This is a genomic window from Salinivibrio sp. PR5, assembly GCF_001996085.1.
In the GTDB taxonomy this organism is placed as follows: Bacteria; Pseudomonadota; Gammaproteobacteria; order Enterobacterales; family Vibrionaceae; genus Salinivibrio; species Salinivibrio proteolyticus.
Genome location: NZ_MUFK01000011.1, coordinates 1 through 57,671, shown reverse-complemented (window position 1 = coordinate 57,671; position 57,671 = coordinate 1). Strand labels below are relative to the sequence as shown.

Below are 57,671 nucleotides of genomic sequence, written 5' to 3'. Positions count from 1 at the left end.
CCCTTTAATCACGACATGGGTCATGACTTCGGTACCCGCACCAATCTCAACACCTTCTCCGATATAAGAAAATGCGCCAATCTTAACGTTTTCTCCCAATGTCACCCCGTCTTCTACAACGGCGGTCGGGTGGATATAGGCAGTTTCGTGGATCACAATTAGATCTCTCTTCTTGCGCACTTCAGTTCCGCCGAGCAGACAACGTCTCCGTCTACTTTCGCTACTCCAGTAAAGGCAGCAATTCCTCGGCGCTCTTTAATAAACTCCACCTCGAGGACCAGTTGGTCTCCCGGTGTGACAGGACGGCGGAATTTCGCGTTATCAACGCTTGCAAAATAGTATAGCTCGTTGTCTTTTGGCTTCCCGAATGTCTTAAATGCCAACAAGCCAGTGGCTTGAGCCATTGATTCAAGGATCAATACACCAGGAAACACAGGCAACTGAGGAAAGTGGCCGGTAAATTGAGGCTCATTCACGGTAATGTTTTTTATCGCGTGAAGGTATTGACCTTCTTCATAATCGGTAACGCGATCAATCAACAAAAACGGATAGCGATGTGGTAGCAGCTCTTTGATTTCGTTGATGTGTAACACTTTGTTTTCGCGAGTCAAGGTAGTATTCCCGTTCAAATCCAATACTGACTTCTTTAACGCAAAACGGCCCGCGTTTTTGAGGCGGGCCTGCAATCAGTTGCGTTAAGCTTGGTTATCGAGCTGTTTTTCGAGCTCTTTTAGCCGCTTGTGCATCTCGTCAATCTTGAGCACACGCGCGGCTGTTTTCCGCCACTCGCGGTTGGGCTGTAACGGAATGCCGGACGAGTACATGCCCGGCTCAGTAATCGGTCGCATTACCATCGCCATACCTGTGATGGTAACGTTGTCTGTGATTTCCATATGGCCATTAAACACACTGGCGCCACCAATGATGCAGTGCTTACCTACTTTTAGGCTGCCTGCCATCACAGTTGCACCAGCCACTGCCGTGTTTTCGCCGATCGATACATTATGCGCAATCTGACACTGGTTGTCGATAATCACGCCATCAGCAATGCAGGTATCGTCCAATGCACCACGGTCAATGGTCGTACACGCACCAATTTCGACCCGATCACCAATCACAACACGACCTAGCTGCGGGATCTTAATCCACTTACCTTTTTCATTCGCGTAGCCAAAGCCATCCGCGCCGATTACGGTTCCCGCCTGTACCAAGCAGTCCTCACCCAAAACCACATCATGGTAAATGGTGACATTGGCCCAAAGTTTGGTTCGTGCACCCAGTTTGGCGCCTTTGCCGACAAAACAGCCCGCACCAATCTGCACGCCATCACCAATTAAGGTTCCGGACTCGACCACCGCGTTAGGACCAATCGCCACGCCTTCACCCAGAATGGCATCTTGGGCAACTACCGCAGTCGGCGCAATGTCAGTGGCACAGGCAGGTGTGGTATCTAAAATTTGGGCCACTTTGGCATAAGCCACATAAGGGTCAGCAACCACCAAGGCATTGCCTTGGCAGTATGACACGTCCGCTTCTTTTAACATCACCGCACTGGCACGGCACTGCGCCAAGTGTTTGCGGTATTTCGGGCTTGATAAGAAGGTGATTTGCCCTTCTCTCGCTGAATTCATCCCTGCTAGCGAGGTTATTGTTACAGCACCGTCTCCGTGGAGCTGAGCGTCCAGTTTTTCCGCTAATTCAGCGAGAGTAATCGAAACCATGGGCTCCTCGATTGTTTGTTATTTTACTGCATTAATGACTTTTTCAGAGAGATCGTCGCCTGGGTTAGCGTACAAGATGGCATTGGCATCCAATACAATATCGTAACCCTCTTGCTCAGCCACTTGATCGATGGCGGTTTTTAGCTTTTTGACCAGTTTAGACTCTTCTTGGCCACCACGCTTGCGTTGATCTTCCTGTAACGCTTTTACTTTTAATTTGTAGTCCGACTCCATCGATTGGAGTTCACGCTGCAGTTTGATGCGCTCATCTTCGCTCATCAGCTCGCCGTTGCGTTTCAGCTTTTCAACCCCTTCTGAGAGCTTTTCTTTCATGCGCTCAATTTCCGCTACACGGTCTTTGAATTCAGCACGCAGTTTTTCGTTTAGGTTGTTTTTTTGAGCCAGCTGAGACATCACCGCCCCAGTCGATACGTAGCCCACTTTCTGTGCAGCATCAGCCGCTGATGCGTACATGGACGTGGTCAGAATTGCGACACTAAGTCCCGCTGCTTTCAAAAATGATTTCACAATAGTCTCCTTTCTGATGATCAGAATGTGCGCCCGATAGTGAAGGTAAAGAACTCTTCATCATCGCCAGGCTGGCTTGTAATAGGTTTTGCAATTGAAAACACCAAAGGTGCCATCGGTGACATCCACTGTAGGGCTACCCCGTAAGAGGCACTGATATTGGATGGATCTGAGTAATCTTTCGTGCCAGCGGGATAACCATTTGCTACCAGTTCACTACTGTCAAACTCGGTGTCCCACACTGAGGCAGCGTCCACAAAGACACTGGTACGAATTTGCTGACGCGCTTCGTCAGAGGCAAACGGAGTGGGCACAATCAGCTCTAAGCTACCTTGTGCGATGGCGTTACCACCCACTGCATCACTCGAACCATAGCTACCTTCGCTATACTCTTTATCTCCGTCCGGCTGAACAGAACCGCCACTTTCTTTGTCTTTGTAAATGGCTTTGGGTCCAACAGTGTTCGAGCGGAAACCACGCAAGGTCGAGAAACCACCCGCGTAGTAGTTTTCATAAAACGGCAACATATGATCTTGGCCATTAATTTGGCCATAGCCATTGCCATAGCCAAGGCGACCGCGCATCAACAGCGTGAACTCATGCTCTTGAGTTAACGGCACATACTGACGGATATCATATTGCATTTTAAAATACTGGACGTCAGAGCCCGGCACTGTCATTCGGTAAGAAGCTCGCTGATAGTTACCTGCCGTAGGGAAATAACCACGGTTGAGGTTATTACGGGTCCATGAAACGGATAAATCAAAGTCATCAACTTCCAAACCACCATTGCTAGTTTGATGATCCTTGTGACGCTCCATAAACTTGTCAATTTGGTAATATTTACCGATGTTTTCAATTTTGTTGTGGGTATAGCCCAACCCAAAATCAATTGAGTTCAGTTCATCGGTCCAAAAGCCCCACGTCAGTTTCGACCCATAACTTTTATTTGTGTACTCGACGATGTTCGCATCTCGCGCCTCAAACTCGTTATAGAACACCTTGCCCCCGAGGCTAACACCATCGAGGGTAAAATAAGGGTCTCGATACTCAAGCGTCAGGTTCTTACGGTAATCGTTAACCATGGCATTAATACCAAAGCGATTACCCGTACCAGCAAAGTTATCTTGCTGTAAGCCGAGCTGTAAGCTTGCGCCTGACTCGGTGCCATAGCCGATACCAAAGTTGATGCTGCCCGAGTTGGCTTCTTTGACTTTGTAGTTCACATCAACCTGATCGTCGGTCCCAGGAACCCGCGTGGTGTCTACTTCAGCACTTTGGAAAAAACCGGTTCGGTTGAGACGCTCTTTACCACGACTCACGGCTTTAGCATTAAGCCAAGTGCCTTCAAGTTGACGCATCTCACGGCGCAGCACTTCATCCTTGGTGGTGGTATTACCGGTAAAGCGAATGTTTCGGACATAAATACGTTTGCCCGGCTCAACGTTGACCGTCAGCGACACTTGCTGATTCTCATCATCAAACGTCGGCAAGGTACTCACTTTCGGGTAGGCAAAGCCGGTTTCACCGAGGTGGCGTTTAATCGCCTCTTCCAACGCAGTGACCTTGTCCCCGTTATAGGTATCACCTCGGGTAAAGTTCACTAGCGAGCGGTAGATCTCCTCATTCTCAGGGTCGCCACGGAAGCTTAGATCCGCCACTTGATAGGGCTTACCTTCGTTAACATTTAACGTGATGTATACACCTTTTTTATCCGGAGAAATCGCCACTTGAGTCGACTCAACGCGAAACTTCAAATAGCCGCGATTTAGGTAGTAGCTGCGTAGCTTTTCCAAGTCACCCGCGAGCACTTGCTTTTGGTATTTCTCGTTAGCCAAGAAGTTCCACCAAGGAACATCAACACGCAAGTCGAAATTATCGCGCAGCTCTTCATCACTGAAGACTTGGTTGCCCACAAAGTTAATCTGCTCGATTTTTGCAGAAACACCTTCGGTGAAGACAAATTTCAGATCCGCACGGTTACGTGGTAAGGGTGTGACCACGGCTTTCACCGATGCACTGTATTTTCCCACGCTGTAGTAGAAATCTTCTAAGCCTTTTTCAATCTTGCTGAGCTTGGTGCGGTCTAACGCCTCACCTACACGCAACCCTGATGCGGTCAGGTTTTCTTTCAGTTGCTCTTCTTTGATGGCTTTGTTGCCTGAAAACGAAATGCTGGCAATGGTTGGGCGTTCGATCACTTTCACTAAGAGTGCATCATCATCACGATAAACCCGCACATCCTCAAAGTTACCCGACGCAAACAGAGCATTGATGACATCCGCGACATCGCCATCATCCACCTTGTCTCCAACACGCACCGGCATGGAGAGCAATGCGGCCCCTAAACTGACTCGCTGTAGGCCCTCAAAACGGATATCGCTGACTTGGAATGTATCCGCGTGCGCCACACTGCTACTGACTAAAAGAGACGCTATTAATAGTTTTTTCATCGCCATGTGCTTCTGACTTATCCTTGAATACTAACCGTTTAAAGTCGGGCGAAGTCGTTAAACAATGCCACTGCCATTACCATCATCAACACGGCAGCGCCGATGCGATACCCAAAGTCTTGTACACGCTCTGGTACAGGCCGGCGCGTGACCGCTTCAATACCAAAGAACAATAAATGCCCGCCGTCTAAGACCGGTAGGGGTAGCAAATTGATAATGCCAAGGTTAACGCTGATCAGCGCCATAAACCCTAAAAATGAGATCAACCCAATCTCGGCTGTCATCCCTGCGCCTTTGGCGATAGAAATCGGCCCGCTCAGGTTATTGACGCCCACATCCCCTACAATCAGCTTTTTCACCATATTGACGGTGAGGCTGATAACCTGTCCGGTTTTACTGACTGCTTCAGGGATCGCCGCAAGCGGCCCATACTGCTGCGTAAAACGGTAAGCCTCCGGCCAAGGTGCCATTTGCGGCGCAATACCTGCGTAGCCGGTGACCTTGCCATTACTTTCACGCGCATCCGGTGTCAGGCTCAACACCTGCTCACGCCCGGCGCGCGTCACCGTCACCTGCAGCGGTTGATTCGGGCTTGCTTGTACCGCCTCAACCAATTCAGACCAGGCTTGTAATCTATTGCCATCAATCGCCACTAAGGTATCACCAGACTCAATGCCAGCTTTCGCAGCGGCACTGCCCTCCACTACCTGAGCCACATTGAGCGTTATCGCAGGACGGTAAGGGGTGATCCCTAAGGTTGTCAGCGGAGACTCAGTTTCTGGATTAAACTGCCACGCGGTTAAATCCAATCTGTAGTCCCGGCTATAACTGGATGCCACTTCTGGCTTTGCTGTTATGGTCATCTGCTCATCACCGATATGGTTGATGAGTGAGAAGTTAACAGCCTGCCAATCTGCGGTTTCGACGCCCGAAATGTGGGTAAGTTCCATACCCGGTTCAATTCCGGCCTCTGCAGCGATGGAGTTGGGGGTTATTTGACCAATAACGGGTTTGACCGCAGGGATCCCCATCATGAAAATCAACCAATAGGCGACCACTGCAAAAAGAAAATTGGCAATAGGCCCTGCGGCGACAATCGCACTGCGTTGCCACAGCGGTTGATTATTAAATGCTCGTGGTTTGTCATGCTCAGCGACCGCCTCAATACGCTCGTCGAGCATTTTGACATAACCACCTAACGGAATGGCAGCAATGACATACTCAGTATCGTCTTTGCCTCGCCAGCGCCATAGTGCGCGCCCAAAACCAATCGAAAAGCGCTCGACTTTTACGCCACAGCGGCGCGCGACCCAAAAGTGTCCATACTCATGAATGGCCACCAACACACCGAGAGCGACAATAAATGACGCTGCGTTCCATAGAAATGCACTCATTTTGCAACCTTAGCAATGTGCTCCTTAGCCGTAATTCGCGCCATTCTATCCAGCTCCAGCAGGCAATCCAAGCTTGATGGCGAGCGAAGTGTGCTTTGTGATAACACCGCCTCATTAATCCGTGCGATGTCCATAAAGCCTATCTGGTCTTTTAAGAAGGCATCCACCGCTTGTTCATTGGCGGCATTGAGTGTTGTTGTCGCCGCTTGCCCGTGCTGGCACGCCTCAATCGCCAAAGACAAGCAAGGATAGCGGCGGGCATCCGGTGCCATAAAGGTAAATTCGCCAATTTGGGTAAAATCAAGCGGTGCAACTGACGTCGTCACACGTGATGGATACGCCATCGCGTGGGCAATAGGCGTGCACATATCCGGAGTGCCTAATTGGGCGAGCACCGATCCATCGCTCATTTGCACCATCGAGTGGATGACCGACTGAGGATGAATCACAACCTCAAGCTGGTCGGCACGCGCATTAAATAACCAGCGTGCTTCAATATACTCCAAGCCTTTATTCATCATGGTGGCAGAGTCAACGGAGATTTTTGGTCCCATCGACCAATTGGGATGAGCAACCGCTTCCGCTACGCTCACGGTATGCAAGGTCTCAGGTTCACGATAACGGAAAGGCCCCCCTGAGCCTGTGAGCAAGATTTTGCTCACGCCCGCGGCACTCAGATCGCAGCGGCCGGGGTTAGCTTGTACAACCTGCGGTAAGCATTGAAAAATCGCATTGTGCTCACTATCGATAGGTAACAGCTCTGCGCCATATTGATAAACCGCATCAATAAATAATTGCCCTGACATCACCAAGGCCTCTTTATTGGCAAGCAAAACGCGCTTACCCGCTTTCACCGCAGCCATGGTCGGCATCAAGCCTGCCGCCCCCACCACCGCAGCCATCACCATATCAACTTCAGGCAAAGATGCGAGTGTGCATAAACCTTGCTCACCGGCCAACACTTCTGTGTTAACCCCTTTCGCCTTAAGCGCTTGTGCCAGTTCCAATGCAGCGTTCTCATCGGCCATGGCCGCAAAACGCGGCCGCCAATGCAAACATAGGCGGGTCATCTTTTCCACATTGTTATTGGCCGCCAGTGCGGTCACTTCGAACTGTTGAGGATTTGCCTCAACTACAGAAAGCGTACTGGTTCCGATCGAGCCAGTGGCACCTAATACAGTGATTTTTTGCATGTGATACGCTCGTTTTACTTAATTCGCAAACGCGAAATACAGCACGGTAAAAACGGGAAATGCAGCGGTCAAACTATCAATTCTATCCAAAATACCGCCGTGGCCGGGTAATAAATTCCCACTGTCTTTCACGCCAGAGACACGCTTAAACATGCTCTCTGCCAAATCGCCCAGCACCGATGCTAACGCTGTAACCACAGCGATACAAAGCAGCGCGCCCACACTCGCAAAATGAATATCGAGAAGCTGCGCACCGGCCCATGTCACAGCAACGGCGGCAATCAGTCCACCGAGCAAGCCTTCCAGGGTTTTGTTGGGGCTCACCGCCGGTGCCATTTTATGCTTACCGAAGGCTTTACCAGCAAAGTAGGCACCGCTGTCGGCACACCACACCAACACAAACACCAGAAGTACCAGTTTCGCACCGTAATAGGTGGAAAATTGATAGTCTGCGGCGCGTAAAATCAACACGCTCCACATAAAGGGCAATAAGGTCAAAAGACCGAATAGTTGGCGCAATAAGCGACTGTGCGTCCAAAGCGCTCCGGATTTAGGAAAGGCTAAGACCAACCCGGTGGCAAACAACCACCATGCCGCGCCCGCTGCTGCTACCGAAAAGGGCGCCACTGCTAAATGGCTCAGCGCATAGGCACTAAAAGGGAGACTATAAATGGATAGCGCCACTGCCGCAGCTGGAACGATAAAGGTAAGCCACCTTGAAGAGTTGGACACAAACTGTGTCCACTCCCAATGACCGAGCAGCGTTACGGCAGCAATCACCGCAACAAACGCGGGAAAAGGTAAATAAAAGACAGCGGCGACCACCAAAGGGACTAACAAAGCCGCGGTTAATACACGTTGTTTGAGCAAACTGATTCCTCGTGGTTACTTATCAGTGGTTAGCATGGCTTTGATTTGCTCGCCGGTACAGCCAAAACGTCGTTCACGATTAACATACCAAGCGACCGCATCGAACAGACTTTGCTCGTTGAAATCGGGCCAATATTGTTCTGTAAAATACAACTCGGCATAGGCAGCTTGCCACAAGATGAAGTTACTAATGCGACATTCACCACTGGTACGGATCATTAAATCCACATCGGGTAAGTCGGATAGCATCAATTGACGAGCAATATCTTGCTCTGTGATATCACTGGCTTGTAATTGACCAGCAGCGACCTGCTCTGCGACACGGCGTGCCGCTTGGGTAATATCCCATTGCCCACCATAGTTGGCCGCAATATTGAGCACAAGACGCTCATTGCCTGCTGTTAATGCTTCGGCTTCGGCAATTTTTTGTTGTAGTGATGGATTAAATCGAGAGGTATCACCGATCACGCGAAGTTGGACACCATTTTTGTTCAAGCGTTTAACTTCACGAGAAAGTACGCTGATGAACAACTCCATCAGCACACTGACTTCATCTTCTGGCCGACGCCAGTTTTCACTGCTGAACGCAAACAAGGTTAGGGCTTTTACCCCAAGCTCCGACGCCGCCTTCACCGTTTTACGCACTGCTTTAACACCGGCTTTATGCCCAAATACACGGGCTTTGCCTCGCGCCTTTGCCCAACGTCCGTTTCCATCCATGATAACGGCAATGTGCTGCGGTAGGGCGGCAGACTCGAGCTGCGCATCAAGAGACTGGGAACTCATGTTTCTCCTTGGCAAATAAAAAGCGCTGTACTGCACGCACAGCGCTTTGACATTGGTGGTAAAGTCTAATGAGATTTAGACTTCCATCAACTCTTTTTCTTTTGCATCAAGAAGCGCATCAACATTCTTCACCGCTGCATCCGTCAACTTTTGAATCTCATCTTGTGCGCGACGTTCGTCATCTTCGGAGATTTCTTTGTCTTTTAGCAACGATTTAAGATCATTGTTGGCATCACGGCGGATATTACGTACTGCAACGCGGCCTTGTTCGCCTTCTGCGCGCACCAACTTAACCATTTCTTTACGACGTTCTTCCGTCAATGGAGGAAGCGGCACACGGATCACTGTACCTGCTGATGATGGATTAAGGCCCAAGTCTGCAGTCATGATCGCTTTTTCAACCGCTTGTGCTACTTGCTTGTCAAAAACAGTAATCGCCAAGGTTCGTGCATCTTCAGCAACAATAGAGGCGAGTTGTTTCAACGGTGTTGGTGCACCATAGTATTCAACCGTAATGCCTTCCAACAAGCTTGGGTGGGCACGACCGGTGCGAAGTTTTGAAAGATTGTGTTTAAGCGCTTCTACACTTTTATCCATACGCGCTTTGGCGTCTGCTTTAATATCGTTAATCACTGGAGGTATCCTTGCGATTGAATTTTACTGTCCGATTATGCCACTAAATCGGCTTAGCTGTTAGTAATCAGAGTGCCTTCTGTTTCACCCATCACGACACGGCGTAAGGCGCCCGGCTTATTCATATTAAACACACGGATCGGCATTTGGTGATCGCGTGCTAACGTAAATGCGGCCAAATCCATTACTTTCAACTCTTTTTCGAGTACATCTTGATAACTCAAGGTTGAATAAAGCTCAGCATCTGGGTTTTTGGTTGGGTCATCACTGTATACGCCGTCGACTTTCGTTGCTTTGATCACCACGTCAGATTCAATTTCAATGCCGCGTAGGCACGCCGCTGAATCCGTGGTAAAGAAAGGGTTACCCGTTCCGGCAGAGAAAATCACCACACGGCCATTACGAAGCTGGCTAATCGCTTCAGCCCAGTTATAGCTGTCACACACACCATTAAGTGGAATGGCGGACATCACTCGTGCGTTCACATAGGCACGATGAAGTGCATCACGCATTGCCAAACCGTTCATCACGGTGGCCAGCATACCCATGTGATCGCCCACAACACGGTTCATTCCCGCTTCGGCAAGACCAGCGCCACGGAATAAATTACCGCCGCCGATGACTAATCCGACCTGAACACCTAACTCGACCAATTCTTTAATTTCTTGTGCCATACGGTCTAGCACAGTTGGATCGATACCGAATCCATCGTTGCCCTGCAGGGCTTCACCACTGAGTTTAAGTAAAATGCGTTGATATGCAGGCTTAGGATTTGTAGTCATGTCACTACCTTATATTAGGCACTAAGTTAGGGAAGAAGGTTATGGAAAGGCCGCGGCGAATACCGCGGCCTTAATCAGAAAAATTAGCCTTTTTGTGCAGCAGCTACTTCTGCAGCAAAGTCTACTTCTTCTTTCTCGATGCCTTCGCCCACTTCAAAGCGGATGAAGTTAGTCACTTCGGCACCTTTTTCTTTCAGCATTTGGCCCACAGTTTGCGCTGGGTCCATAACAAATGCTTGACCAGTCAGAGAGATTTCGCCGGTGAATTTCTTCATACGGCCAACAACCATTTTCTCTGCGATTTCAGCAGGCTTGCCTGACTGCATCGCGATATCAACCTGGATTTGTTTTTCTTTCTCAACCACGTCAGCTGGTACGTCTTCTGGGTTAACGTACTCAGGCTTAGATGCAGCAATGTGCATAGCAACGTGCTTGATGGTTTCTTCGTCAGCGTTTGCAGCTACAACCACACCGATGCGGTCGCCGTGACGGTAAGAACCTACTTTCGCGCCTTCGATGAATGAAACACGACGGATGTCCATGTTTTCACCGATTTTTGCAACTAGCTCAGCACGCTGCTGTTCGAATTTTTCTTTCAGCGCGTCGATTTCTAGGCCTTCTGCCAAAGCAGTTTCAGCCACTTGGTTAGCAAATGCAGCAAAGTTAGCATCTTTAGCAACGAAGTCAGTTTCACAGTTGATCTCAACGATCGCTGCTTTGCCTTCGTTTTCTTTAACCAGAATCACGCCTTCAGCAGCAACACGGCCAGCTTTTTTCGCTGCTTTAGCCGCACCACTTTTACGCATGTTTTCGATCGCGACTTCGATGTCTGCGTTCGCTTCAACCAGTGCTTTTTTACATTCCATCATGCCAGCGCCGGTGCGCTCGCGCAGTTCTTTAACCAGGGCAGCGGTAACAGTTGCCATTGTTCAATCCTCGATTCGAAACTATTTGGGTAAAAAACAGGGGCCCGACTTCGGCCCCTGCTAACCATACTTAGCTTACAGCATGAAAGATGACACGCTGATGGCTAAGAACGCTCACAAGGAGCTGTTGTCTTACTCAGCGACTTCAACCAGCTCGTCTTCTGCTTGCGCAACGATGTCTTGGCTACGGCCTTCTTTGTATGCGTCAGACGCTGCGTTCAGGTAAAGTTGGATAGCGCGGATTGCGTCATCGTTACCTGGGATTACGTGGTCAACGCCGTCTGGGTTAGAGTTAGTATCTACTACCGCAAATACTGGGATACCCAGGTTGTTCGCTTCTTTGATAGCAATGTGCTCGTGATCCGCATCGATAACGAACATTGCATCAGGCAGGCCGTTCATGTTTTTGATACCACCCAGAGACTTCTCAAGTTTTTCCATCTCACGAGTGCGCATCAGCGCTTCTTTTTTGGTCAGCTTTTCAAACGTACCGTCGGTAGACTGGGTTTCCAGGTCTTTCAGACGCTTGATAGACATACGAACGGTTTTCCAGTTGGTCAGCATGCCGCCCAACCAACGGTTGCTCACATAAAACTGCTCGCAGTTTTCTGCTGCCGCTTTTACCGCTTCGCTTGCTGCGCGCTTAGTACCAACGAACAGGACTTTACCTTTACGCTCACCGATTTTTGACAGTTCAGCCAAAGAATCGTTAAACATTGGTACAGTTTTCTCAAGGTTGATGATGTGTACTTTGTTGCGAGAACCGAAGATGAAAGGCTTCATCTTAGGGTTCCAGTAACGGGTTTGGTGACCGAAGTGTACGCCCGCCTTGAGCATGTCGCGCATTGAAACAGTAGCCATGATAATTTCCTCTTGGGGTTAGGCCTCCACATATCCCATTTGACCGACCCGCACAGGGCACCCCGGACAATGTGACGATATGTGTGTGATTTAAAATAAAAAGTGTTTAGTGAAATGCCATCAGGATGAAACCTGACAAAAACAGATTGATCACAATGACGGATTTCGGCGCGCTTTATACCACATAAAGTAGGCAAAAATCCAGATAAATTGCCCAAGCGAGGGCCGGTTTGTCGTATTGCCGCACCACTGCCCAAACGGCGAAAGGTGTGGTTCTGGTTTCCAGAAACCGCCCAGCTTGATACCATGTTCCCACTTCAATGTGTCTGCCCCGCGCTACCGGTGACCAAAGCGTAGCAGGTCAAAGCAGCGCATGCCTGATTTATCAGGGTGTGAGGTCCCTCACGCTCTGACGCTCATTGCCTCGATGAGCGAGACGAATTAAGTGAGAAAGCAAAATGACGATCCCAATTAAAACAGCAGAAGAAATAGAAAAAATGCGCGTTGCCGGTCGGTTGGCCGCAGAAGTGCTGGAAATGCTGGCCCCACATGTAAAGCCAGGCGTTACTACGCGTGAACTGGATGACATCGCGCACAAATATATGACTGAGGTGCAGGGCACCACACCCGCTACCTTGAATTATCACGGCTTCCCTAAATCCATGTGTACCTCTATCAACCACGTGGTTTGTCACGGGATCCCTTGTGACGAAGATGTGCTCCAAGATGGCGATATCGTCAACATCGACGTCACCGTCATTAAGGATGGCTATCACGGCGATACATCGAAAATGTTTTTGATTGGTGAGGTCTCTTTGGAAGACAAACGTCTATGCCGTGTCACCCAAGAAAGCCTTTATCATGCCATCAAAAAGGTGAAGCCAGGCGCCACCGTCGGTGACATTGGTACGGCTATCCAAAAATTCATCAAAAGTAGCAACACCCGCTACTCGATCGTAAAAGAGTACTGTGGACACGGTATTGGTGCGAGCTTCCATGAAGATCCACAAGTGGTGCACTACAAAAACAACGACCGAACCATCCTCAAACCTGGTATGTGTTTCACCATTGAGCCTATGATTAACGCAGGCAAATACGGTACCGTACTTGATGAAGACGATGGTTGGACGGTTTATACCATTGATGGCAAGAAGTCGGCGCAGTGGGAGCACACCCTGCTGGTGACCGAAACTGGGGTGGAAATCTTAACCCTTCGTGAAGAGGAAACCATCCCGCGCCATATCAACCACTAAGACTCTGATAAAGGCCGGGCTTGCTCCGGCTTTTTTATGCGCAAAGGAACGCCATGACAGACACAGTGATCACGCCACAAAGTTTGACCCAAGACCAATTGAGCCCAGCGGCACTCAAAGCCCAATTTCAGCACCTCCTTGAGCAACAGAAGCAAGACTTCCTCGCCAATGTCCCGGTGCCTGAGCTGGTCTATCAGCGTAGCGATTACATGGATGCGCTGATGCAGAGGCTTTGGCAGCATTTTGGTTTTGACCAGCACCCTCACCTCGCCTTGGTTGCCGTGGGTGGCTATGGTCGGCGTGAGCTCCACCCCCTGTCTGATATTGATCTGCTATTACTTTGCCAAGGGCCGTTAGACGCGCACCAGCAACAAAAACTCAGTGAATTACTGACCTTATTGTGGGATCTCAAACTTGAAGTAGGCCACAGCGTGCGCACGGTCGAGGAATGCATCAGTGTCGGACTTGACGATCTGACGGTAGCGACCAACCTGCAAGAAGCACGCTTGTTATGCGGCAGTGAGCGGCTATTCAATGCGCTAGAGCAGCGTGTTCATGCGGATGACTTTTGGCCCAGTGAGCGTTTTTATCGCGCGAAAGTGGAAGAACAGAAAGCCCGTCATCGCCGCTATCATGACACCGCCTACAAGCTGGAGCCAGATCTGAAATCAAGCCCCGGTGGACTGCGCGACATCCACACCCTCGCCTGGATAGCCCGACGCCATTTTGGCGCCACCAGCCTGCGTGAGATGAGTCACTATGGCTTTCTGACTGATGCCGAGTATCGCGAACTGAATGAGTGCCAAAACGTACTCTGGCGGATTCGCTTCGCGCTTCATTTAGAACTGCGCCGCTATGACAACCGGCTGACCTTCGCGCACCAAACCTCCGTTGCCGAATTGCTAGGCTATCGTGGCGAGGGAAATCGTGCGGTAGAGCAAATGATGAAAGACTTCTTTCGCACGCTCGGTCGGATCGGCGAGCTTAACAAGATGTTGCTGCAAATCTTCGATCAAGTGATTATCGACAATGGCCGCCCAGGCCAAATCGACATGCTGAGTGACGATTTTCAGCGCCAAGGCAATGCGATCGAAGCGCGCAAACCGGCACTATTTCAAGCACGCCCTGACACCATTCTCGATATGATGCTCCATGTGGCTGATGACACCACCATAGAGGCCATATCGGCGCCGACTCTTCGCCAACTGCGCACTGCACGTCGTCGACTGAACCATTTTTTGTGTCAGCAACAAGACGCTCGCGAAAAATTTATGGCCTTGGTGCGCCACCCCAATGCGCTGCATAAAGCCTTCAGTTTGATGCACCGCCACGGCATTATGTCTGCCTACCTGCCGCAGTGGAGTCAGATCGTCGGACAAATGCAGTTCGACCTGTTCCACGTTTATACCGTGGATGAGCACACCATTCGCTTGCTTAAACACATGCGCCTTTTTGACGATGAGGCCAACCGAGAACGTCATCCCATTTGTTGTGATATTTTCCCTCGACTCGCACGCCGCGAGTTACTGCTAATCGCAGCTATCTTTCATGACATCGGCAAAGGGCGCGGCGGCGATCACAGTGAAATTGGGGCCATCGAAGCCCATGACTTTTGCCTTGAGCACGGCTTATCTCGCCCTGAAGCGAATATTGTCAGTTGGCTGGTGCGAAATCACCTCCTGATGTCAGTGACTGCACAACGTCGCGATATTTACGATCCCGATGTGATCACCGATTTTGCCAAAGAAGTGCGCGATGAAGAGCGGCTTGACCTGTTAGTGTGTTTGACCGTCGCCGATATCAATGCCACCAACCCTGACTTGTGGAATAGCTGGAAACGCACCTTAATTGCAGAGCTCTATTACTCGACGCAAAAAGCCTTGCGCCGAGGGCTAGAGAATCCGCCGGATGTCCGTGAACGGATCCGCCATAACCAACACTTAGCAGCGGCCATGCTGCGCAAGCAAGGGCATAGCCCGCGTGATATTGAGCTGCTTTGGCAACGTTTTAAAGCCGATTACTTTCTGCGCCATACACACAAGCAAATCGCTTGGCACAGTGAACATTTGCTCCACCATCCAAGTGATCAACCTTTGGTGTTGGTGAGTAAAAAGGCGACCCGAGGCGGAACCGAGATTTTTGTTTACTGCCCAGATAGGCCCAGTTTATTTGCGCGCGTGGTTGCCGCATTAGATAAGAAAAACCTGAGTGTCCATGATGCACAGGTCATGACCAGCAAAGACGGCCATGCACTCGATACCTTTATGGTCATGGATCAAAATGACGAGGCGATTCCCCTCGACCGTCACCCTCGGATCATCGAGGGGGTCGCCAAGGCTATTGAAGAAACGGGCAAGATCACCATTCCGCGTCGTCGAGCGCCACAAAAGCTCAAACACTTTACCGTCAAAACACAGGTGCTCTTCTTACCAACCAAAAATGGACGCCGCACCTTGATGGAGTTAGTGGCCCTGGATACACCGGGGTTGCTGGCCCGCGTTGGTGCGGTGTTTGCGCGGCAAGGTGTCAGTGTTCATGCAGCGAAGATCACAACCATTGGTGAGCGGGCAGAAGACTTTTTTATTGTAACGGATGCCCAAAACCAAGCCCTGACATCTGAACACCAAGCGCAACTAAAAACCGCGCTAGAGAAGACGTTATCGCAAGCAAAATAGCCAAAGTGGTCACGGTAATTGGTGTGGCTGACGGGCTACACTGAGCCCTGTATCGAAACGCTGGCTCACAGCGTCTACGACGTCAACTTATGAGGTGGTTATGTACCAACAGTTAAAAAATATCGGCGTTGAGCACCCAGAGAAAATCGAGCGTTATTCACTGCGCCAAGAAGCCAGTTATGACACGCTGAAGATCTATTTTGAAAAGCAAAAAGGCGAATTGTTCGCCAAGAGCATGAAGTTTAAATATCCACGCCAGCGTAAAAATGTGGTCGTGGACAGTGGCACCGGGCGCTTTCGTGAAGTCACAGAGATCAATCGCAGCTTATCGCTGGTGATTGATGAACTGGACCAAATCGTCCAGCAAGAACAAGCCGAACATGATGTAAAACAGAAGATCCTGACCGATCTACGTCATCTTGAGAAAGTCGTCGCCAGTAAAATTGCTGAAATTGAATCTGAGCTGGAAAAACTCTAAATCACACCGACAACCCAAACGCTAAGAAAGTCCAACAATGCGTCGTGCTGTTCGGCACGACGCCCTGCTAATTTCCCATTAGATCCGCGTTATCAGGCCACTGCCACGCAAACGCCTCCATCAGCGCTTGCCACTGAGTGTCAATCGGCGCCGTCACCGTTAGAGACTCACCAGACACAGGGTGTTTAAAACGCATCTGGCTTGCGTGCAACAGTAAACGGTGACAATCAAAGTGGTGGCGAAAAACTCGGTTGTGTCGTCCATCGCCATGAGTGGTGTCGCCAATGATCGGATGGCTGAGATGATGCATATGTCGACGTAACTGATGTTTGCGACCGGTATGCGGCTGCATCGCCACTAAACTATACCGGCTGGTCGCATAACGCCCCGTCGCAATGGGTAACTCTATCTTCGCTAATGGCTGATAGTCGGTGATCGCCGATTTCGCTTCCGGCGCTTGGCTGGCATGCTTATCGGCAATTTTGTCTTGCTCTTCCACCAGCGGATAGTCAAGCTGGCCGGCGTCTGCAATCCAGCCTCGGACGATGGCATGATAGCCCTTTTTAATCTGGTTATTGGCAAACTGTGGCATCATCGCCGAGGCAACATCACTGGATAGGGCAAACACCAAGACGCCAGAGGTGGGTTTATCTAGCCGGTGGAGTGGATAGACATGTTGACCAATTTGATCCCGTAAAGTTTGCATCACAAAACGGGTCTCACCTTTGTCCAACCAAGAGCGATGAACCAGCATGCCGGCAGGCTTATTGACCACCACCAAGTGATCGTCTTGATATAAAATACTAAGCGGTAGGTCTGTCATTGATCGGCAAACAAGCTATCAATCCGCACAACCACAGCGACCACCTCACGATGCCCGGCCTGCTCTTTCATTGCCTCTTCCACATAAGGTGAAATTTCACAGTTACGCGGTAAGGTCTGCCCAGCGTCAATCAGTGCACGCATCTTAGGTACAAAAATCCATTGCAGCCATTCGTGACATGCCAAGGTATCGACAGCAAAAGGCTCAGTGCTCGCAAGACGCTCAGCCGACGGTGGCGTCGTTTGCCATAGCGCGTGATCATTTAGCACTTGTTCCAACTCATCAAGAAGTTGGATACATTGAAAGTGAAGACTCATTGATATCCTCATCACTTAGTGTTTACGGAAACGGCGAAGCATACCATGATCAAGCGAAAGACAACACGTACAAGGCAAGCATCTGCTGGGTGAAAACTGATATACTCCCGCCCATCAAGCGAAAACAGCGAGCGGATACCATGGAATCTTTTCACGCGCTGAGCACCCTTTTTGATCATGCCCAGTGTCAGTTTAGCGTCTACGACTTAGGCCGACGTGTTTGCCTTCTCGACGATGCAGAGTTTCGGGCCGTTGAGGCGAATCAACAACCTTACCCTTACCCACTGCGCCATCATGCGCATATGGCTGTCGCGTTCTGGCCAAAAGGCGGCGCACCTTGGGTATGGTTTTTGAAAATGCCACTGGATGAGCGAGGGCTACTCAGCCACACCGCGATGGGCGACTTTCTGCAATATGTCAGCGCGGCCATGGGGGAGAATTTAAGCGCAACGCCGAACAAAGCGCAGCGTGAGAAGCTGGCTAACAACCCTTACACCTTCACCCCAACCGATGACAAGATGGCGATGTTTCATGCTTCGCTCACCTACTCGCTCGGTCGTCCCGCTAGCCAATATTACGAACAGGCTCAACACTATTTAAACGGTGAACTCGGCTGGGATAACTGGCAAGGCGTTGGCCTACAAGGCTTGGCAGATATTTGCGTGCGTATGCACGAGCAAAACAATGCCACGCGAGTAAGAAAAGCGATCGCCAATATGCCAACCACGCCGCAATATGCATTGTTGGGATGCTTGGAGCACTGCGCCTTGAGCGACAAGCTTGCTGCCACCTTGCGTACGCTATTTAGCGATTTGTGTGAGAGCCAAGAAGTCGACCTCTTTTTCATTAGCGCACTATTGCGCGCCCATGCGGGTGCACCAAAAGCACAGCGCGATCAATTGATCCGTGCCGTATTAGCTAAACGCGCACTCCACCATCAAGAGATCTTTGTCGCCATCGCGGGGCGGTGCTGGGATGGATTAACCGATGATGCGGTATTGGATGCCTTTTTAATTGCGATTGCCGACCAACATGACCCGGCGCTATTCCAACAAATCTATGCCGATCTGGTGATGATGCCTGAGCTTCGCGGTGCATTATTAAGCCGCTTGCATGGCAATACCTCTCCGGCACTGACTCAGGCGATGGCTCGTCTGCAATCGGCAGTGAAGCAACCCCATCATGATCACTGATCTTGTTACCCTGTTACTCGTCTTTGTCGTCGCAATGCTGTTTTGGCAACAGCGGCGGCAAAGCGAGCACGCGCATCGATACATTCAGCATTATTGCCAACATATGGGACTTCAGGTGTTATCCATTGCGCGCGGTAAGCACCGGCTCACACACACCGATCAGGGCTGGCGCTGGGTAACACATTACTGGTTTGAATTTTCATCGACCGGGCAAGATAGCTATACCGGCCATGCGCAGTTGCGAGGATTTCGCTTAAAAAGCATCGACACGCCGGTCCATACCATGCCTATACAGTAGTGCCCATGCCGACCCAATCGCGCCATATTCGCGCAAGTGGATAAGCTGTACTAGAGTAACAGTATGATGCACACGTCGCGCGAGCAGTACGTGACAGGGAGTCACCGGAAAAGATGGGGTAACCGCTCATGTTTACCGGCTACAAAAAGGAAGGGCGCAGCTTGCGCCGCGCCCGAGAGTTTTACTTGCAGCTATCCTGCTACTAAAAGGTGCTCCCTGCATCATTCCTTGATCAGTCGCCGATTCCTTCAGCGTCGTTCCATGTCTCTCCGTCTTGGAGGTGTCCTTTCGTCATCCTGACAAACCGAAATTCCCGTTTTCGATAAGCTCTCCATCCTGGAGGTGTCCATGACTTCGTCCTGAAGTATTCCTTAAGCCCCCATCCTGGGTTGTCCTAAGTCTTCCTGACGTACAAGCTTCCTGCTTGTAGAGAACGGTTCCATCCGATGTCCTTCTGCAATCCTTGCCAGCGCTTCATCCTGAAGTACTGCCTCATCCTGAGGTACCGAGTCCGTGGTGATTCCTGTTCCCTGTGTCAGTTCCCTTCCGACACCGATAAGATTACGCGACTGAGCCTTTGGCACAAGGCATCACAACGTGCGCGATGTCTCAATTTTATCCCAAAACTAAAAGCTACCCCCTTCTCGTTTAACCCGGTACGATTCTGCTTTTCTCCCACGACTTTGTAAGAGATATCTCACAAGCGAACCAGCACTTTGTCCCTACCAGAGTACAAGGCAAGCTGTCTAGAGGATTGCTATAGTCAAATAACGGATGCATAGACTAGGTTTGAGGAGCGACAATGGAAACTTTCCAGCACGATTTAACGCACTTATTTGAGCAATTAGGCCTAGCAAGCGATCAGCAGGCTATCGAGCAGTTCTTAACCAGCCATTGTCTGGTCGATGGTCAATCTTTGGTAGATGCGCCGTTTTGGAACACCGCCCAACGGACTTTTATCCATGAGGCGTTACAAGAGGATGCCGATTGGGCCGAACAAGTCGACACCCTTGATGCTTTGTTGAGAAAATCTTAGATTACGACGAGGTCAGCGCGGCAGCGAGTTAGCCAAGCGCACGTATTAATGAGATTGAGAATCACGATGAGTTATCAAGCGGCACTAGAACGCGCAATCCACACCTTGGTCCAAAAAGGGCAATCAGTCACCGTGGCAAAGCTGAAAGCACAGCTTGATACCCCGGTGCCGTTGCCCCTCATTATTCAAGCGGTAAAAAGTGCCAAATCTAATTCACCGTTACCCGACATGGCCGAGGCAGAGACTGCTCCTTCAGAGGCAATGCGAATTGCGGCGCTCGAGCAGCACGTCTCCCAGCTGACGGCTCGTCTGAGCGAATTGGAAGAGCGCTTAAGTGAGCTTGAAGTCCCACGAAAGGTTTGAGACCAGACGACAAGCCTCGCACTTGAACAGGAAAATATCGTGTAGTGGTGTTTCCAATCGCCACTGTCCACCACATTTAGGACAAGGGCGCGCTAGCTCACTGTCCTTATCTTTACCACCGACACGGTATTGATAGTAATACGTGGGAATACCCGTGAGGTATTCAATCCGTCCACGCAAATCCCAGCCGCGTTGGAACAATCGAGTTTGCGGGTTTTCTAGCTCGTTAAGCCCAGCAAACTCCGCATCACTGGCACCCGCCATCTGCAATTCATCACACGCTTGCCATTCCGTTTGCCACTTGATTACAGATTTGTGGTCACCATTAAAGGTCGCGGGTAAGCGATATAAAGGAATCGGCAGCAAGGTATCGCCACACCGTAATGGCGAGCAGGTGTGCACAAAGGTGGTGTATAGCACCTGCCAGCTCGGCGAGGTGCTCGGCGCCGCTTGTTCGGAGTTAAGGTCGCGACCTAAAAGACGTACCTTAGGCTGAGTCAAACAGGCCTCGGACAGTTGATTCAATGCTCGCTTGACTTGAGGGCTATGAAATTTTGGCTGCAACGCATCTTCATCCGGACAAACAACCCGAAGCTGAAACTGCCCTTCTTGCATCAGTATCGGAAATTCACGCCCCAACACCTGACCGTTGTAACGCAACGCATCCATCAGGCCATTAATCGCTCGGTCAACCGCGCTTACCGTTGTATTGTCGAAGCACTCGAAGGTTAGCTCGGTGAGGATCATGATACATCAACCTCTAACGCCTCAATGAATTGCTCAACATCGTCTGCCAACACCTCTCGTGAGCCTTTATTGAGTACTTCTCTCACCACTTGGCCCGTCACATTATCAATAGCAATAATCGTCATTTCATCATCAGTGGTCGCAATAAATACACTCGGGGAGCATTTACGCTGACGCTGCATCATTAAATGCCCAAGAATGTTTTCTTGTAAGCGGGCCAAGTCATCTTCATTCCACACTTGCAGTAAATTGAAGCGCTCACCGCCAAAGTGCACCGGCAAATCTGCGCAGTACATAAAGTTATAAAAGTCTTTAATGTCGCTGTGCAGACGTAACTCAATCGCGTGCTCCACGTTGGTGAAGTCTGCCAAAGTATCACGCTGAACCGGTTGCCATTGTACTTGGTGGGCATTTTCGCTCTCCACACACGGTGACGCTAAGCCTAAATACGCCTCCGTGCACGGCAAGCACTGCTGCACCTTTCGCCATTTGGCAACATATTTCTGGGCTAGCGCCCAAAGGGCGTTATGTAATGTGTTCTCCATTAGCAACCTATAGCAAGATTCAGTAAACTTTACCCATTCTACTTGAATCGATGGCAAATCCGTATGAGCAATTACCAAGATGCCGATGCCCTAGCCGGTCTGTCGCTAGGCCAACACACTGACTACCCGACGCAATACGACCCGTCACAGCTACGCGCCGTCCCGCGTGAGCTGAATCGTCAAGCCATTGGCCTGAGCAATGAGACTGTGCCCTTTACCGGCTATGACACCTGGACACTTTATGAGCTGTCTTGGTTAAACCAAAATGGCCTACCGCAAGTGGCCATCGGTGAGGTACGCCTACCCGCTTCGAGCCCAAACTTGATTGAGTCTAAATCGTTTAAACTGTATTTAAACAGCCTCAATCAAACCCGCTTCGAGAGCTGGCAAAAAGTCGCCGATGCACTACAGAAGGATTTGTCTGCCTGTGCAGGCGAAGAGGTGGATGTGACCCTATCGCCACTGAGCGAACTGGAAGGCGAAACCATTGCTGGAATGGCCGGTGAGTGCATCGATCATCAAGATATCAGTATTGATGATTATACTTTTAACCCTGATTGGCTCGATGGCGCCGCGCAAGGGGCGATTGTGTCAGAAACGCTGCACAGCCACTTGCTAAAATCCAATTGCCTGATCACCAACCAGCCTGATTGGGGGTCGGTACGCATTGCCTATAAAGGGAAAAAGATTAACCGCGAGAAGCTACTGCGTTATCTCGTGTCCTTCCGTGAACATAACGAATTCCACGAACAATGTGTGGAACGGATTTTCATGGACATCATGCGTTTTTGTCAGCCAGAAAAGCTCACGGTTTACGCGCGTTATACACGTCGTGGCGGACTCGACATCAACCCTTATCGCACCAACATGGGTAAAACGCCGAGCGAAAATAACCGACTCGCCCGTCAATAACTATGATTCAGCGACGTCTCGTTGCGGCCTATGTGCCGCAACGTTGAGTCAGCGCGCAGACATGGCTGTCTCAAACTGGCAGCCTTCATTTTTGTTCAGACGCATTTTTGAGGATAGCGCATGCGCTTTAGCCGCCCCTTCCTAGGCCTGCTCTTATGGTTAACGTCGTCCATGGCGTTGGCTTCTATCCACTCCTCACCTGTACTAACCAATGCAGAAGAACTGTTAGCCACCGCGCCTGAGCAATCGTTAGAGATCAGTAACCGTTTCTTAGCCCAGCGACGACTCACTACGGGTGCAAACCGCTCTCACGTCAATAACGATACCGATCGCTCAATTCGCACCCCCTTGCATACGGTGTACGCCTATTTGATCAGTGCTCGTGCTTACGCACACCTTGAGCAACCGCTAGAAGCCAAAGCGGCATTACAAAAAGCCTATCAAGTCGTCGAAGAGCACGAGCTCAAACACACACTGGTGCAAGTGATGCTGACCGAAGCGTCCCTTACTTGGCATTTAGTCGGCGATGATAAACAGGCATTACATAAACTGGATGAAGTCGATGCAGCATTGAATGCGCTTCCTGATAACAGCCTCAACATCCACGACGTGCGTTTTAACAGCGCCTTGTTGCGCGCCAATATTCTCGCCGCCACGGCAGACAGTGAAACGGCGCTCATCGCTTATGAGCGTGCACGTAGCCAATTATCCACTCACCCGGAAAACCTGCGTGATAAAGTCGAGTTTCAACTTTCGTTGGGGACTTTCCTACTCGATGAAAAACAGCATGAAAGCGCATTGACCGAGTTGCTCAGTGCGTTTTGGATAGCCAGTGAAAATGAGTACACCGCGCTTATCGCTCGCGCTAACATGCAACTTGCGCAATTGTACTTTCAGCAAGGCGTACTCAAACAAGCCCTCGAGCACGCGAACCAAGCAGCAGCGTTTTTTGAACACTTTTCACTGAGCCGTCAGCTTTCCGCTTCCCAGCGTTTATTGGCCGCGATTTACGAACAACAAGCGCGTTATAACTTTGCGTTAGTGCATTACTTTAACGCGCTTGAAATTGAGCAAAACCTGTCCAGACCTAAGCCTCTGGCCGAGGTCCACTTTGCCATTGCAAGAACCTATTTCGAGTTATCTCACTACCCATTAAGCGACCGCTATATTCAAGATACGTTACGCTTAGCCGGTGCAATGCCCAACTCGCAGCTCACAACCCAAGCAATCCTGTTGCAAGGGCAAATTCATTTAGCCCTGTCTAAGCCCAAACTGGCCGAAAAAGAAATCCAAACTGCGCTTGAACAGGCCCAAGCCCAGCAAGACCTCGCCACCGTCACACGTGCGTATCAGGCTTTGTCCGCGGCGTTGGAAGCTCAGGGGCAGTATCAACAGGCACTCGCCATGCAACGCGAGTACGAACGCTTACGCGCCCGTCAAACCGAAACAGAGCAACAAAGCCAAGCCGATACGTTCAAACAACAGCAACGTGTGGTCGAGCGCCAATTACAAATGGACGAACTACAGCGTCAACTCGATGGCGCGCGTCAAGAGCAAATCCATTTGCAAAAAGTTAACTATTTCTTGCTCGGTAGCCTTGGTGTGCTGCTGGTCATCGTCTATTTGCGCCACCGCGCCGCCGTAATACGCCAAATCGAGCTTGAGCAATTGCGTGACGATTTTTATGCCCACCCTCGTACTGGACTGCGCAACCTACGGATGCTCAATGCCAAGCTGCCCCGTTCGTTAGAAAAAAGTAATGCTAATTTTGAGCAATGGTACTTAAACGACATGATCCACCAGCCACTTAGTGACCGGCTGAGATTCGCAATGTTTGATGTCGCCTTTTTAAAGGATTTATTTTTGCACCATGGCTATCAATATGCGCAGGATATCGAACGTCAGCTGGGTGAATATCTCTCCGATAAAGTCACGGGAACCGGTCGCCTATATCACTTTGCCGATGCCTTATTCATTTATATTGAAACCAACTGGGAAGAAGATGCCCAACCCGACGCCCTTGCCCATTTTGTTCAATCTTTGATTGAAGATTTTGTCGCTCATTATCATCAGCAACCCGACGACAGTGATCAGGATGATACGCTATCAGCAAATATCAGCCTCTCAACTCAGGTTTGTGTCGGGCTGGCTGAATATCCTTTCTTGCCGCGAGCGTATACCTCGATCAACGATCAGGAATTGATTGAAATTCTCCTCACAGCTACCAATAAAGCATGTGAGCTCGCGGAGCAAAGTGGTGATAGCCATTGGGTACATTTAAGCGCCATTGATACCGCGCCTGCCGCCAGCTTCGTCAATACCAACTTACGACATGCCTGCCTGCGCGGTATTGACTCCGGGTTAGTGAAGGTTAAAACGTCAGCGAACACATCAATTAACTGGCAGACGGATCACGAATCTGATAAAAAGCGAGGGTTAATTATTGATGATTGAAGCAATAAGTCGGTATAGCTAGAGGCGTTTGGCTGGCGAATCCCGCCGCCTGTTGCGTCATCGCAAATGTTGTCAGGTGTATCCCCGAGAAATGAATAAGTCCAATCCACAGCCGGTAACGGCAGGCACCGCGTCTGCGGTCCAAGAAGATACGCCATACGCGTATCGGGACTTGGCCTTAAAATCACGTCGTGAGATCCATATTCTCAAGCGCTTGGTGACTCGCTTTGTCGCGACCTGTACCGGAAAAAGCTCGCTACTCGATAAAAAGTTGGCTGAATTCCGTGAGCTGTTACATGTTACGCAGGATGTCAGCCCTCTGATCCCGCGGTTAGCGATTATAGAACGCATGGTGGGTCAGCACGATATGACACAAAAGAAAGTCGAGTCGCATCTTAGTGCGCAGTTTCATGCTAGTGGCGAAACACTAAAGCGCGTGCCCGGCTTACCAGCACAACTGAAGCGCGACTTGCGCGATCTTTTATCTCAACCGGCGGACGATCAAACCACCCGCACCCAACAGTTGGTCAAGTTACTCCAACTCTATGAGCGCGCTGTCACCTTGCAAGCGGTACGTCCCAGCGCTCGACACTCGGAGACTACCCTCGAACAGGATCAAATTCGCCGTGTTGCCGATGAATTGCAAAACCTAATCACTGAACTTGATCTCGACGGGGAAGCAGGTCAACGCTTGCTCGATATTCGTCAACAGCTACTCGACGCACTCTCGCCTGCGACCATCATTGCACTCACGTTAGAATCGCTCAAGCTCATCCTAGAGGCGACACATGCCGAGCGGCGGGCCTCGCAAGCATTTTTGGCGCAAGTGAATGATAATCTGATTGCGATCAGCCAACAAAATACCCGCGCTTACGACCATGCCCACAGCTTGCGCCAAGACCATCAGCGTATTGATACCCTGCTGGGCGGCACTATCGCTAACATTGAACGCGATCTGAATGCACCTAGCGCCGATGCCACTGCACTGAGTCGCTCGTTAGCGCATGCGCTGGCCGATCTCAAAGCGCTCGCCGACGAGAATAAAGCGCTTAAAAATCGCGAGCAGTCTTTGGTTGAACAACTGGCGCATAATCAAAACCAACTAAACGCAGTTGCCGAACAAACCATGGATCAAAGACGCCGCTTGGGCGACCAAGAGCGTAAGCTGTTACTCGATCCGCTCACTCGAGTCTACAACCGCGCGGCAATGCACGACCGTCTTGAGCATGAATATCGTCTATGGCGTAAATACCAACATGACTTCTGTCTCGCGGTGATCGACATCGATCACTTTAAAGAGGTGAATGCCCAATTCGGTCACCTTGTCGGTGATAAAGCTCTCAAGATTATCGCACGCAGTATTTATCAGTGTCTGCGTGATACCGACTTTATCGCTCGCTTTGGTGGCGAAGAGTTTGTGGTTTTACTGCCTGATGCGGATGAAAAGACCCGTACCGATATTCTGGCCAATGTGAGCCATACCATTCATAAGTTGCCGTTGAAATTCAAAAACCAACGCGTCTCGATTACCGCATCGATTGGTGCCACGCTCTTCTCCGGCTCAGACACACCAACACATGTACTTGAGCGTGCCGACCAAGCCCTCTATCAAGCGAAAAACGCCGGTCGCAACCAAATCATTTGGTGTTAATTTTTTCTGGTCAATCTGCCAACCTGTGTGTATTTTTAATTAACACACTGATTTTTATAGCACCGCTCTGCCCTTCCTAATTTGTCTTCAAGAGGTTGTCGCTATGATCACACACATTAGCCCTATCGGCACCATGGACCTGCTTTCTCAAATCGAGGTTGATCGTCTAAAAGCGAGTGCAAGCAGCGACTTATACCGCCTTTATCGCAATTGCTCACTGGCCGTTCTGAACTCAGGCAGCCACACCGATAGCTCCAAAGCCTTGTTGGAGAAACATACCAACTTTGAGATCCGCGTATTGCGTCGAGAGCGGGGAATCAAACTAGAGCTGGTGAATCCACCCGACCATGCATTTGTCGATGGAAAAATTATTCGCGGTATTCAAGAACATATGTTTTCCGTCTTGCGCGATATTATCCATGTCAATGTACAGCTCGAGCATAGTCCGAATCTCAACCTCACTAGCTCCGCTCATATCACCAACCTGATCTTTGGCATCTTACGCAACGCAAAAACACTGCGGCCGCGAGTCGACCCTAATCTCGTCGTCTGCTGGGGCGGTCACTCAATCAATGATATTGAGTACCAGTACACCCGAGAAGTTGGTCATGAGCTGGGATTACGTGAGCTAGACATCTGCACAGGGTGTGGCCCCGGCGCGATGGAGGGGCCAATGAAAGGCGCCGCGATTGGACATGCGAAACAGCGTATCTACGATAGTCGCTTCATCGGTCTTACCGAGCCATCTATCATTGCCGCCGAGCCACCGAACCCCATGGTCAACGAGCTAGTGATCATGCCTGACATCGAAAAACGCCTTGAAGCTTTTGTCCGTATCGCCCACGGCATTATTATCTTCCCTGGCGGGGCAGGGACCGCTGAAGAACTGCTCTACATTCTCGGTATCATGATGCACCCAGAGAACCGTGAACAACCACTACCCATTGTGCTAACTGGGCCAAAAGAAAGCGAAGACTATTTCCGCAATATCGACACCTTCATTCGCGAAGTCCTTGGCGACCAAGCGACTCGATATTATGAAATTGTGATTGACGATCCGGCCAAAGCCGCGCGTTTAATGAAAAATGCGATGCCAGCGGTAAAAGAACACCGTAAAGCCACTGGAGATGCATACTCCTACAACTGGTCACTCAAAATCGAGCCAGAATTCCAACTGCCATTTGAGCCGACCCATGCCAACATGGCAAATCTGAATCTGCATATGAACCAACGTCCTGAACTGCTGGCATCGGCATTGCGCCAAGCATTTTCAGGTATTGTGGCAGGTAACGTTAAAGATGAGGGGATCCGTAACATTGAGCAACATGGCCCGTTTAAAATTGACGGTGATAAAGTGCTGATGGCGAAAATGGATAAGCTGCTGCAAAGCTTTGTCGATCAGCAACGAATGAAATTACCTGGCACTGAGTATGTGCCTTGCTATCAAATCGTCTCTTAATCCCATCGGGCGGCTTTGCCCACCCGTGTAAACTGGTACAATGGGCAGCATGCTGCTCATTGTTACCGGTTAAGTCTATGTCCAAGCTTCACGTTGTTATCATTGATGCCATGAACCTCATTCGTCGCGTTCATGCCGCCCAACCCGATACTCATACCCTTGAGGCAACCACACAGACCTGCCTGAAAACACTCGATAAAATCATCAGTCACAGTGAGCCCAGCCATATTGTTGCGGTTTTCGATCATACAGGCCAAGACAGAGGTTGGCGTGCCGATATCCTACCTGAGTACAAGCAGGGACGGAAACCCATGCCCGCCGACCTCGAACAAGGGTTGGACACCATTCAAGATGCATTCTGGCAGCGTGGTGTAGACTCCTTGCTCTCACAAGGAGATGAGGCTGATGACATGATCGCAACGCTCGCATTAAAAGTCGCGGCCCATCGCGAACAAGTCACCATAGTTTCCACCGATAAAGGCTATTGCCAACTCTTACAGCCAACATTGCGGGTACGGGATTACTTCCAACATCGCTGGCTTGATTTGGCATTTGTGGAAAAGAGTTTTGGCGTTCGCCCTGAGCAGTTGTGTGACTTCTGGGGGCTCGCCGGCATCAGCAGCAGTGAGATCAGCGGCGTGCCGGGTATTGGCCCGAAAAGCGCAGCCAATTTACTGTCCCAGTATGGCGATCTCGACGCCATACTTTCGGCTAATGATCTGGCTGAAAAGTGGGCGAAGAAGTTAGATGGTCACCACGATCTCGCACGCAAATGTAAGGCCGTGGCACAACTAAAAACGGATATCCCACTGGGCTTTAACCTACAGGATATCCGCTTTCAGCCCACTACAGTCAGTGCCTAACCATTCAGCGAGTGTTGACGTTTTACACGACGTAAGTACACGGTGATTTCTTCACGATCGTGATAAAGGTGTTTCGCCTTCATCTCGTAGGGAATGTTGTGCTGCTTTAAAAACTCACCCAAGGTGTCGAGGTTATAAGAAACCTGCTCATATCGACGGCTCATGGGCAGCTTCAAGTTGAACATGGCCTCTTTCGCCCATCCTGCAATCAACCACTCCCCCATGAGTTGAGCGACGCGGGAGGGTTTTTCGATCATGTCACAGACCAACCAAGTCACATTTTTTCTCGTGGGCTCAAACTTAAAGCCATCTTCGGCATGATGGAATACTTGGCCAGTTTCCATCAAGCTTTCATCCATCGCGCCGTTATCAACCGCATGCACAAACATCGAACGCTTCACTAACTGGTAAGTCCAGCCGCCGGGACAAGCCCCCAAGTCGACCGCCCATAATCCGGGCGCGAGTCGCGTATCCCACTCTTCTTTAGGAATAAAGTGATGGAACGCTTCTTCTAACTTTAAGGTCGAGCGACTCGGTGCATCGGCAGGAAATTTCATACGCGGGATGCCCATGTAATGCGGTGAGTTATTGGTGGTCAATGAGTAACCCACAAAGCATGTCCCCGGCGCGATAAAGCAAAGATGAATAACCGGCTTTTTAGGATTGTCTTTTGCTAACATCACGCCCTGCTTTCGCAGTGCCTGACGCAATGGAACGGTGAACTTACGACAAAACTTCAATAAGGCTTTCGCCTCGTCATTATCAGGCGTCTCCACCCGCAAGTCTCCCGCTTTGGGCAGCGCATCTGCAACAGCCAAAATCGGAGAAATTCGGTCGTCCGGATCCAGATCAGAGAGCGATGCGGTCACCGCAATCATTTGCCGGGCAAAGATCAGGGAGTCGAGCGGCAGATCACGAACAATCTGCTCAGCCTCACCGTCTTGGTAGCATTCAAACAGCACATAGGCGCTGTTGTTAATCACTCGCGGAAATCCGTAAATACCCAGCTCAGTGGTTTTTTGTTGAATTTCCGCCGCACAGTCTTTTTCAAACCCTGCACGACAGTAAAGCAAAACCTGATTCATGACTTCCTCTGGTTTGGGTCACCGTCACGATTACCGTGACAAAAAACAAGCTGCGCATTATATATGCCAAGCGGTTAGGAAAGAAATGCCAACCCTGACGATTTTGGTTTACTGGCGACCTGCGCGCCATGCCCCAAACGCCAATGCGCCCCAGCCGACTAAAAAGCTTAGCCCACCGAGCGGGGTGACAGGCCCGAGCCAAGTCATGTGTGTCAATGCCAAAAGATACAAGCTGCCACTAAAACAGAGTATCCCAACCCACCATGCGATACCCGTTGTAACTACACAGCGCTCAGGCAGCTGAGGCGCAACCGCCCCAAGACACAACAACGCCAAACTGTGCCACATTTGATAATTGACGCCGGTTTTAAAAATCGCGAGCTCATAGTCGTTGAGCGTCGCTTTCAGGCCATGTGCGGCAAATGCGCCGAGCGCCACCGCTAATCCGGCACCAAGCGCCCCTGAAATAAGCCAATACTGACGCCTCATCAATTTGCTCCTTGTTGGTGAATAAACTGGCACAGATGCGAAACGGCGGTTTGGCGATTTTGCATCTCTGTCAGTCCCGAGGCTTTGCGAGGTTTAAAGCTATGATCGCCATCGGGCAAGAACGCGACCTCGACACTGGGCGATAGTGAATAACTCACCACCTCTTCTTGGCGGCCAAAGGTGTCTCGCTCACCTTGCAAAATCAATACAGGACGAGTGACTGACGCTAAATGTTCGCCCTTGTATTTTTCAGGTTTGCCCGGCGGATGAAATGGAAAGCCCAGACAGATCACACCTGAAACACTTGGATTTTCGGTTAAATGACTGGCCATTCTGCCCCCCATCGATTTACCGGCCAGCCATAAACGGCTGGTCGCAGGACGCAGACAGTTAACCTGCTCAATCACAGCTTCAAAACAGCTCAGCAGAGCAGGCGCACGGTCTGGCGGGCGTTTTTTACCATCGACTTTTCGCTTATCCATGTAAGGGAAATTAAATCGTACCACACAAGTATGCTCGCTCAATCGTACTGCCATATCGGCCATAAATTCATGATCTTTGTCCGCGCCCGCACCGTGAGCAAAAATAATCCAATCCGTTGCTGTCTGCTCACCATCAATCAAAAGTTCTGTCATAAATTCATCTTCTCCTGCTCTTTCGCAGCCGTTTCTAGCATCCACTCTCGAAATGCCGCAATCCGACCGGTTTCCGCATCACGCTGTTGGCTAACCAAGTAAAAGCCATTGTCACTTTTAAGTACTTGTTCAAATGGATGTACAAGTCGTCCTGACGCCAATTCAGGTTGGGATAACACATTATTACCTAGTGCGACACCTTGGCCGTGGGCTGCCGCTTGTAACACCATGGAAGAGTGACTAAAGATAGGTCCATGTTCCAAATTGATATCCGTCAGGTGATGCGCCTTCGCAAATGCTTTCCACTCTTTGCGTGAGCGATCGTGCAGTAACACATGGTGTTTGAGATCATCAGGACAAGTCAGCGGCTTACCGGACTCTAACAGTAAGGGCGAGCAAACCGGGAGTAGGCACTCTTGGTATAAAAGATCGCAACGTAGCCCCGACCAATTCCCTCGGCCGTAGTAAATAGCCACATCCACATCATCCGTCAGTGATCCGTCTTCCAAATCAACTGCTTTTATCCGAACATCGATATCGGGATGCGCTTTATTGAAATCAGCTAAACGAGGCACCAACCATTGAATAGCAAAACTCGGCGGAAGACTGATGGTGAGCGCCCCTTTCGCACTCCGCTCCAATACTTTATCGGTCGCATAGGAAAGCTCGGAAAAAATATCTTTAATATCAAGAAAGTAACTCTGACCTTCTTCGGTTAGCAGCAAAGATCGGTTGCGACGCCGAAAGAGCTTAAGGCCAAGGAACTCTTCCAGCGCTTTGATTTGGTGGCTAACTGCAGCCTGAGTCACAAAAAGCTCTTCGGCAGCCCGTGTAAAGCTTAAATGTCGCGCCGCGGCCTCAAACACTCGAAGCGCGTTTAGCGGTGGGAGACGCCTTGCCATAAACAGCTCACCTCTTGTCATTAGTTTTTCTAATCGTTGCCATTATAAATTGTCGATTGCTGATATACCAGCAACCTCCTATAGTGCATCCCGCATCCACAAGTGACGTCTCTCTATTTAAGACTGTTTCCGTGGTTGCGATGTTGTGTTTGCATTTGTCTAACACTGGTTAGACAGGTAGTCGTATCTACCACTTTTAACTTCCTGTATTTTGACATTGTCTGTCATTACATATTTGTTGGCACTGAGCTTTGCTCAGTGCTTTTTTTTGTCTGTTTGATAACGCCTATCCACGCGATGCATTCTCTGAGCGATAAAGTTACTTGAGTTCCAGCCAAGAGATAGGGATCATAAGCAAGATTCAGTTTGGACAGCTCGTACTATGACGCAACATTTCGATATTCACGCACTACGCGCCCAATTTCCTGCCTGCGAAAATCCGGACTGGGTGTACCTCGACAGTGCCGCTACGGCACAAAAGCCCCAAGCAGTGATTGATGCCATCAGTGATTTTTATTCATCGCCATTAGCTAATGTACATCGTGGCCAGCACCAAGCGTCACTCACTGCAACCGAGAAGTTCGAACAAGCGCGTCGGGATGTCGCAGCATTTATTGATGCCAAACCCAATGAGATCATCTGGACACGAGGCGCCACCGAATCGATCAATTTATTGGCTTACAGCCTGAGCCAACATTTCACTGCACAGGATGAGATCTTGGTCAGTGAAATGGAGCATCACGCCAACCTGGTTCCATGGCAATTAGTCTGTGAACGCACTGGCGCGACCTTAGTCAAAATCCCCTGCTGTCCGCTCACCGGCCAGCTCGATTTACATGCGTACCAACAAGCACTGAATACTCACACGCGGATTGTTGCTGTCAGCCATGTCAGCAATGTTACGGGTACCCGCCATCCTATCGAAAAGATGACTGCCATGGCGCATCGTTATGGTGCAATTGTGATCGTTGATGGTGCACAAGGTATAGTTCATGACCCCATCAGCATGGCTGAGCTTGATGCTGACTTTTACGTGTTTTCCGGCCACAAGTTATACGGGCCAACGGGGATTGGCGTGCTTTACGGCAAACACGATAGTCTCGCCGCACTGCCCGCTTTTCACGGCGGTGGCAAAATGATCACTGACGTAAGCTTTGAGCAGCATACTCTCGCCCCGCTCCCTGCTCGCTTTGAGGCCGGTACCCCAAATGCGGCTGGAGCGATTGGACTGGCAGCCGCGATCCAATGGTTAACACAATATGACTTGCGCGCAATAGACGCTCATCTCAGCACCTGTTATCAAGCTCTTGTCGAGGGTCTGAAGCAACGTCCTGCCATTCAGCTTATCTGTCCACAACCGCATAGTACTATGGTGTCTTTCGTGGTGGATGGCGAGCACCACGCGGACATTGCTGAGCTACTCGGCCAACAAAATATCGCGGTGCGTTCGGGCCATCACTGTGCGCATCCGTTTATTAAGGCGCTCAATATAGAGGGCACAGTCCGTGTATCTTTGGGTGCCTATAATAGCCAAGAAGACATTGACCGCTTCCTGACTGCACTGGATAAAACGTTATATTTACTCGGTGTTTAATCGCTAATTAATAGGATTCATGATGGACTTACCCTCTCACCCATTTGGCAGTGAGCTCGACCAACACACCGTTGCCGAGATGCTGGCACAACACACCAACTGGGAAGACAAATACCGCCAGCTTATTATCTGGGGAAAACGTTTACCGTCCTTCACTGACGCGCAAAAACAGGCTGCGAGCCAAGTATCGGGCTGTGAAAGTGATGTGTGGTTTTTGCACCACAAAGACGCGGAAACGCACTACTTTGCCGCCGACTCCAATGCGCGTATTGTAAAAGGACTGCTAGCCGTGGTTCTCGCCTGTGTGAACGGCCAAAACCACACACAGATCGCTCAGTTAGATTTAAATGCGGTCTTCTCGCAAGCCGGGCTTGCACACCACCTCAGTGAATCACGCACCAATGGCTTGCACGCCATCGTGCAACATATTCATTCCGAGATTAAATAATCAAGCGTAAACAGGCGGATAGCAACAATAAACACAGCAAAAAGCCTGTTTACCCCACCCACTCAATTGCCTAACAATCCATTCATATTTAGCCACTAAGCTATCTTAAGACCACCAAAACGCAATCGATAACATCGCCAATAATTTGGTTATTTTAGTCACTAACAATCGATCAACTGGAAAACTAAAAATGAACAATTTTTTTACATTTGATTTCATTTTTGCGGTTAATCATTGACATAGATCTCGAATAGATAAAAGAACGCGTTTTTACTTTGCGTAATTTCTCAAATTCGTTAGGTTAAATATCGGCGGTCATAAAAGGGTCACACCTTCACGATAGACTGCCCAACAACAGTGACAGAAGRTATTAATCATTATTGGCATAGGTCTTGCTGTTACTCATAGACAATAAGGATGACTGTAATTCTGGCGTGAGTGGTTCCAGATGCGGCTTCAGGCATCTCGTTTAATTTGCTTGTTGTAGTGAATGGAGTCATACATGAAGAAACTGGCATTAGTTACCGGCGCAAAAGGCGGTATTGGTTCAGCGATCACAGAACAATTGGTTCAAGAAGGATACCGCGTGATTGCAACCCACTTCACCGGCGGCCAAAGCTGCGCGCAAGAGTGGTTTGAAGAAAAGAACTTCAATACCGAACAAGTACGCCTTTTTGAACTCGATGTCACAGATACTCAGCAGTGTGCCACACGTCTTGCCAAACTGCTTGAAGAAGAAGGCACCGTCGATGTACTCGTGAACAACGCAGGCATCACACGCGATAGCGTCTTTAAAAAGATGGATGCCACCCAATGGCATGAAGTCATTAATACCAACCTCAATAGCCTCTTTAACGTCACCCAGCCTTTATTCGCCGCGATGTGTGAAAAAGGCGGTGGACGTATCATTAATATTTCATCGGTTAATGGCCAAAAAGGTCAGTTCGGCCAAGCCAACTATGCCGCAGCCAAAGCCGGCATGATGGGCTTTAGTAAGTCACTCGCTGCCGAAGGCGCGCGCGCCGGCGTAACCGTTAATGTGGTTGCTCCTGGCTATACCGCAACGCCTATGGTCACCGCTATGCGTGATGACGTTCTAGAGTCCATCACCAATCAAATACCGATGAAACGTCTTGCTAAACCTGAAGAAATCGCCGCGGCTGTGACCTACCTCGCGAGCGATGCAGGTGCCTATATTACAGGTGAAACGCTGTCGGTGAACGGCGGCTTATACATGCAATAAATCAGGGAACGATGATGGAACGCATTTATATCGTAGCAGCAAAACGTACTGCTATTGGCGCATTTTCAGGGGCGCTAAAAGATATCCCAGCAGGTCAACTGGCCGCTCATGCAATCAAAGGTGCATTGCAGGCTGGATCGCTTAGCGGCGACGTTATCGATGAAGTCATCGTCGGTAATGTGGTCAGTGCAGGACAAGGCATGGGTATTGGCCGTCAAGCCGCCATTTACGCAGACATTCCAGCTAGCGTGCCCGCCTATTCTGTCAATATGGTTTGCGGCAGTGGCATGAAGTCAATTATGGATGCTGTGACGCACATTCGCGCAGGTGACGCACAGGTTGTGGTCGCTGCGGGGGTAGAAAACATGTCACAGATCCCGTTTGCTGCGGCAGGAAATTTACGCACCGGACAAAAGATGGGCAATTTTGCGATGAAAGACTTACTCATCAATGATGGCCTTACCGATGTGTACAACCAATATCACATGGGCGTGACAGCCGAAAACGTTGCCAAAGAAGTCGGGATTACCCGTGAGCAACAAGACAGTTTCGCACTAAGCAGCCAGCAAAAAGCGATTGCCGCAATCGAAGCGGGCCATTTCAAGCAAGAAATTGTGCCCGTCGAAGTGAAACAGCGTAAGCAAACACTCACCTTTGATACCGATGAATATCCAAAGGCTGATGCCACGTTAGAAGGACTCACCAAGCTACGTCCAGCTTTTGATAAAGAAGGAACGGTCACTGCAGGCAATGCGTCTGGCATCAACGATGGCGCCAGTGCCGTCATTGTTGCCTCTGAATCTGCCGTCGCCAAACATGGCCTGACTCCGCTTGCTGAGATTACTGCTTACGCGCAGCACGGTATTGACCCGAGCGTTATGGGGCTTGGTCCAGTTGGTGCGGTCAATGCCGCGCTCGATAAGGCCAACCTGACTATCGACAACATCGATTTGTTTGAGCTGAACGAAGCCTTTGCAGCCCAAGCGCTCGGTGTGGTTCATCAGTTAGCACAACACCATCAAATCACTCCGGATGCTTTATTGGAGCGTGCAAACGTGAATGGCGGTGCCATTGCACTCGGCCACCCTCTTGGCGCGTCTGGTAACCGGATTGTGGTCACACTGCTACACGAGCTGACCCGAAGAAGCGCCACCTATGGCGTCGCTTCTTTGTGTATTGGCGGCGGCATGGGTACGGCTTTGGTTATCAAGCGTACACAAGCGTAAATGGACATTTGCGACCTTGGGAACTATCCCAGACAACACTATCAGGAGATACACCATGTACACAGATATGTTTAAAGCGTTTTCTGAGCAATCTGAAAAAGCCTTGGCTCCATACGTTAACTTCAACAAATTGGTAGCCAAAAACGTAGAAACTCTTACCGAGCTGCAAATGAATGCCATGCGCACATACAGCCAGCTAGGTCTGGAGCAAATGAAAGCGGCAAGCGAAGTGAAAGACGTATCAACACTGACGTCATTCAGCAGCCAGCAGCTTTCTGCGCTGACAAAACTGTCTCAGCAAATGATGGACGACAGCACCAAGCTGCAAAATATCGCCAAAGAGTTCAAAGAAGATATCGACAAGTTGACTGCCGAAAACATGAAAACTGGCACCCCAGCATAAGGGCAAGGCCACTACAACAGCGCCTGTTGCCTTGTGGGTAGCAGGCCTTTGTGGTGTTTATCCGTTTAAGAGGGCAAGACTATGTTTCATCACTTCTTTTCGGACTACCTTGCCAGGCTGCAAGAACAAAACCAGCAATGGTGGCAGGATCTTGAGCAGGGCAAGGCAGCCGTAAACACACCGTTCAACCAAGCCATGCAGGAAATTAGCCTGCAAGACACTGCTCAGTTGCTGGAAGGTGCGGCTCAACAACCCGCTGCACTTTTACAGGTACAAATGCAGTGGTGGGAACAACAACTTCAAATTTGGCAAAACGCCATGCTCGCGCGCGACAATACCGAAGAGGTCGTCAGCGAAGAGCGAGATGACAAGCGTTTCAAAGACAAAGCATGGCAAGAAGACGTCTTGTACAACTTTATTAAGCAGTCTTACTTGCTGTTCGGGCGCACCTACATGCAAACCATCGATGCTATTGAAGGCCTCGATGAAAAAACCCGTGAGCGCCTTTCTTTCTTTTCACGTCAAGCGATTAACGCTATGGCGCCAAGCAACTATATCGCGACCAACCCTGAACTGTTGAAAATGACATTGGAGTCTCAGGGCGAAAACCTACTTCGTGGTATGGAGCAGCTAAAACAAGACATGGAGTCAAGCGCCGATATTTTGAAAGTGCGCATGACCAACAACAATGCCTTCCGTGTCGGTGACGATGTAGCGAACACCCCAGGGGATGTGGTGTTTAAGAATGAGGTGTTTGAACTCATTCAATATCGTCCTATGACGGAGAAAGTACACGCGACACCCATCTTGGTGGTGCCTCCGTTTATTAATAAGTATTACATTCTCGATTTACGTGAGAAAAACTCACTAGTGCGCTGGCTGGTCGAACAAGGCCATACCGTGTTCTTGATGTCATGGCGTAACCCTTCTGCAGAGCAAGCAGAGATCGGGTTTGAAGACTATGTGACCCAAGGCACTGTCAAAGCGGTTAGTGCTATCGAAGAAATTACAGGACAGTCGCAGATTAACGGCGTGGGTTACTGTATCGGCGGCACCGTACTGGCCTGTACGATTGCATACTATGCCGCGAAGCGCATGAAAGCACGTATCAAGTCGGCGAGCTTCTTTACCACCTTACTCGACTTCTCTCAGCCGGGTGAAATTGGCGCCTATATCAATGACAGCTTGATCCGAGCGATTGAAGCGCAAAATACAGCGCGTGGTTATATGGATGGCCGCTCACTCAGCGTCACTTTCAGCTTGCTTCGCGAAAACAGCTTGTACTGGAACTATTACATTGAGAACTATCTCAAGGGAAATAGTCCTGTCGATTTTGACTTGCTGTATTGGAATAGCGATAGCACCAACGTGGCGGCGAAAACCCACAACTTTATCCTGCGCGATTTGTATCTTGAAAACAAATTGGTGCAAGACAAAGGGGTTAAAGTCGGTGGCGTCTGGATTGATCTCAACAAGATCAAGGTGCCAAGCTACTTCATCTCGACCAAAGAAGATCACATTGCCCTATGGCAAGGCACCTATCGCGGTGCACTGAATGTCGGTGGCAATAAAACCTTTGTGTTGGGTGAGTCTGGTCACATTGCGGGGATTGTTAACCACCCTGTGAAGAAAAAGTACGGATTCTGGACCAACGATAGTCTGCCTGATTCAGCCGATGAGTGGCTCGATAATGCGTCACATCACACGGGCTCTTGGTGGACGCATTGGGAGAAATGGCTGCGAAGCTATAGCCCAGAGGAGCAGGTAGAGCCTTATGCGATCGGCTCTGAGAACTATCCGGTTCTTTATGCGGCACCGGGTGAGTATGTTCGTCAGGTTTTGCCGATTCACACAGAGGCAAAAACCGAACCTGAGCCTGAAGAAGCTAACGCGTAACCAACTACTGTCTCAATAATAAGAATGGCGGCGCAATTGTGGCTCATAGAGAGCGACGGCGCCGCCACTTTATTTCTCCTGCACTATACTCCTCTAATAGTCACGAGAACGCTCAGGAGGCAGTATGAGGCTGATGGTGCAATGGGGATGCGCATTGTTGCTGATCCTTCCAATGCTCACACATGCGCAATCAATCCGCCTAGCATCAGGTGAATACCCTCCTTTTATTTCGCAACACCTACCCAACCAAGGCCCATTAACTGAAATTATTGTGTTGGCCACCGAAGAAGCTAATCTCGATGTGTCTTTTGGTTATTTTCCTTGGCATGAGTCGATGGCGCTGGCTCAGCAAGGTCAGTGGGACGGGACGGTCGGCTGGGCTTTCACCGAAGAGCGCGCACTGGATTTTATCTATTCAGATGCCATTTATACCGAAAGTGCCGTTTTCTTTCATCACCGGGATAAAGCGTTCGATTGGTCAAAGCCCGAGGATTTAGCCGGTCTTGCGGTCGGTGTCGGCCTTGGATATATCGACGTCAAGACACTGAGCCAATTACAAAAAGCCGGTATCGATGTGAAGTTACAAGAATTTGCCAAAGAAGAGGACAAGCTCCACGCCTTATTGAATAATCAGGTTGACCTTGCACTAGGCAACAAAGATGTTTTGCAGCACATCATTAAAACGACGCTAAGTGTAGAGCAAGCTCGTCAGTTAACACATCATCCCCATCCCTTTCGCGTGACTCCCTTACATGTGCTGTTTAGTCGTAAGATTGAACAAAGCTACGATCATTCCCGCGCATTCAACAAAGGGTTACGACGCATAAAAACGGATGGTCGCTATCAAGCAGTTTGGAATCAATTTCGACGGCAAAAAATGTCGGAATAGTCTCAGTTGAAGATTCATCGACATTGGTTTTGGTAAATGTCCGTTGACTTTGGAGTTGTTATGTGGCGATGGCTAATCATTTTATTCGCGTTCAGCCTCCCGGTGGTTGGTGTTGCCACGCCCAATTTGGTGCTCACGTCTGGCGACTACCGTCCATTTATTTCTGATCAATTAGCACATCAAGGGGTGTTGGCGCATATCGTCAAAGAAGCTGGCAAGCAACAGGGCATGGAGATAGAGATCAAGTTTGTCCTTTGGCCGCAAGCAAAAGAAGACGCACAAACCGGTAAAGTACACGGCACGGTTGGTTGGGGCTATACCCCAGAAAGAGAGCGCGACTTTATCTATTCAGCCCCCATTTATACTGAGTCTGTGGTCTTTTTCCACCTCAAAAATCGTCACTTCGATTGGCAGTCTTTAGACAGTCTCAATGGCCTGAATGTGGGAATTAGCGAAGACTATATTGAAGACAACATGTTGGAAACCTTTAACCAAGAAGGTGGTAGCGTCATCATCCGTAAATATCCGAGCGAGCTCGAGAAGGTGAAAAGCCTGCTGACCGGCCAAAGTGATGTGATTGTAGGCAATCAATACGTCATCCATGACGTGGTGCGCAATCAACTTCGCAACGATGAAAGTCGTCACATCACATTTCATCCCAAACCGCTTCGTGTCACGCCTTTACATGTTTTATTCAGCCGTCAACACTCCCAAAGCGCGCTATGGGTCAGTCAGTTTAATCGAGGATTACGCCAGTTAAAGATGAGCGGTGACTACCAGCGCGCTTGGAGTGCATTTCGTATGGGAGAGTATGGGCTGATCGGCATCCCCGCCGAGCAGCCGTAGTTAATCGGCTTGGCGTAGTTAATCGGCTTGGCGTCGTTTATCCGCCTCGATCAATTTGTGTAAAATGCGCGACACCGCGACGAACCCAAAACTGGCCGTCACCATAGTTGCCGCACCAAAACCACTGGCACAATCCATTCGCTTCGGCCCTTGTGCAGATGCCTTGCTTTCACAGACACTGCCGTCAGGTTGTGGGTATTTGAGTTGCTCGCTTGAAAAGACACAGTCAATCCCAAACTTTCGTCCTTGAGTCTTAGTAAAACCGTAAAAGCGACGCAAATTGTTACGCAGCTTCGCCGCGAGTGGGTCTTGAATCGTTTTGGTTAAATCCGCCACTTGGATCTGGGTGGGGTCGATCTGTCCCCCCGCGCCACCCACGGTAATGACTTTGATTTTGTGCCGCTTGCAGTAAGCCAACAAGGCCGTTTTGGGCTTGATGCTATCGATAGCATCGAGCACATAATCAAAGCGCTTGTCGATATACTCAGCAATATTATCCGGCGAGATAAAATCATCAATCACAGTCACTTGGCATTCTGGATTGATTGCTGCCACACGCTCGGCCATCACCTCGCTTTTGCTTTGGCCAATGGTCGCTTTCAAAGCATGGATTTGTCGATTGGTGTTGGTAACACACACATCATCCATATCAATCAGTGTGATGGCGCCAATCCCTGTCCGAACCAGCGATTCCACTGCCCACGATCCCACGCCACCAATACCAATGACACAAATATGGCTCTGGTGAAACACCTCAAGCGCACGGCGTCCATATAAACGAGCCGTACCGCCAAAACGTTGCAGATAGGATTCTGATAGGGATTGTGTCATAACCATAGTCTTCATTGATCGCGCAGACAGGCGTTATACCGACTTGCTGATGGGATGTCTAGCCGGATCCCCTTTGAGGACATCATACAACCAATTGATCACGTGCATAACCGCCGGTGAGCGCTGCTTATACCGCGCGCTATAAAGATAATAGCCATAGCCGCTGTCGATACTTAACCCCAACGGATTCACAATCTGATCGTTTGACAGGGCCGCTGAGGCCATAAAGGTGGGGATTAACGCCATCCCCATCTGTTGTTTTACGCCTTCAAGCGCCATAAAAAAGTGCTCAAAGCCCGCTCCGTATTGCGGATTGCTGTCAGCCAGCCCAAATTGTTGCCAAAATTGCTCCCACAGTGAAGGGCGCGTTAGATGAGATAAAACTGGCACTTCCGATAACAACGCGGCCCGATCCAAAGGTTCTGGCAGCAAGGTCACTGATGCGACAAGCGATAAGTGTTCGTGAATTAAACAGACTCCTTGCGCGCCTGCCTGCTGATGAGGCTGACAGCGGATTAAAATATCCAATTCACTCTCTTTCCCTTGGGGCACATAGTCACTGGCACTGACCACCACAGAAATATCAGGATGCTGCGATTTAAACGCTGGCAGCTGAGGGATCAACCAAAGGCTGGCAAACGAGGGCGGCACCAATAAGCTGACGGACTCTTGCCTTGCACTTTGCTGACGCGCTTGCGCCGTGGCATTGGCAATATCATTGACGCTGACCGATATCATAGTTAAATAAGGCTCTCCGACTCGGTTTAGCCTTACTCCCCCAGCATGTCGCTCAAAGAGTGGTTGACCAATCCCTTCTTCGAGCTGCTGTATCTGCTTGCTCACTGTACTTTGGCTGACATGCAACACCTTCGCGGCTTCTGAAAAACTTCCCGTTTGAGCCACCGCAATCAGTGTTTGTAGCGAGCGCATCGACGGCAAACGCACATTCATCATCCCATTCCTTTTTTGCATACCTGGTGAAAATATATCCTTTGCGGTTTAAAACACAAGTTCACCATACTGAGTTATCACGCTTGCATTGAGGCCCTCGTATGAGTCATGTCTTTCACCGTCACTGTCATCATCTTCCCCCCACTATTGCTAGTGGCAATGGGATGTATTTAACCGACACTCAGGGTAATGAATATCTCGATGCATGCGGAGGTGCTGCCGTCTCTTGCCTTGGACACAATCACCCTGCCGTGTTAGAGGCTATCCACCGTCAACTGGATACTATTCCTTATGCGCATACCGGCTTTTTTACCTCCGCACCGAGTGAAGCACTTGCCGAGAAGCTGGTTGATCTTGCCCCTTCTTCCATCAACCATGCTTACTTGGTTAGTGGTGGATCTGAGGCAATGGAAACCGCCCTCAAGCTCGCTCGCCAGTACTGGGTGGAAGTCGGCGAGCCCCAGCGCCAACATTTTATTGCTCGACGACAGAGTTATCATGGCAACACCTTGGGCGCCTTGTCTGTGGGAGGGAATGCGTGGCGACGAGCTCCATTTGCTCCTTTGTTGATGGACACCAGTCTGATTGCCCCCTGTTACGCCTATCGCGATCAAGGTCCCGATGAAACCGCTTACGAGTATGGTCAGCGGGTGGCCAACGAGCTTGAAGCCATGCTGTTAGAAAAAGGGCCGGATACCGTCATTGGATTTGTCGCAGAACCTGTGGTGGGCGCGACAGCCGGTGCATTGACCGCAGAGGCTGGCTATTTTTCTCGTATTCGCGCGATCTGCGATCAGTACAATATTTTGCTGATCCTCGATGAAGTCATGTGCGGCACGGGACGCACTGGGCGTTTTTTCGCCTTTGAACATGAAAGCATCGTTCCGGATATTGTCGCCATCGCCAAAGGGCTGGCTGCCGGTTATCAACCCATTGGCGCAACCTTAGTCACGGATCGTCTTTATGAAGCGATTGCATCTGGTTCAGGCTATTTCCAACATGGTCACACCTTTATGGCTCATCCAACGGCATGTGCCGCTGCTTTAGCCACGCTCACCACGCTTGAGCAAGAAGGATTAGTTGCCGCGGCGGAAAAACAAGGTAAGGCACTTAAAGCGGCGCTACATCATCAGTTTGATTCACACCCTTTTGTCGGCGACATTCGCGGACGTGGACTGTTTATCGCGTTGGAGCTCGTGGCATACAAAACCAGTAAGCGTCCCTTTTCATCTGATCTCGCGCTCCATCAAACGATAAAACATACCGCCATGCATAACGGGCTGATGTGTTATCCCATGGGCGGCACCATTGATGGTAAGCAGGGGCATCACATCTTACTCGCACCGCCCTATATCATTGAATCAACTCATATCTCGGCCATCATCGACAAGCTAGCACTAACATTAGAGATGTGCTTGCCTTCTCAATAACGATACATTGATAGACGAGGGGAAAAGAATGCAAGACGCAAGGACGATCATGGTTGCCCCCAATGGTGCACGCTTACAGCCCACACACCACCCGAGTGTGCCTGTCACCGGCAAACAGCTTATTCACTGCCTGCACGAATGTGCAGAGGCAGGCGCAACCATGGCACATATCCACGCCCGAGATCCACAGGGGGCGCATAGCCTTGATCCCGCGCTAAACCAAACGCTATATCAGCAAGTGATGGATGCCGTCGGCGATCGTATGGTGATTCAACTCACCACCGAGGCCGTAGGCCGCTATTCTCCCCAGCAACAAATGGCTCTGATCCGATCCGTCAAACCGGAAGCCGCTTCCTTTGCACTCAGAGAGCTTGTTCCTGATCATCAACCGACACACCAAGCCATGAAAGATTTTTTTGCTTGGACAGTGGAAGCGCGCATCTACAGCCAGTTTATTCTCTATCACCCTCACGAATTGGCACGCTATTACGCGTTACGAGAGCAAGGCATTCTTCCCTCGCAAGGTCATCACCTGCTTTTTGTTGCGGGCCGCGACCGAACGCCACCTAAAGGCAAACCGGAAGATATCATCGCCATGTATCAAGCTCGTCACTTAGATGACACTGTTCCTTGGTCTGTCTGTGCATTTGGCCAGCGTGAGCTTTCCTGTTTAACCACGGCCGCCTTGCTAGGAGGAGATATGAGGATTGGTTTTGAAAACAACACCTTCGATGTCCATGGTCGCGCAGCCCCCAATAACGCATACCAGATCACACAACTGCGCAACACGCTGGAAAAGCTGGGATATTGTACTAAACCTGTACAAGCATTGAGGCAAACCATGACCCAGTCGTTTTAACCCAATACTATTGCTTGCAAATATTGTTAAAAGATTGAAAAAATAGCGCGGTGACACTTTTTTGTCATATTTGCATCGAGTGTCATACCATCTTCGAGGGTGCGCCCGGATAGCAACCTCTAACTAAAAAGGAATCTTAAGCATGAAAGCGATGAAACCGACTCTGATTGCGCTCAGCTTTTCCGCTGCACTAGGAACCGCAGCAACCGCTCAAGCAAATCAGTTTGTGACCATTGGTACCGGTGGTGTTACTGGTGTTTATTACCCTACGGGTGGTGCAATCTGCCGTCTGGTCAATAAAAGCAAAGATGACCATGGTATTCGCTGCTCAGTAGAGAGTACGGGCGGTTCTATTTACAACATCAATACTATCCGTGCTGGCGAGCTAGATATGGGTATTGCCCAGTCTGACTGGCAATATCACGCTTACAAAGGCACCAGCAAGTTTAAAGACCAAGGCGAGTTCAAAGATCTGCGCGCGGTCTTCTCGATCCACCCTGAACCCTTTACTGTGGTCGCACGTGCGGACGCAGGGATTAAAACCTTTGATGATCTGGCTGGCAAACGCGTCAACATTGGTAACCCAGGCTCAGGTCAACGCGGTACCATCGAAGTATTGATGGACCAAATGGGTTGGGATATGGACAAGTTCGGCCAAATCTCTGAGCTAAAGGCGGCGGAACAATCCAAGGCATTGTGTGACAACAAAATTGATGCCATGGTCTACACAGTCGGCCACCCAAGTGGCGCAATCCAAGAAGCGACTACCGCCTGTGATAGCGTGCTAGTGGAAGTGGCGAACGATGCAGCTAAACAGCTGATTGCTGACCGTGATTACTACCGTAAAGCCGTGATCCCAGGTGGCATGTACCGTGGTAACGATAGCGATGTCACGACTTTCGGTGTCGGTGCGACCTTTGTATCATCGACTCAAGTACCAGACGACGTGATTTACAACGTCGTGAAAGCGGTGTTTGAGAACTTCGATGATTTCCGCCGTTTGCACCCTGCCTTTGCGAATCTGAAGAAAGAAGAAATGGTAAAAGATGGCTTGTCTGCACCGCTTCATCCCGGCGCAGCACGCTACTATCGTGAAGCTGGCTTGATTGAATAATCAATCACGCTCAAAGGAAAAGCGAGCATTCAATGCTCGCTTTTTTATCGCTTCAACTCCGTGAATGACACTCTCTAAGGCTGACTCGCAAGCTGGGGTGCCAACGCTTCAAGCTTCCAAACTCGGCCAAAGTGTTTGTAATGCCCCGCTCGCTCTCCAGCGTCATTGCCCATACCGTGGTACAAATCAAGATGATTTTCTTTCACCGCCCCACCGGTATCTAATGCCATTAACAGTTTGAGTACATGCTCCCCCGTCCAGTTGCCTTGCTCATCCAACTGAGGCACTTCAGCAAGTAGCACACTCCCCATCGGTAAATAACGTCTATCCGCCGCCACAGACGCGCCGGCTTTCAATGGAATACCTGCGGTGCCACTCACGGGATCTGCCGCCTTAGGCGTAAAGAAAACATAAGAGGGATTTTGCTCCAGTAACTCACGAACTTCCTCTTCACCATGAGCCGCCACCCAGTCTTTGATCGCTTTCAGCGACATTTTTTCACGCGGCACTTCGCCGTTTTCAATCAAGACTTTACCGATGCTGACGTAAGGGTGGCCATTCTTGCCACCGTAGGCAAAATACTCGAGTTGGTCGTTGTCGCCAAAGTGGACAAAACCACTGCCCTGAACTTCCATAATAAAGTTATCAATCAAAGAAGCGCTGTAGCCCAGCTCTAATCCCAACCCATCTAAGGCTCCATCGTAAATCGCTTTGCGATCTGGGCAGTCGTCATCGCAAAAGGGTTTGGCATAAACCGGATAGCGGAACAAGGCATCGGGTTGATGACGCATCTCAATCACTGGTGAGAAATAACCGGTAAACATCACGTTACCAAAGTCATCACCACCGCCCATTTGGTCGACACCCAGTCCAAACTCAGCAAGAGCTTCCACATTGCCTCCTGCATCCAACCACGCTTGCAAACGCTGGTATACCGCTTGATGCTTGGCCACTAGCGAAGGCGATTTCGCTTTCACTTCGGCTAACTGATCATTAAACAGACTAAAGTCACGTGGGCTATCAGACACCACGTGTGGCACTGGAGTTAAAATTGATTCAAACCGCCCATCAACATATTGTTGACCACGGTCAGTGGGACGTACACACCCTGCGAGTGCAACCACACACCCCATCACGACTAACGCTTTTTTCACACTGTAATCCAATCAGTAGTTTGTAGCGCTAAGGCTCGCAAAAAGACCTACACTTCGCAATCACTTCTCATTGCTAAGTTGTAACTGCCTGCAAATCAATACACGTTGAATGTGATCAAATCTATCTTACCTGCCTGAAATAGGCGACATTCATGAAAGTGTCATATAATTGTTATGTACTGTGTCTGAAACAAAATTGCATAATAAATGCAACATCAAGGGAGTACGGGTTGCTATGGATCTGAAAGTTGGGCGTTCAACGCTTCTTGATACCGATGCAGTGGAATACCAATGGATTCGAATGATGGCCAGTGAGGGTTGCACTCGAAACACTATCAATACCAGCATTCAACGTTGTCTCGGTGGCGATGAAACCACCGCCGATATCCTTCGCCGCGTGGCCATGAAGCAGTGTTCGGTTAATGAACTGCTTTCATCTCTCGACGCGGTTAAATACTAGCGTGTAAAGTCGCGCCATATTGCCATTGATCGCAATTGGCGCCTCTTCACTTGCAGCAGCGCTGCGCGCAAACTTAATTCGCCTTACCGAACATAGACGTATAGTGCGCTGGCGATAGCCTTTCTAGCGTTGATTTATTCTCTACGCGATACAGATACTCTTGTGTGCCAATCGTGTACGACAGCTCATCGCCATCAAACGTATAAGCGGTAGTCGCACGACTGCCATTGGTATAAATACCATCCGAGCGCACCTCAAAACGGTCAGCCGCATAAGGGGCCACCTCTAGTTCCACCCACTCACCGTATAAATCTTTTTTGGTCATATCAGGGGCAAAAAACTCGGGGCGAGTTGCCACCAGAAAACTGGCGCCACCCGCTAGAATAATAAACACCAGTAAAAATATTTGTTTGGTCAACCGCACGCTACAACCTCACTCACTGATAATCAGGACATTTTAACCAATCCCATTGTCTACTTTAGACGCAGTTTGCAAATCTTGTGAGTTTGGTTCCCAAACAGACGCTAATTTGCCCCGTCACCTCGCCTCTTTATCGCACGGGCGCGCAGACGACAGCGCATAGTAATCTGACTAAAGGCTTGACACTTATCACCCAAAGAGAATAAAAAGGCACTATAAGTGAATATTTAGACGGAAAGGCATGTGAAGATAAGAAGTACCGCACTGGTTAAAGGATTTCGTCAATCGGCGCCGTATGTCAACGCTCACCGAGATAAAACCGCGGTGATCATGCTGGGTGGCGAGGCGATGGCGGATGAGAACTTTCAGAATATCGTCAATGATATCGCCCTACTCAATAGCCTGGGCATGAAACTGGTGTTGGTGTTTGGCGCCCGCCCGCAAATCAATCGTGCTCTTAATCAGTACGGACTGGAAACGCCTTATCACAAAGGTATTCGCATCACCGACAGCCACGCGCTTGAAGTGGTCAAACAAGCGGCCGGTCAAGTGCAGCTCGACATTACGGCGCGTTTATCCATGGGGCTGAATAACACGCCCATGGCCGGCGCTCAGATCAATGTGATCAGTGGCAATTTTGTTATCGCGCAACCCTTGGGCGTCGATGAAGGAATTGATTATTGTCACAGTGGCAAAATTCGCCGCATCGATATTGATGGCATTCAGCGCCAGCTCGATCAAAACGCGATTGTGCTGATGGGGCCAGTAGCCAGCTCAGTCACAGGCGAATGCTTTAACCTCACCTCCGAAGAAGTGGCGACTCAGGTCGCGATTCGGTTACGCGCAGACAAGTTGATTGGCTTTTGCTCCGAACAAGGGGTCTTAAACCAAGACAATGAGGTAATTTCTGAGTTACTGCCCACCCAAGCCCAGCCACTTCTAGAAGCCAGAGAAGCCGCTGGCGATACTGGCTCTGGCACCAGTCGCTTTTTACGAGGCGCGATTGCTGCGTGTCGCGCGGGCGTTACGCGTAGCCATTTGATCAGCTATAAAAAAGATGGGGCATTAATCCAAGAGCTGTTCTCGATTGAGGGGATCGGCACCCAGATCGTGATGGAGCGTGCCGAAAAAGTGCGCCAAGCCCAGATTGACGATATCGGTGGGATCTTGGATTTGATCCGACCTTTGGAGCAACAAGGGATCCTAGTGCGCCGCTCGCGAGAACAATTGGAGCAAGAAATCCCACGCTTTACCATCATCGAACGCGATGGATTAGTGATAGGCTGCGCCGCACTCTATCCGTTTAGTGAAGCGCGCACCGGCGAGATGGCATGCGTCGCCATTCATCCAGACTACCGTGATGGCGACCGCGGCGTCATGCTCCTCAATCACCTCAAACAACGCGCCAAAGCCAAAGGGCTCGAAACCATTTTTGTGCTCACCACCCACAGTCTGCATTGGTTTTTGGAACAAGGCTTTTTGCTCTCTGATGTGTCAGCACTCCCTAACACTCGCCAAGAGCTGTACAACTATCAGCGGCGCTCTAAGGTGCTGACTTTAGCGCTTTAGCGTATCTCGCTACAATCAAGGCGCTATCAAAGCATCCGGCAAACCACTATACCGGGCGGTGCGTGCGCCCACACCGTGGCGCAGCACCGGCCAAGACGCGTAAAGATCAAGCTGGCGCTTCGCCCGCGTGATGCCGGTGTAAATCAGCTCGCGGGTGATCACCGGTGAAATAGTGGGCGGACACACCAGCACTGTGTGCGCAAACTCCGAACCCTGTGATTTATGCACCGTCATCGCAAACGCAGTTTGATGGGCGGGCAGACGGCTGGCAAGCAAATAGCGCACCTCGCCATCGTGGGTTTCAAATGCCACCCGGGTGATCCCCGCGTGTTGTACCGCAATCCCAATATCACCGTTATACAACCCCAGAGCATGATCGTTTTGCAAAATCATGATTGGTCGGCCGTGATACCAAGTATCACGCTCTTTGGCGATCAGCCCTGCCGACGCCAAGTGCTGCTCAATGGCTTGGTTGAGCCCGGCGACGCCAAACGGACCTTCAGTCAATGCGCATAACAATCGAAATTGGCTAAAGACACTCAGCACGTCCGCCATTGATGACGGATTTTCGAGCGTTGCATTGTCGAGTGTGGTTAAGTAATCGCGATATCCTGTCACCGCTTGTTGCATCAGGGTCTGATAGCTGTCATCACTCAACACATGGTGGGCAATATCGCTATAGCCGCGTTTTAACACCCCCCCCACCTCAGCCATTTCTCCTCGGTTCACCGCAAAGGCGAGCTGGCCGATGCCGGACTGGGCATCAAAACGATAACTCTTGCGCAGCAGACACAAGGCACTGGCAATCGCTGGTGCGTGCGGGTTTTCGGGTACGTCAAAGCCTGTCAGTTGGCTTAAACGCGCTGCTTGCGCCGCTGGATAGCCCGCCTCGGCGTACTGACAAATATCGCCTAGCACCGCCCCCGCTTCCACAGAGGCAAGCTGATCTTTATCCCCCAGCAAAATAATGCGTGTTGAGGGCGCCAAGGCATCGAACAGCTGCGCCATCAAGGGCAAGTCCACCATCGAGGCTTCATCGACAATCAACACATCCGCATGCACGGGGTTATTTTTATGATGGCGAAACGCCACTCGCTGCGGAATCGCCCCTAATAACCGATGAATGGTACTGGCTTGGGTCGGCAGCGCCGCTTTCACGTCATGATCAACAGGCAAGGCGGCAATCGCCCGTCCTAGTGATTCAGTCAATCGGTTAGCCGCTTTACCGGTCGGAGCGACCAGCTTGATAGTGAGCGCTGCAGACGTTGTACGCTCCGCGTGGTGCGACGCCACCAGCGCCGCCAACAAACGGGCGACAGTGGTGGTTTTACCCGTGCCCGGCCCTCCCGAAATCACCGCAAACGGCTGGGTCAACGCGGTGGCTGCCGCCACTTTTTGCCAATCAATCTCCGCCTGTGAGGCGGCAAATAAGCTATCCAGGGTTTGTCTAGCCTCATTCGGTACCGATAGCGCCGTGAGACGCTGGCGAATGTGCCCTGCCACTTGCTGCTCGGCATGCCAGTAGCGATGCAAATACAGTCGGTGTCCGGCAAGCACCAAGGGCGTCGCCTGCGTCCCGTCAGACACCACCGACGCCTGTGCCAATTGCTCGCTTGCCGCTTGGCTATCAATGTGCGCCAATAAAGGCTGCCAAGCGACGTCACTGGGTGGCTGCCACTGGTGCAAATCAAGGCAGACATGGCCTTTGCCCACTTCACGGCTCAGCAGCGCCGCCCATACTGTGATAGTAGCCTTATCTAATTGGGTTTCTTCTTCGCCCATCAAACAAGCAAATTGCACATCAATCGCTCGTAATTCCCCGCGCTGGTATAGTGCCATTAATGCTTGTTTCATACCGACTCTCCAGCAAAGAGGTTGTCCAAGGCGTCAATCAGCGCCTTGTCGGGACGGTGCGCGAACACACCGGTCTCGCCGCTATCACTGGCGCCCCGTAAAAAGAAATAAAACACGCCCCCCACATGGGTGTCGTAATCATAATCTGGGATCCGCTGGCGCAAAAAGCGGTGCAGCGCCAAGGTATAGATCTGGTACTGAAAGTCGTATCGGTGCGCGATCATCGCCTCTTTGAGCGCATCAGGATGGTAATCGGCCACACTGTCCCCTAAATGGTTCGACTTCCAATCCAGCACGTAATACTTGCCATCGGCGCGGAAGGTCAAATCGATAAAGCCTTTTAGCATCCCGCGCGCCGTGTCAAAGGTGAGCTGGCCAGCTCGGGCTGATAACGCATCATATCGCGCGGCGAGTCGATTCAATCGCTGGCAGTCTAGTGCGGCCAAAGGCATCACGAACTCCATCTCCGTTAACCGACTGGCGTTGTCAATTTGGTTCAGCCTCAGCCCTTGCTCATTAAGCGGGTGCTTCAATACCTGAGTCATCCACTGCTGCAATATCGGGCACCACTGTGGGTCATAGTTTTCCAAGCTAAGATGATGGGTAATAAGCTCAACGACTTCTTCACTCATCAAGTCGGCGGTAAAGTCCACTTCTTCAAATAAGGTGTGTAAAAAGGTACCGGCTCGCGCGCCTTTGGGAAACGCAAAAACCGACCAAGGATCCACCGCCACATCCGCCGTCTCCTCGTCAGCGAGATCATCGTCCGCGTCCATGTCATAACTGGCTAATGTTGGTAAAGCGCTGATGTGATGGCTTTGTTTTAACAGCCCTGAGTAACTGGTTAAGCGCCACTGACGGTCAATCTTGCCGTCAAACTGACGCGCGCTTAGCGCCTCGTGCGCGCCCGTTTGAGGGGCATAACGGCTATCATCTGGCTCGGGTGGCGCGACCACAGCCACCGCATCGCTCGCGCTTGCTAATCCAGCCAAGCTCTCGGCCAGCAGGCTAGCATCACCGGCTTCTCCATGCTGGAGCAAATAGCCGAGGGCCGTTAAGTGCAAGGCCGAGTCTTTTTGCCGACTGTTACCTTGTTTAAGAGGCGCACAGCCGATAAAACACCCATACACGGCGCGCGTCACCGCCACATACAGCAAGCGGATATCTTCAGCCAGCCGCTCTTTTTCAGCCCGCTCTTTGCCTTCATCGACATTATCCAGCGCCAGCACCGGCTGATACTGTTCATCGTGATAAAACGGTTGGCTGCTTTCGCGATACTGACAAGCAAACGGCAAGTAAACCAGATCGTATTCCAAGCCTTTCGATTTATGGATGGTGACGATTTGCACCAAATCACGCTCCGACTCCAACCGCACCTGCTGCTCTTCCGATTGTTGAGCCGGCTCGGCCATTCGCTCTTGTAGCCAGCGGATCAGCGCGTGTGGGTTGTCCAATTGCTGGCTGGCACTTTGCAACAACTCCGCGATATGCAAAAAGTCGGTCACACAGCGCTCACCTTGCGGCATCGCCAACCAGTTTTCTGCCACTTGGCGAGCACTGGCGACTTGGCGAAGCATCGGCATCACCCCACGGCGCTGCCAAGTGTCACGGTAATGGCTAAAGGCCACCACCTCTTGCTCCCACAAGGCTTCGTCTTGATTGAGTAACGCCAGCTGCTCGGCGGTCAAGCCAAATAAGGGGCTGGCTAGTGCCGCTCGCAACTTACGCTCGTTTTCAGGCTGCATCACCGCCACTAAGATGCGCTCAATATCACTGGCGACAGGGCTGGCGAACACATTATCACGGTTAGAAAGATAGACAGACGCCACGCCTTTTTCGGCCAGCGCTTGCTTGACCAGCTGTGCCTCGCGTCCGGTGCGCACCAACACAGCAATATTGTGCGGCTGAATGTCGGCTCGGCCGGAAGGCGTTTGTAGATAACTATTGCCCGCCACCGATTGATTGAGCACTTGCGTAATATGCTGTGCGGTACTCACCGCTAAGGTCTGTTCAAAATCTTGCTTGGTACACAATTCATCCGGGCTGTGATGCCAAAAGGTGAGCGCGGGCTGCTCGTTTCCCTCCACCACCAGCGCTTTTTGTTTGGCACTAGGCGAAGAGGCCACCGCTAAAAAGGGAATGCTGTCTTGATAGACAAACGGTGCCTTCGCACGTGAGAACAAGGCATTGACCCCGCGTACCATGCCATCTGTCGAGCGCCAGTTGGTGGCAAGGTTATAGTGATCACTCACCTGTGCACGGGCATGAATATAGGTGAAGATGTCGGCACCACGGAAGGCATAAATCGCCTGCTTAGGGTCGCCAATCATCATTAAACCGGTGCGCTCACCCTCTTCTTCTTGATCTTCGAATACAGGGGCGCCATCCACCACTGGCGGCTGATAGACAGTGCTAAAAATCTGATATTGCAGCGGGTCGGTGTCTTGGAATTCATCAATCATTGCCACCGGATATAAGCTGCGAATACGCGCGGCCAACTGGCCTTGGCTATCTTGGTCAAGTGCGCTGGCAAGCTGAGAAAGGAGATCGTCAAACGAGAGCCACCCTTGACGGCGTTTTTCTTGGCGGAGCAGCTGCCGCACGTCTTTAATCGCCAGCGCGGTTAATCCCGGTTTTAACGTCGGCGGCTGATCAACCAATGCCTGTATTTGATCAAATAGCGCCAGACTCGGTGGCTCAGCTTTACTCTTGGCCGCTAATGTCTGTTGGGCGAATTTTTCCAATTTGTCGGGCAACTGGTAATCAAGCGTCTCGGCATTGGCCCATTGTTCCATCGCATTCAGCCAGTTTGCCAGATGATCTTTGCGATAACTGCGGCCATCGAGTTTAGCGGCGCTGAGTTGTTCGTTGATCTGCTCCCCCGCCTCGCGCCATGCGCACTTCACCGCATCAATCTTGGCAATCGCCGCTTGGTGTGCCGCCATAAGATCTTCGCCGAGATCAGGCGCCTTGACCGTGACAGCAGGTCCAGATAAATAGGGCGCAATCTCTTTTAATAAGGCCTCTGGCGCGGACCAGTAGCTGCTCACCACACCGGCTAACGATTTAGGCAGCGGATAAAAACGACGACGCCAAAAATCGGCCGCCGCGCGCGCTTTGATCTGTCGCTCGTCGGTGACAAATTCATGACTGAACAGGCTGCCCGATTCAAACGCATTTTGGGTCAGCATCCGCTGACAAAAACCGTGAATGGTATAGATGGCCGCCTCGTCCATCTGACGTTCGGCCTCTAACAGTCGCTGCGCCGCGGTTTTATGATCGCAAATCTCTGCCAGCAAAGGTTCAATGATAGGATCGTCACTCTCACCGCGCATAAAGGCAAAACGCGCCTCATGAATGCGGCGCCGAATACGGTCTTTTAGCTCTTGGGTTGCCGCTTCGGTAAACGTCACCACCAGTATTTGCTCGACCCGACACGGCGCTGTGCGGCCATGCCCAAGCAACAATCGCAGGTACAAGCCAGCAATGGTAAACGTCTTTCCGGTGCCAGCGGAGGCTTCGATTAATCGGACGCCATCAAGTGGCAAGGTGAGCGGGTTGAGGATCTGCGGTTCCATATCATTATTTCATCGCCTAGTCTGCCCGCTATTGTAGCAACCCCTTGGGGTAAAACATATTCTAACCAAGACAATCGAGCGGAGCCCACTAACGTCACGATCAAAAAAGGCCAGCATCGCTGGCCTTGGTTCATTGATTGAGACTCGAGGTTTACGACTGAAGCCAAACTGGGTTGGTCCATGCCGTGCTGCCGTCTTTGTCTTCCACTTCTAAGTTGATCCAACCCTCTGCATCCGCAGGAATAGATAGCGATAGCTCAAGACGCTGTGTGCTCTCTTCAGGGTTAATGGTAATGCTGTTTAGCACCTCACCACCTTGACCGATTAAGCGCACTTCTTTGAGGCCATCAGCGGCGACGACGTTAATATCCCATTTATCACCTGCCTTGGCGGTTTCACCAAACATGATGTTTTGTGGGTACAAGATTGGTCCCTGCGTGGCATAGCCGTGACCGGCTTTTAACGCTTTGGCAAAGGCGAGCGGCGTCAATTCGCCGTCAACGTGCGCCATCATACGAATACGACCGGTAAGCTGGTTCCACGCATCATGGGTATCGGTACCGGCTGTGAGGTACATGGCTTCGCCGCTATCCCACATATCATGCGCTTTTTTCAGGGTCGGCTCGTTATCGACACGTGCGTTAAGCTCCATGAGATCGAAACGGTCGGTCTTACCACCCGGCACCGCATCCTTAGCGATATTGGTGAAGTAGCCATAATCATTATATGGGTGGTTCATCGGCACCACTTCTGCGCCCATCTCATGCGCAGCATCAATCAAGGTGTGCACGTCATCAGTACCCGGATCGACCGTCAGCGCGGCGCCATTGTCGATGGGGAATGGGTTCATGTGTCCCCACGATGGCGAGATCTCAATCGATGGAATGAAAGGTACGCCACGTTTTGCTGATAGGTCAGCAAACACTTTGTGATTAATGGTGGAATCGTGATCGCTGATAAAGGTCAGATCCAAGTCAGTTGCCAACTGAGCACGCACCACGATTTCTGGTGGGGTTACCCCTTCCAGCACATTGCCGTGGTGGTGCAAGTCAGCGCCATACCAATGGTTACGGTTCGGGAAAGTCACCTGAGGCACTTTCACCACTTGTTGGTTGGTTTTGCCCGACTCGAGCGTTACATCCAAAGTTTGTGATTCTGCAGTAAAGCCCGCACCGGCGTTAATGCCTAACTTGTATTCACCCGGTGCCAGTTTTAGCTCGGCATGGCCTGCAGGCAGCAAATCAGTGAAGAAGGTACGCTTACCCAAAAATTCAACCGGTGGCGCTTGGCCTTCAATGATAGTCACACGCGCATCTTTGGCTACACCAGAAACCGCTTCTTCCACGTTAAGTGCAAGCGTCGCAGGGCTTTTCAGCGATGTGAAGTCCAGTGTCTGCTCACTGTCCGCACTCACGGTAATGGATTGCGGTTGGCTATTCGCATGGCCGGTCGCCGTGCCATAGACTTGGTACTTACCTTCTGGCAATGCCATGTTGTACTGACCCTCTTTGGCAAGCGTCCACGCGTAAGGGTGGCCGTCTTTTTCAATCATCACAATCGCATCGGCAGGCACCTTACCGTTGTCGGCGCGCAATTGGCCGCTAATGGTGCCCGTCGCTTCGCCATGACGCTCAGCTTCCGCTTTAACAATCGGTGCCATATCGCCGTTGGGAACAACCTGCAGCGTTGAGTCAAAGGTACGGGTCTCGCCCGCTTTAAGCGTGTGGCCCAAATACATATCGCGGCCATTGTATTTGATGCGATCAAAATAAGGCGCGTGCAGTGCGAAGGCCCAATCACGGTCATACGCGACCATGCGATCGGCAAGGGCGTTATCCGCCATCGCTTCTTCATTGCCCTCAAGACCCGGTACCGCGAATTGATAGCCCGTATCCGGCCAAATCGTGTGGCCAGATTCCAGCTCAAGATCGTCTTCGCCTTGGTTGGTCATCACGGTTTTGAGTCCAATCGAATCAGAGCCCGCTTCCAAGGTGTACCAAGTGGTAATGTCGACCTTGTCGAAGTTACGGCTCACTTTGATCACCGCTTTTTCATCGCTGTCTTCCACAATCTCAATCGACTTACGATCGTTCGGCCAAGCCGACCAGCTATTAGGGATGAAATCTGCAAAAGCGACTCGGTCTAGATCAATTTTGCCATTTTTCACCGCCGCGAGGTCCACCAAGGTACCACGTGGCACGCCCCATGGTGGCGCAGACTCGACCGCCAATGCGAACGCGACATGCTCGTTTTTTACCGTGATATCCTGGGCGTGTGTTGCCTCGCCATCGGGGATCGCCGTTTTACCCTGTGTAATGCTGACGTCGGCGTGCGCTGAGGCACCCAACAATAGGCCGGACACTAGGGTCGCCACTGCGCTTTTTGAGAATTTATGCATGAAGGCACATCCTTTTTTTCATGATTTGTTATATGAATTTTCGATGACATTGTGCGTTAACTTAATTACACGTTCAAATAAAAAACCATCAAAAACCACGAAACAGACCCCAAAAACATACGCACACTAATCTTATAAAAACATACAATTTACTGATATAAATAAACAAATATATAAATCAC

General features: G+C 50.5%; 53 protein-coding genes (1 of these 53 running past the window's edge). 25 read left to right on the top strand and 28 right to left on the bottom strand.

Annotated elements, in window-relative coordinates; genetic code table 11:
- The 13 genes from lpxA to rpsB form a co-directional block, all read right to left on the bottom strand.
- On the bottom strand, nt 1–156 hold the 5' end (the start) of the coding sequence (gene lpxA / locus BZG82_RS06445) for an acyl-ACP--UDP-N-acetylglucosamine O-acyltransferase (protein ID WP_077765432.1). Its footprint begins 633 nt before the window's first position; 156 of the gene's 789 nt are visible here — the first part of the coding sequence; the start codon lies at nt 154–156; the stop codon falls past the left edge of the window.
- A 2-nt stretch (nt 157–158) separates the two neighbouring features.
- Entirely contained in the window at nt 159–611 is a 453-nt protein-coding gene (gene fabZ, locus BZG82_RS06440) for a 3-hydroxyacyl-ACP dehydratase FabZ (protein ID WP_069588651.1), read from the bottom strand.
- A gap of 84 nt (nt 612–695) precedes the next feature.
- Nucleotides 696–1,721 carry a UDP-3-O-(3-hydroxymyristoyl)glucosamine N-acyltransferase gene (lpxD, locus tag BZG82_RS06435; protein WP_077765431.1) on the bottom strand — a complete coding sequence of 342 codons (1,026 nt, stop codon included), beginning with the start codon at nt 1,719–1,721 and terminating at the stop codon, nt 696–698.
- A gap of 18 nt (nt 1,722–1,739) precedes the next feature.
- The gene (locus tag BZG82_RS06430) at nt 1,740–2,249 is read right to left on the bottom strand and encodes an OmpH family outer membrane protein (protein ID WP_069588615.1); all 510 of its coding nucleotides are present in this window, start codon (nt 2,247–2,249) and stop codon (nt 1,740–1,742) included.
- 20 nt (nt 2,250–2,269) lie between these two features.
- Nucleotides 2,270–4,708, bottom strand: coding sequence for an outer membrane protein assembly factor BamA (gene bamA / locus BZG82_RS06425; RefSeq protein WP_077765430.1), 2,439 nt, complete (start codon nt 4,706–4,708; stop codon nt 2,270–2,272).
- Between the two features lie 32 nt (nt 4,709–4,740).
- Nucleotides 4,741–6,096: a sigma E protease regulator RseP gene (gene rseP / locus BZG82_RS06420; RefSeq protein WP_077480443.1), complete on the bottom strand. Its 1,356-nt coding sequence runs from the start codon at nt 6,094–6,096 to the stop codon at nt 4,741–4,743.
- Nucleotides 6,093–7,289: a 1-deoxy-D-xylulose-5-phosphate reductoisomerase gene (gene ispC, locus BZG82_RS06415; RefSeq protein ID WP_077765429.1), complete on the bottom strand. Its 1,197-nt coding sequence runs from the start codon at nt 7,287–7,289 to the stop codon at nt 6,093–6,095. Before ispC ends, rseP begins: the two co-directional genes overlap by 4 nt.
- Before the next feature lie 18 nt (nt 7,290–7,307).
- A complete protein-coding gene (locus tag BZG82_RS06410; RefSeq protein ID WP_077663040.1) occupies nt 7,308–8,159 on the bottom strand; it encodes a phosphatidate cytidylyltransferase in 852 nt (283 codons plus the stop codon).
- Between the two features lie 15 nt (nt 8,160–8,174).
- Complete coding sequence (locus BZG82_RS06405; protein WP_077675160.1) at nt 8,175–8,945, bottom strand: isoprenyl transferase; 771 nt, start codon at nt 8,943–8,945, stop codon at nt 8,175–8,177.
- A gap of 75 nt (nt 8,946–9,020) precedes the next feature.
- Nucleotides 9,021–9,578 (bottom strand): ribosome recycling factor, encoded by a 558-nt coding sequence (frr, locus tag BZG82_RS06400; protein ID WP_077482095.1) that lies wholly within the window; start codon nt 9,576–9,578, stop codon nt 9,021–9,023.
- Between the two features lie 53 nt (nt 9,579–9,631).
- Nucleotides 9,632–10,360, bottom strand: a complete 729-nt coding sequence (gene pyrH, locus BZG82_RS06395) for a UMP kinase (RefSeq protein WP_069588604.1) — start codon at nt 10,358–10,360, stop codon at nt 9,632–9,634.
- Nucleotides 10,361–10,443: 83 nt separating this feature from the next.
- On the bottom strand, nt 10,444–11,286 hold the full coding sequence (gene tsf, locus BZG82_RS06390) for a translation elongation factor Ts (RefSeq protein WP_069588603.1): 843 nt from the start codon (nt 11,284–11,286) through the stop codon (nt 10,444–10,446).
- Nucleotides 11,287–11,418: 132 nt separating this feature from the next.
- Nucleotides 11,419–12,147: a 30S ribosomal protein S2 gene (rpsB, locus tag BZG82_RS06385; RefSeq protein ID WP_069588601.1), complete on the bottom strand. Its 729-nt coding sequence runs from the start codon at nt 12,145–12,147 to the stop codon at nt 11,419–11,421.
- Nucleotides 12,148–12,605: 458 nt separating this feature from the next.
- Between rpsB and map the strand changes: the two genes are divergently transcribed.
- From map to BZG82_RS06370, 3 genes are all read left to right on the top strand, one after another.
- Nucleotides 12,606–13,400, top strand: coding sequence for a type I methionyl aminopeptidase (map, locus tag BZG82_RS06380; protein WP_069588600.1), 795 nt, complete (start codon nt 12,606–12,608; stop codon nt 13,398–13,400).
- Nucleotides 13,401–13,453: 53 nt separating this feature from the next.
- Nucleotides 13,454–16,075, top strand: a complete 2,622-nt coding sequence (glnD, locus tag BZG82_RS06375) for a bifunctional uridylyltransferase/uridylyl-removing protein GlnD (protein WP_077765428.1) — start codon at nt 13,454–13,456, stop codon at nt 16,073–16,075.
- A 100-nt stretch (nt 16,076–16,175) separates the two neighbouring features.
- On the top strand, nt 16,176–16,553 hold the full coding sequence (locus BZG82_RS06370; protein ID WP_069588596.1) for a DUF3461 family protein: 378 nt from the start codon (nt 16,176–16,178) through the stop codon (nt 16,551–16,553).
- 67 nt (nt 16,554–16,620) lie between these two features.
- Here BZG82_RS06370 and truC read toward each other — a convergent pair whose 3' ends face one another.
- Both truC and BZG82_RS06360 read right to left on the bottom strand, forming a co-directional pair.
- A complete protein-coding gene (gene truC / locus BZG82_RS06365; protein ID WP_077765427.1) occupies nt 16,621–17,376 on the bottom strand; it encodes a tRNA pseudouridine(65) synthase TruC in 756 nt (251 codons plus the stop codon).
- On the bottom strand, nt 17,373–17,693 hold the full coding sequence (locus BZG82_RS06360; RefSeq protein ID WP_077765426.1) for a YqcC family protein: 321 nt from the start codon (nt 17,691–17,693) through the stop codon (nt 17,373–17,375). Before BZG82_RS06360 ends, truC begins: the two co-directional genes overlap by 4 nt.
- Before the next feature lie 140 nt (nt 17,694–17,833).
- Here BZG82_RS06360 and BZG82_RS06355 point away from each other — a divergent pair, with 140 nt between their 5' ends.
- The 4 genes from BZG82_RS06355 (at nt 17,834) to BZG82_RS06335 (ending at nt 20,583) form a co-directional block, all read left to right on the top strand.
- Nucleotides 17,834–18,886, top strand: coding sequence for a DUF3549 family protein (locus BZG82_RS06355; RefSeq protein ID WP_077765425.1), 1,053 nt, complete (start codon nt 17,834–17,836; stop codon nt 18,884–18,886).
- Nucleotides 18,876–19,184 carry a DUF3301 domain-containing protein gene (locus tag BZG82_RS06350; protein WP_077765424.1) on the top strand — a complete coding sequence of 103 codons (309 nt, stop codon included), beginning with the start codon at nt 18,876–18,878 and terminating at the stop codon, nt 19,182–19,184. The genes BZG82_RS06355 and BZG82_RS06350 overlap by 11 nt, the downstream gene beginning before the upstream one ends.
- 802 nt (nt 19,185–19,986) lie before the next feature.
- Entirely contained in the window at nt 19,987–20,220 is a 234-nt protein-coding gene (locus BZG82_RS06340) for a DUF2789 domain-containing protein (RefSeq protein ID WP_077480080.1), read from the top strand.
- A gap of 66 nt (nt 20,221–20,286) precedes the next feature.
- On the top strand, nt 20,287–20,583 hold the full coding sequence (locus tag BZG82_RS06335; RefSeq protein ID WP_077480079.1) for a hypothetical protein: 297 nt from the start codon (nt 20,287–20,289) through the stop codon (nt 20,581–20,583).
- Here the strand turns inward: BZG82_RS06335 and BZG82_RS06330 are convergent.
- Both BZG82_RS06330 and syd read right to left on the bottom strand, forming a co-directional pair.
- On the bottom strand, nt 20,551–21,330 hold the full coding sequence (locus BZG82_RS06330; RefSeq protein ID WP_077675169.1) for a Zn-ribbon-containing protein: 780 nt from the start codon (nt 21,328–21,330) through the stop codon (nt 20,551–20,553). The genes BZG82_RS06335 and BZG82_RS06330 overlap by 33 nt on opposite strands.
- Nucleotides 21,327–21,875 carry a SecY-interacting protein gene (syd, locus tag BZG82_RS06325; RefSeq protein ID WP_077765423.1) on the bottom strand — a complete coding sequence of 183 codons (549 nt, stop codon included), beginning with the start codon at nt 21,873–21,875 and terminating at the stop codon, nt 21,327–21,329. Before syd ends, BZG82_RS06330 begins: the two co-directional genes overlap by 4 nt.
- Before the next feature lie 63 nt (nt 21,876–21,938).
- On the opposite strand from syd, the gene queF reads away from it, so the two are divergent.
- The 5 genes from queF to xni all read left to right on the top strand — a co-directional run bounded on the left by queF (nt 21,939) and on the right by xni (nt 29,214).
- On the top strand, nt 21,939–22,787 hold the full coding sequence (gene queF, locus BZG82_RS06320; protein ID WP_069588581.1) for an NADPH-dependent 7-cyano-7-deazaguanine reductase QueF: 849 nt from the start codon (nt 21,939–21,941) through the stop codon (nt 22,785–22,787).
- 120 nt (nt 22,788–22,907) lie between these two features.
- Nucleotides 22,908–25,241 carry a tetratricopeptide repeat protein gene (locus tag BZG82_RS06315; protein WP_077765422.1) on the top strand — a complete coding sequence of 778 codons (2,334 nt, stop codon included), beginning with the start codon at nt 22,908–22,910 and terminating at the stop codon, nt 25,239–25,241.
- A gap of 91 nt (nt 25,242–25,332) precedes the next feature.
- Complete coding sequence (locus tag BZG82_RS06310) at nt 25,333–26,892, top strand: GGDEF domain-containing protein (RefSeq protein WP_077765421.1); 1,560 nt, start codon at nt 25,333–25,335, stop codon at nt 26,890–26,892.
- A 103-nt stretch (nt 26,893–26,995) separates the two neighbouring features.
- Nucleotides 26,996–28,351: a nucleotide 5'-monophosphate nucleosidase PpnN gene (gene ppnN / locus BZG82_RS06305; RefSeq protein ID WP_077480074.1), complete on the top strand. Its 1,356-nt coding sequence runs from the start codon at nt 26,996–26,998 to the stop codon at nt 28,349–28,351.
- A gap of 77 nt (nt 28,352–28,428) precedes the next feature.
- Nucleotides 28,429–29,214: a flap endonuclease Xni gene (gene xni, locus BZG82_RS06300; protein ID WP_077765420.1), complete on the top strand. Its 786-nt coding sequence runs from the start codon at nt 28,429–28,431 to the stop codon at nt 29,212–29,214.
- Here xni and rlmM read toward each other — a convergent pair.
- From rlmM to BZG82_RS06280, 4 genes are all read right to left on the bottom strand, one after another.
- Complete coding sequence (gene rlmM / locus BZG82_RS06295) at nt 29,211–30,299, bottom strand: 23S rRNA (cytidine(2498)-2'-O)-methyltransferase RlmM (RefSeq protein ID WP_077639479.1); 1,089 nt, start codon at nt 30,297–30,299, stop codon at nt 29,211–29,213. The two genes, xni and rlmM, sit on opposite strands and share 4 nt — an antisense overlap.
- A gap of 108 nt (nt 30,300–30,407) precedes the next feature.
- Nucleotides 30,408–30,788, bottom strand: coding sequence for a DUF423 domain-containing protein (locus tag BZG82_RS06290; RefSeq protein WP_077765419.1), 381 nt, complete (start codon nt 30,786–30,788; stop codon nt 30,408–30,410).
- Nucleotides 30,788–31,423 (bottom strand): alpha/beta family hydrolase, encoded by a 636-nt coding sequence (locus BZG82_RS06285; RefSeq protein WP_077480070.1) that lies wholly within the window; start codon nt 31,421–31,423, stop codon nt 30,788–30,790. Before BZG82_RS06285 ends, BZG82_RS06290 begins: the two co-directional genes overlap by 1 nt.
- Nucleotides 31,420–32,325: a transcriptional regulator GcvA gene (locus BZG82_RS06280; RefSeq protein ID WP_077663028.1), complete on the bottom strand. Its 906-nt coding sequence runs from the start codon at nt 32,323–32,325 to the stop codon at nt 31,420–31,422. The genes BZG82_RS06285 and BZG82_RS06280 overlap by 4 nt, the downstream gene beginning before the upstream one ends.
- A gap of 382 nt (nt 32,326–32,707) precedes the next feature.
- Between BZG82_RS06280 and BZG82_RS06275 the strand changes: the two genes are divergently transcribed.
- From BZG82_RS06275 to BZG82_RS06240, 8 genes are all read left to right on the top strand, one after another.
- Nucleotides 32,708–33,919, top strand: a complete 1,212-nt coding sequence (locus BZG82_RS06275; protein ID WP_077480069.1) for an aminotransferase class V-fold PLP-dependent enzyme — start codon at nt 32,708–32,710, stop codon at nt 33,917–33,919.
- A gap of 19 nt (nt 33,920–33,938) precedes the next feature.
- A complete protein-coding gene (csdE, locus tag BZG82_RS06270; RefSeq protein ID WP_232112093.1) occupies nt 33,939–34,367 on the top strand; it encodes a cysteine desulfurase sulfur acceptor subunit CsdE in 429 nt (142 codons plus the stop codon).
- Nucleotides 34,368–34,869: 502 nt separating this feature from the next.
- Complete coding sequence (locus BZG82_RS06265) at nt 34,870–35,610, top strand: SDR family oxidoreductase (RefSeq protein WP_077480067.1); 741 nt, start codon at nt 34,870–34,872, stop codon at nt 35,608–35,610.
- Nucleotides 35,611–35,624: 14 nt separating this feature from the next.
- Nucleotides 35,625–36,836: an acetyl-CoA C-acetyltransferase gene (locus BZG82_RS06260; protein WP_077480066.1), complete on the top strand. Its 1,212-nt coding sequence runs from the start codon at nt 35,625–35,627 to the stop codon at nt 36,834–36,836.
- Nucleotides 36,837–36,891: 55 nt separating this feature from the next.
- Entirely contained in the window at nt 36,892–37,239 is a 348-nt protein-coding gene (locus BZG82_RS06255) for a phasin family protein (RefSeq protein ID WP_069588559.1), read from the top strand.
- An 81-nt stretch (nt 37,240–37,320) separates the two neighbouring features.
- Nucleotides 37,321–39,135, top strand: coding sequence for a class I poly(R)-hydroxyalkanoic acid synthase (locus BZG82_RS06250; RefSeq protein ID WP_077480065.1), 1,815 nt, complete (start codon nt 37,321–37,323; stop codon nt 39,133–39,135).
- Nucleotides 39,136–39,259: 124 nt separating this feature from the next.
- On the top strand, nt 39,260–40,024 hold the full coding sequence (locus tag BZG82_RS06245) for a substrate-binding periplasmic protein (protein ID WP_077765418.1): 765 nt from the start codon (nt 39,260–39,262) through the stop codon (nt 40,022–40,024).
- A gap of 60 nt (nt 40,025–40,084) precedes the next feature.
- The gene (locus BZG82_RS06240; protein WP_158011459.1) at nt 40,085–40,870 is read left to right on the top strand and encodes a substrate-binding periplasmic protein; all 786 of its coding nucleotides are present in this window, start codon (nt 40,085–40,087) and stop codon (nt 40,868–40,870) included.
- 18 nt (nt 40,871–40,888) lie between these two features.
- Here BZG82_RS06240 and tcdA read toward each other — a convergent pair whose 3' ends face one another.
- Both tcdA and BZG82_RS06230 read right to left on the bottom strand, forming a co-directional pair.
- The gene (gene tcdA / locus BZG82_RS06235; RefSeq protein ID WP_077480062.1) at nt 40,889–41,707 is read right to left on the bottom strand and encodes a tRNA cyclic N6-threonylcarbamoyladenosine(37) synthase TcdA; all 819 of its coding nucleotides are present in this window, start codon (nt 41,705–41,707) and stop codon (nt 40,889–40,891) included.
- A gap of 27 nt (nt 41,708–41,734) precedes the next feature.
- Nucleotides 41,735–42,655 (bottom strand): LysR family transcriptional regulator, encoded by a 921-nt coding sequence (locus BZG82_RS06230; RefSeq protein ID WP_158075981.1) that lies wholly within the window; start codon nt 42,653–42,655, stop codon nt 41,735–41,737.
- Between the two features lie 98 nt (nt 42,656–42,753).
- On the opposite strand from BZG82_RS06230, the gene BZG82_RS06225 reads away from it, so the two are divergent.
- From BZG82_RS06225 to BZG82_RS06215, 3 genes are all read left to right on the top strand, one after another.
- Nucleotides 42,754–44,082: an aspartate aminotransferase family protein gene (locus BZG82_RS06225; RefSeq protein WP_077765416.1), complete on the top strand. Its 1,329-nt coding sequence runs from the start codon at nt 42,754–42,756 to the stop codon at nt 44,080–44,082.
- A gap of 49 nt (nt 44,083–44,131) precedes the next feature.
- On the top strand, nt 44,132–44,941 hold the full coding sequence (locus BZG82_RS06220; RefSeq protein WP_158075980.1) for a 3-keto-5-aminohexanoate cleavage protein: 810 nt from the start codon (nt 44,132–44,134) through the stop codon (nt 44,939–44,941).
- 142 nt (nt 44,942–45,083) lie between these two features.
- The gene (locus BZG82_RS06215) at nt 45,084–46,055 is read left to right on the top strand and encodes a TAXI family TRAP transporter solute-binding subunit (protein WP_077663021.1); all 972 of its coding nucleotides are present in this window, start codon (nt 45,084–45,086) and stop codon (nt 46,053–46,055) included.
- Between the two features lie 74 nt (nt 46,056–46,129).
- Here BZG82_RS06215 and mltA read toward each other — a convergent pair whose 3' ends face one another.
- Nucleotides 46,130–47,209, bottom strand: coding sequence for a murein transglycosylase A (gene mltA, locus BZG82_RS06210; RefSeq protein WP_069586646.1), 1,080 nt, complete (start codon nt 47,207–47,209; stop codon nt 46,130–46,132).
- A 235-nt stretch (nt 47,210–47,444) separates the two neighbouring features.
- Between mltA and BZG82_RS06205 the strand changes: the two genes are divergently transcribed.
- Nucleotides 47,445–47,669, top strand: a complete 225-nt coding sequence (locus tag BZG82_RS06205) for a hypothetical protein (RefSeq protein ID WP_069586647.1) — start codon at nt 47,445–47,447, stop codon at nt 47,667–47,669.
- A 73-nt stretch (nt 47,670–47,742) separates the two neighbouring features.
- On the opposite strand, the gene BZG82_RS06200 is transcribed toward BZG82_RS06205, so the two are convergent.
- Nucleotides 47,743–48,093: a DUF2850 domain-containing protein gene (locus tag BZG82_RS06200; RefSeq protein ID WP_101494780.1), complete on the bottom strand. Its 351-nt coding sequence runs from the start codon at nt 48,091–48,093 to the stop codon at nt 47,743–47,745.
- A gap of 240 nt (nt 48,094–48,333) precedes the next feature.
- Between BZG82_RS06200 and argA the strand changes: the two genes are divergently transcribed.
- On the top strand, nt 48,334–49,659 hold the full coding sequence (gene argA, locus BZG82_RS06195; RefSeq protein ID WP_077663020.1) for an amino-acid N-acetyltransferase: 1,326 nt from the start codon (nt 48,334–48,336) through the stop codon (nt 49,657–49,659).
- A gap of 15 nt (nt 49,660–49,674) precedes the next feature.
- Here argA and recD read toward each other — a convergent pair whose 3' ends face one another.
- The 3 genes from recD to BZG82_RS06180 all read right to left on the bottom strand — a co-directional run bounded on the left by recD (nt 49,675) and on the right by BZG82_RS06180 (nt 57,489).
- Entirely contained in the window at nt 49,675–51,513 is a 1,839-nt protein-coding gene (gene recD / locus BZG82_RS06190) for an exodeoxyribonuclease V subunit alpha (protein WP_077765414.1), read from the bottom strand.
- Complete coding sequence (gene recB / locus BZG82_RS06185) at nt 51,510–55,091, bottom strand: exodeoxyribonuclease V subunit beta (protein WP_077765413.1); 3,582 nt, start codon at nt 55,089–55,091, stop codon at nt 51,510–51,512. The genes recD and recB overlap by 4 nt, the downstream gene beginning before the upstream one ends.
- A gap of 151 nt (nt 55,092–55,242) precedes the next feature.
- Nucleotides 55,243–57,489 (bottom strand): CehA/McbA family metallohydrolase, encoded by a 2,247-nt coding sequence (locus BZG82_RS06180; protein ID WP_077765412.1) that lies wholly within the window; start codon nt 57,487–57,489, stop codon nt 55,243–55,245.
- Between the last annotated feature and the right edge of the window lie 182 nt (nt 57,490–57,671).

What these genes read in the sequence shown, in the direction of transcription:
- xni (WP_077765420.1), top strand. Translation starts at nt 28,429, where the DNA reads ATGTCCAAGCTTCACGTTGTTATCATTGATGCCATGAACCTCATTCGT.
- BZG82_RS06280 (WP_077663028.1), bottom strand. Translation starts at nt 32,325, where the DNA reads ATGGCAAGGCGTCTCCCACCGCTAAACGCGCTTCGAGTGTTTGAGGCC.
- BZG82_RS06330 (WP_077675169.1), bottom strand. Translation starts at nt 21,330, where the DNA reads ATGATCCTCACCGAGCTAACCTTCGAGTGCTTCGACAATACAACGGTA.
- BZG82_RS06220 (WP_158075980.1), top strand. Translation starts at nt 44,132, where the DNA reads ATGGTTGCCCCCAATGGTGCACGCTTACAGCCCACACACCACCCGAGT.
- BZG82_RS06245 (WP_077765418.1), top strand. Translation starts at nt 39,260, where the DNA reads ATGAGGCTGATGGTGCAATGGGGATGCGCATTGTTGCTGATCCTTCCA.
- BZG82_RS06215 (WP_077663021.1), top strand. Translation starts at nt 45,084, where the DNA reads ATGAAAGCGATGAAACCGACTCTGATTGCGCTCAGCTTTTCCGCTGCA.
- BZG82_RS06260 (WP_077480066.1), top strand. Translation starts at nt 35,625, where the DNA reads ATGGAACGCATTTATATCGTAGCAGCAAAACGTACTGCTATTGGCGCA.
- tcdA (WP_077480062.1), bottom strand. Translation starts at nt 41,707, where the DNA reads ATGGTTATGACACAATCCCTATCAGAATCCTATCTGCAACGTTTTGGC.
- BZG82_RS06225 (WP_077765416.1), top strand. Translation starts at nt 42,754, where the DNA reads ATGAGTCATGTCTTTCACCGTCACTGTCATCATCTTCCCCCCACTATT.
- BZG82_RS06230 (WP_158075981.1), bottom strand. Translation starts at nt 42,655, where the DNA reads ATGATGAATGTGCGTTTGCCGTCGATGCGCTCGCTACAAACACTGATT.
- recB (WP_077765413.1), bottom strand. Translation starts at nt 55,091, where the DNA reads ATGGAACCGCAGATCCTCAACCCGCTCACCTTGCCACTTGATGGCGTC.
- BZG82_RS06205 (WP_069586647.1), top strand. Translation starts at nt 47,445, where the DNA reads ATGGATCTGAAAGTTGGGCGTTCAACGCTTCTTGATACCGATGCAGTG.
- BZG82_RS06405 (WP_077675160.1), bottom strand. Translation starts at nt 8,945, where the DNA reads ATGAGTTCCCAGTCTCTTGATGCGCAGCTCGAGTCTGCCGCCCTACCG.
- BZG82_RS06310 (WP_077765421.1), top strand. Translation starts at nt 25,333, where the DNA reads ATGAATAAGTCCAATCCACAGCCGGTAACGGCAGGCACCGCGTCTGCG.
- BZG82_RS06265 (WP_077480067.1), top strand. Translation starts at nt 34,870, where the DNA reads ATGAAGAAACTGGCATTAGTTACCGGCGCAAAAGGCGGTATTGGTTCA.
- map (WP_069588600.1), top strand. Translation starts at nt 12,606, where the DNA reads ATGACGATCCCAATTAAAACAGCAGAAGAAATAGAAAAAATGCGCGTT.
- BZG82_RS06350 (WP_077765424.1), top strand. Translation starts at nt 18,876, where the DNA reads ATGATCACTGATCTTGTTACCCTGTTACTCGTCTTTGTCGTCGCAATG.
- BZG82_RS06335 (WP_077480079.1), top strand. Translation starts at nt 20,287, where the DNA reads ATGAGTTATCAAGCGGCACTAGAACGCGCAATCCACACCTTGGTCCAA.
- BZG82_RS06340 (WP_077480080.1), top strand. Translation starts at nt 19,987, where the DNA reads ATGGAAACTTTCCAGCACGATTTAACGCACTTATTTGAGCAATTAGGC.
- BZG82_RS06275 (WP_077480069.1), top strand. Translation starts at nt 32,708, where the DNA reads ATGACGCAACATTTCGATATTCACGCACTACGCGCCCAATTTCCTGCC.
- BZG82_RS06240 (WP_158011459.1), top strand. Translation starts at nt 40,085, where the DNA reads ATGTGGCGATGGCTAATCATTTTATTCGCGTTCAGCCTCCCGGTGGTT.
- BZG82_RS06290 (WP_077765419.1), bottom strand. Translation starts at nt 30,788, where the DNA reads ATGAGGCGTCAGTATTGGCTTATTTCAGGGGCGCTTGGTGCCGGATTA.
- ppnN (WP_077480074.1), top strand. Translation starts at nt 26,996, where the DNA reads ATGATCACACACATTAGCCCTATCGGCACCATGGACCTGCTTTCTCAA.
- BZG82_RS06180 (WP_077765412.1), bottom strand. Translation starts at nt 57,489, where the DNA reads ATGCATAAATTCTCAAAAAGCGCAGTGGCGACCCTAGTGTCCGGCCTA.
- BZG82_RS06250 (WP_077480065.1), top strand. Translation starts at nt 37,321, where the DNA reads ATGTTTCATCACTTCTTTTCGGACTACCTTGCCAGGCTGCAAGAACAA.
- bamA (WP_077765430.1), bottom strand. Translation starts at nt 4,708, where the DNA reads ATGGCGATGAAAAAACTATTAATAGCGTCTCTTTTAGTCAGTAGCAGT.
- rlmM (WP_077639479.1), bottom strand. Translation starts at nt 30,299, where the DNA reads ATGAATCAGGTTTTGCTTTACTGTCGTGCAGGGTTTGAAAAAGACTGT.
- tsf (WP_069588603.1), bottom strand. Translation starts at nt 11,286, where the DNA reads ATGGCAACTGTTACCGCTGCCCTGGTTAAAGAACTGCGCGAGCGCACC.
- truC (WP_077765427.1), bottom strand. Translation starts at nt 17,376, where the DNA reads ATGACAGACCTACCGCTTAGTATTTTATATCAAGACGATCACTTGGTG.
- ispC (WP_077765429.1), bottom strand. Translation starts at nt 7,289, where the DNA reads ATGCAAAAAATCACTGTATTAGGTGCCACTGGCTCGATCGGAACCAGT.
- syd (WP_077765423.1), bottom strand. Translation starts at nt 21,875, where the DNA reads ATGGAGAACACATTACATAACGCCCTTTGGGCGCTAGCCCAGAAATAT.
- recD (WP_077765414.1), bottom strand. Translation starts at nt 51,513, where the DNA reads ATGAAACAAGCATTAATGGCACTATACCAGCGCGGGGAATTACGAGCG.
- rpsB (WP_069588601.1), bottom strand. Translation starts at nt 12,147, where the DNA reads ATGGCTACTGTTTCAATGCGCGACATGCTCAAGGCGGGCGTACACTTC.
- queF (WP_069588581.1), top strand. Translation starts at nt 21,939, where the DNA reads ATGAGCAATTACCAAGATGCCGATGCCCTAGCCGGTCTGTCGCTAGGC.
- BZG82_RS06360 (WP_077765426.1), bottom strand. Translation starts at nt 17,693, where the DNA reads ATGAGTCTTCACTTTCAATGTATCCAACTTCTTGATGAGTTGGAACAA.
- rseP (WP_077480443.1), bottom strand. Translation starts at nt 6,096, where the DNA reads ATGAGTGCATTTCTATGGAACGCAGCGTCATTTATTGTCGCTCTCGGT.
- BZG82_RS06255 (WP_069588559.1), top strand. Translation starts at nt 36,892, where the DNA reads ATGTACACAGATATGTTTAAAGCGTTTTCTGAGCAATCTGAAAAAGCC.
- lpxD (WP_077765431.1), bottom strand. Translation starts at nt 1,721, where the DNA reads ATGGTTTCGATTACTCTCGCTGAATTAGCGGAAAAACTGGACGCTCAG.
- glnD (WP_077765428.1), top strand. Translation starts at nt 13,454, where the DNA reads ATGACAGACACAGTGATCACGCCACAAAGTTTGACCCAAGACCAATTG.
- pyrH (WP_069588604.1), bottom strand. Translation starts at nt 10,360, where the DNA reads ATGACTACAAATCCTAAGCCTGCATATCAACGCATTTTACTTAAACTC.
- BZG82_RS06315 (WP_077765422.1), top strand. Translation starts at nt 22,908, where the DNA reads ATGCGCTTTAGCCGCCCCTTCCTAGGCCTGCTCTTATGGTTAACGTCG.
- BZG82_RS06370 (WP_069588596.1), top strand. Translation starts at nt 16,176, where the DNA reads ATGTACCAACAGTTAAAAAATATCGGCGTTGAGCACCCAGAGAAAATC.
- csdE (WP_232112093.1), top strand. Translation starts at nt 33,939, where the DNA reads ATGATGGACTTACCCTCTCACCCATTTGGCAGTGAGCTCGACCAACAC.
- BZG82_RS06285 (WP_077480070.1), bottom strand. Translation starts at nt 31,423, where the DNA reads ATGACAGAACTTTTGATTGATGGTGAGCAGACAGCAACGGATTGGATT.
- BZG82_RS06355 (WP_077765425.1), top strand. Translation starts at nt 17,834, where the DNA reads ATGGAATCTTTTCACGCGCTGAGCACCCTTTTTGATCATGCCCAGTGT.